Origin of the sequence: Janthinobacterium aquaticum, assembly GCF_009208565.1 — a bacterium.
GTDB lineage: Bacteria > Pseudomonadota > Gammaproteobacteria > Burkholderiales > Burkholderiaceae_D > Janthinobacterium.
Window position 1 is genome coordinate 115343 of the sequence record NZ_WFLK01000003.1, and the last position, 56193, is coordinate 171535.

At 62.7% G+C, this 56193-nt stretch carries 53 protein-coding genes (2 of these 53 only partly in view); 16 read left to right on the plus strand and 37 right to left on the minus strand.

All coding sequences use genetic code 11. The features are described 5' to 3' along the window. The 10 genes in view from pcaF to paaA are tightly spaced (at most 55 nt apart) and all read right to left on the minus strand, a layout consistent with a single transcriptional unit that may run on beyond the window. Positions 1 to 585, minus strand: partial view of a 3-oxoadipyl-CoA thiolase gene (gene pcaF, locus GCM43_RS06015; protein WP_152242628.1) — the beginning only. The gene continues 621 nt to the left of window position 1, outside the view; 585 of the gene's 1206 nt are visible here — the first part of the coding sequence; it begins with the start codon at positions 583 to 585; its stop codon lies beyond the left edge, outside the window. 18 nt (positions 586 to 603) lie between these two features. After that, positions 604 to 1932 (minus strand): phenylacetate--CoA ligase PaaK, encoded by a 1329-nt coding sequence (paaK, locus tag GCM43_RS06020; RefSeq protein ID WP_152242629.1) that lies wholly within the window; start codon positions 1930 to 1932, stop codon positions 604 to 606. Positions 1933 to 1977: 45 nt separating this feature from the next. Then, a complete protein-coding gene (gene paaI / locus GCM43_RS06025) occupies positions 1978 to 2430 on the minus strand; it encodes a hydroxyphenylacetyl-CoA thioesterase PaaI (RefSeq protein ID WP_152242630.1) in 453 nt (150 codons plus the stop codon). After that, entirely contained in the window at positions 2420 to 3988 is a 1569-nt protein-coding gene (paaH, locus tag GCM43_RS06030; RefSeq protein WP_152242631.1) for a 3-hydroxyacyl-CoA dehydrogenase PaaH, read from the minus strand. The genes paaI and paaH overlap by 11 nt, the downstream gene beginning before the upstream one ends. Then, positions 3988 to 4779, minus strand: a complete 792-nt coding sequence (gene paaG / locus GCM43_RS06035; RefSeq protein WP_152242632.1) for a 2-(1,2-epoxy-1,2-dihydrophenyl)acetyl-CoA isomerase PaaG — start codon at positions 4777 to 4779, stop codon at positions 3988 to 3990. Before paaG ends, paaH begins: the two co-directional genes overlap by 1 nt. A gap of 55 nt (positions 4780 to 4834) precedes the next feature. After that, complete coding sequence (gene paaE / locus GCM43_RS06040) at positions 4835 to 5914, minus strand: 1,2-phenylacetyl-CoA epoxidase subunit PaaE (RefSeq protein ID WP_152242633.1); 1080 nt, start codon at positions 5912 to 5914, stop codon at positions 4835 to 4837. 37 nt (positions 5915 to 5951) lie between these two features. Further along, positions 5952 to 6476 (minus strand): 1,2-phenylacetyl-CoA epoxidase subunit PaaD, encoded by a 525-nt coding sequence (gene paaD / locus GCM43_RS06045; RefSeq protein ID WP_152242634.1) that lies wholly within the window; start codon positions 6474 to 6476, stop codon positions 5952 to 5954. Further along, on the minus strand, positions 6476 to 7228 hold the full coding sequence (gene paaC, locus GCM43_RS06050) for a 1,2-phenylacetyl-CoA epoxidase subunit PaaC (protein ID WP_152242635.1): 753 nt from the start codon (positions 7226 to 7228) through the stop codon (positions 6476 to 6478). The genes paaD and paaC overlap by 1 nt, the downstream gene beginning before the upstream one ends. Before the next feature lie 14 nt (positions 7229 to 7242). Beyond that, positions 7243 to 7527, minus strand: coding sequence for a 1,2-phenylacetyl-CoA epoxidase subunit PaaB (paaB, locus tag GCM43_RS06055; RefSeq protein WP_152242636.1), 285 nt, complete (start codon positions 7525 to 7527; stop codon positions 7243 to 7245). A 21-nt stretch (positions 7528 to 7548) separates the two neighbouring features. After that, positions 7549 to 8538, minus strand: a complete 990-nt coding sequence (gene paaA, locus GCM43_RS06060; protein WP_152242637.1) for a 1,2-phenylacetyl-CoA epoxidase subunit PaaA — start codon at positions 8536 to 8538, stop codon at positions 7549 to 7551. A gap of 207 nt (positions 8539 to 8745) precedes the next feature. Here paaA and paaX point away from each other — a divergent pair, with 207 nt between their 5' ends. Continuing rightward, a complete protein-coding gene (paaX, locus tag GCM43_RS06065) occupies positions 8746 to 9693 on the plus strand; it encodes a phenylacetic acid degradation operon negative regulatory protein PaaX (protein WP_319636938.1) in 948 nt (315 codons plus the stop codon). 67 nt (positions 9694 to 9760) lie between these two features. Then, the gene (locus GCM43_RS06070) at positions 9761 to 10885 is read left to right on the plus strand and encodes a M14 family metallopeptidase (protein ID WP_152242638.1); all 1125 of its coding nucleotides are present in this window, start codon (positions 9761 to 9763) and stop codon (positions 10883 to 10885) included. Positions 10886 to 10927: 42 nt separating this feature from the next. On the opposite strand, the gene GCM43_RS06075 is transcribed toward GCM43_RS06070, so the two are convergent. Then, complete coding sequence (locus GCM43_RS06075; RefSeq protein WP_152242639.1) at positions 10928 to 12112, minus strand: aminotransferase class V-fold PLP-dependent enzyme; 1185 nt, start codon at positions 12110 to 12112, stop codon at positions 10928 to 10930. Beyond that, positions 12109 to 13461 carry a metalloprotease PmbA gene (pmbA, locus tag GCM43_RS06080; protein WP_152242640.1) on the minus strand — a complete coding sequence of 451 codons (1353 nt, stop codon included), beginning with the start codon at positions 13459 to 13461 and terminating at the stop codon, positions 12109 to 12111. Before pmbA ends, GCM43_RS06075 begins: the two co-directional genes overlap by 4 nt. 92 nt (positions 13462 to 13553) lie before the next feature. On the opposite strand from pmbA, the gene yjgA reads away from it, so the two are divergent. From yjgA to GCM43_RS06095, 3 genes are all read left to right on the plus strand, one after another. Further along, positions 13554 to 14153 (plus strand): ribosome biogenesis factor YjgA, encoded by a 600-nt coding sequence (gene yjgA / locus GCM43_RS06085; protein WP_152242641.1) that lies wholly within the window; start codon positions 13554 to 13556, stop codon positions 14151 to 14153. A 339-nt stretch (positions 14154 to 14492) separates the two neighbouring features. Further along, positions 14493 to 15122: a molybdopterin adenylyltransferase gene (gene mog, locus GCM43_RS06090; RefSeq protein ID WP_152242642.1), complete on the plus strand. Its 630-nt coding sequence runs from the start codon at positions 14493 to 14495 to the stop codon at positions 15120 to 15122. Then, positions 15119 to 15787, plus strand: coding sequence for an alpha/beta hydrolase (locus GCM43_RS06095; protein ID WP_152242643.1), 669 nt, complete (start codon positions 15119 to 15121; stop codon positions 15785 to 15787). Before mog ends, GCM43_RS06095 begins: the two co-directional genes overlap by 4 nt. Here the strand turns inward: GCM43_RS06095 and GCM43_RS06100 are convergent. The 5 genes from GCM43_RS06100 to GCM43_RS06120 all read right to left on the minus strand — a co-directional run bounded on the left by GCM43_RS06100 (position 15784) and on the right by GCM43_RS06120 (position 21486). Continuing rightward, positions 15784 to 17331: a S1C family serine protease gene (locus GCM43_RS06100; protein ID WP_226929342.1), complete on the minus strand. Its 1548-nt coding sequence runs from the start codon at positions 17329 to 17331 to the stop codon at positions 15784 to 15786. The genes GCM43_RS06095 and GCM43_RS06100 overlap by 4 nt on opposite strands. A gap of 91 nt (positions 17332 to 17422) precedes the next feature. Then, a complete protein-coding gene (locus GCM43_RS06105) occupies positions 17423 to 17980 on the minus strand; it encodes a carboxymuconolactone decarboxylase family protein (RefSeq protein WP_152242945.1) in 558 nt (185 codons plus the stop codon). Further along, complete coding sequence (locus GCM43_RS06110; protein WP_152242644.1) at positions 17980 to 18828, minus strand: fumarylacetoacetate hydrolase family protein; 849 nt, start codon at positions 18826 to 18828, stop codon at positions 17980 to 17982. The genes GCM43_RS06105 and GCM43_RS06110 overlap by 1 nt, the downstream gene beginning before the upstream one ends. Beyond that, positions 18773 to 20113: an MFS transporter gene (locus tag GCM43_RS06115; protein ID WP_152242645.1), complete on the minus strand. Its 1341-nt coding sequence runs from the start codon at positions 20111 to 20113 to the stop codon at positions 18773 to 18775. The genes GCM43_RS06110 and GCM43_RS06115 overlap by 56 nt, the downstream gene beginning before the upstream one ends. Beyond that, positions 20113 to 21486: a KamA family radical SAM protein gene (locus GCM43_RS06120; protein ID WP_226929343.1), complete on the minus strand. Its 1374-nt coding sequence runs from the start codon at positions 21484 to 21486 to the stop codon at positions 20113 to 20115. The genes GCM43_RS06115 and GCM43_RS06120 overlap by 1 nt, the downstream gene beginning before the upstream one ends. A gap of 221 nt (positions 21487 to 21707) precedes the next feature. On the opposite strand from GCM43_RS06120, the gene GCM43_RS06125 reads away from it, so the two are divergent. Then, positions 21708 to 22166 carry a cache domain-containing protein gene (locus tag GCM43_RS06125; RefSeq protein ID WP_152242646.1) on the plus strand — a complete coding sequence of 153 codons (459 nt, stop codon included), beginning with the start codon at positions 21708 to 21710 and terminating at the stop codon, positions 22164 to 22166. 27 nt (positions 22167 to 22193) lie between these two features. Beyond that, a complete protein-coding gene (locus GCM43_RS06130; RefSeq protein ID WP_152242647.1) occupies positions 22194 to 23882 on the plus strand; it encodes a methyl-accepting chemotaxis protein in 1689 nt (562 codons plus the stop codon). 2 nt (positions 23883 to 23884) lie between these two features. Here the strand turns inward: GCM43_RS06130 and GCM43_RS06135 are convergent, their stop codons facing one another. Further along, positions 23885 to 24466 carry a DNA-3-methyladenine glycosylase gene (locus GCM43_RS06135; protein WP_152242648.1) on the minus strand — a complete coding sequence of 194 codons (582 nt, stop codon included), beginning with the start codon at positions 24464 to 24466 and terminating at the stop codon, positions 23885 to 23887. Positions 24467 to 24709: 243 nt separating this feature from the next. On the opposite strand from GCM43_RS06135, the gene GCM43_RS06140 reads away from it, so the two are divergent. Both GCM43_RS06140 and GCM43_RS06145 read left to right on the plus strand, forming a co-directional pair. Further along, on the plus strand, positions 24710 to 25594 hold the full coding sequence (locus GCM43_RS06140; RefSeq protein ID WP_152242947.1) for an HDOD domain-containing protein: 885 nt from the start codon (positions 24710 to 24712) through the stop codon (positions 25592 to 25594). An 88-nt stretch (positions 25595 to 25682) separates the two neighbouring features. Then, positions 25683 to 26891: a hypothetical protein gene (locus GCM43_RS06145; protein ID WP_152242649.1), complete on the plus strand. Its 1209-nt coding sequence runs from the start codon at positions 25683 to 25685 to the stop codon at positions 26889 to 26891. A gap of 98 nt (positions 26892 to 26989) precedes the next feature. On the opposite strand, the gene GCM43_RS06150 is transcribed toward GCM43_RS06145, so the two are convergent. The 9 genes from GCM43_RS06150 to uxaC form a co-directional block, all read right to left on the minus strand. After that, positions 26990 to 28540: a methyl-accepting chemotaxis protein gene (locus GCM43_RS06150; RefSeq protein WP_152242650.1), complete on the minus strand. Its 1551-nt coding sequence runs from the start codon at positions 28538 to 28540 to the stop codon at positions 26990 to 26992. A 114-nt stretch (positions 28541 to 28654) separates the two neighbouring features. Continuing rightward, the gene (locus GCM43_RS06155; RefSeq protein ID WP_226929344.1) at positions 28655 to 29377 is read right to left on the minus strand and encodes a GntR family transcriptional regulator; all 723 of its coding nucleotides are present in this window, start codon (positions 29375 to 29377) and stop codon (positions 28655 to 28657) included. Positions 29378 to 29436: 59 nt separating this feature from the next. Further along, positions 29437 to 30366, minus strand: coding sequence for a 2-dehydro-3-deoxygluconokinase (gene kdgK / locus GCM43_RS06160; protein WP_152242651.1), 930 nt, complete (start codon positions 30364 to 30366; stop codon positions 29437 to 29439). Between the two features lie 107 nt (positions 30367 to 30473). After that, on the minus strand, positions 30474 to 32609 hold the full coding sequence (locus GCM43_RS06165; protein ID WP_152242652.1) for a glycoside hydrolase family 28 protein: 2136 nt from the start codon (positions 32607 to 32609) through the stop codon (positions 30474 to 30476). Positions 32610 to 32633: 24 nt separating this feature from the next. After that, entirely contained in the window at positions 32634 to 33905 is a 1272-nt protein-coding gene (locus GCM43_RS06170; RefSeq protein WP_152242653.1) for a porin, read from the minus strand. A gap of 135 nt (positions 33906 to 34040) precedes the next feature. Beyond that, positions 34041 to 35327 (minus strand): MFS transporter, encoded by a 1287-nt coding sequence (locus GCM43_RS06175; RefSeq protein ID WP_152242654.1) that lies wholly within the window; start codon positions 35325 to 35327, stop codon positions 34041 to 34043. Positions 35328 to 35466: 139 nt separating this feature from the next. Then, a complete protein-coding gene (locus GCM43_RS06180) occupies positions 35467 to 36897 on the minus strand; it encodes a tagaturonate reductase (RefSeq protein ID WP_226929345.1) in 1431 nt (476 codons plus the stop codon). 5 nt (positions 36898 to 36902) lie between these two features. Further along, the gene (locus GCM43_RS06185) at positions 36903 to 38501 is read right to left on the minus strand and encodes a UxaA family hydrolase (RefSeq protein ID WP_152242655.1); all 1599 of its coding nucleotides are present in this window, start codon (positions 38499 to 38501) and stop codon (positions 36903 to 36905) included. Positions 38502 to 38527: 26 nt separating this feature from the next. After that, positions 38528 to 39931: a glucuronate isomerase gene (gene uxaC / locus GCM43_RS06190; protein WP_226929346.1), complete on the minus strand. Its 1404-nt coding sequence runs from the start codon at positions 39929 to 39931 to the stop codon at positions 38528 to 38530. Between the two features lie 394 nt (positions 39932 to 40325). Here uxaC and GCM43_RS06195 point away from each other — a divergent pair, with 394 nt between their 5' ends. Both GCM43_RS06195 and GCM43_RS06200 read left to right on the plus strand, forming a co-directional pair. After that, a complete protein-coding gene (locus GCM43_RS06195) occupies positions 40326 to 40586 on the plus strand; it encodes a type II toxin-antitoxin system CcdA family antitoxin (RefSeq protein ID WP_152242656.1) in 261 nt (86 codons plus the stop codon). After that, positions 40586 to 40903 carry a CcdB family protein gene (locus GCM43_RS06200; protein ID WP_193315556.1) on the plus strand — a complete coding sequence of 106 codons (318 nt, stop codon included), beginning with the start codon at positions 40586 to 40588 and terminating at the stop codon, positions 40901 to 40903. The genes GCM43_RS06195 and GCM43_RS06200 overlap by 1 nt, the downstream gene beginning before the upstream one ends. Before the next feature lie 5 nt (positions 40904 to 40908). On the opposite strand, the gene GCM43_RS06205 is transcribed toward GCM43_RS06200, so the two are convergent. Then, on the minus strand, positions 40909 to 41400 hold the full coding sequence (locus GCM43_RS06205) for a DNA-deoxyinosine glycosylase (RefSeq protein ID WP_152242951.1): 492 nt from the start codon (positions 41398 to 41400) through the stop codon (positions 40909 to 40911). A gap of 148 nt (positions 41401 to 41548) precedes the next feature. Between GCM43_RS06205 and GCM43_RS06210 the strand changes: the two genes are divergently transcribed. The 4 genes from GCM43_RS06210 to GCM43_RS06225 all read left to right on the plus strand — a co-directional run bounded on the left by GCM43_RS06210 (position 41549) and on the right by GCM43_RS06225 (position 44305). Continuing rightward, entirely contained in the window at positions 41549 to 41977 is a 429-nt protein-coding gene (locus GCM43_RS06210) for an Mpo1 family 2-hydroxy fatty acid dioxygenase (RefSeq protein WP_152242658.1), read from the plus strand. A 130-nt stretch (positions 41978 to 42107) separates the two neighbouring features. After that, entirely contained in the window at positions 42108 to 42557 is a 450-nt protein-coding gene (locus GCM43_RS06215) for an outer membrane lipoprotein (protein WP_152242659.1), read from the plus strand. A gap of 303 nt (positions 42558 to 42860) precedes the next feature. Further along, a complete protein-coding gene (locus tag GCM43_RS06220) occupies positions 42861 to 43811 on the plus strand; it encodes a DMT family transporter (RefSeq protein ID WP_152242660.1) in 951 nt (316 codons plus the stop codon). Then, positions 43808 to 44305: a GNAT family N-acetyltransferase gene (locus GCM43_RS06225; RefSeq protein WP_152242661.1), complete on the plus strand. Its 498-nt coding sequence runs from the start codon at positions 43808 to 43810 to the stop codon at positions 44303 to 44305. Before GCM43_RS06220 ends, GCM43_RS06225 begins: the two co-directional genes overlap by 4 nt. A gap of 183 nt (positions 44306 to 44488) precedes the next feature. Here the strand turns inward: GCM43_RS06225 and GCM43_RS06230 are convergent, their stop codons facing one another. From GCM43_RS06230 to GCM43_RS26085, 9 genes are all read right to left on the minus strand, one after another. Beyond that, the gene (locus tag GCM43_RS06230; protein ID WP_413770929.1) at positions 44489 to 45985 is read right to left on the minus strand and encodes a glycine betaine ABC transporter substrate-binding protein; all 1497 of its coding nucleotides are present in this window, start codon (positions 45983 to 45985) and stop codon (positions 44489 to 44491) included. A gap of 21 nt (positions 45986 to 46006) precedes the next feature. Further along, positions 46007 to 47233 carry an imidazolonepropionase gene (gene hutI / locus GCM43_RS06235; protein ID WP_152242662.1) on the minus strand — a complete coding sequence of 409 codons (1227 nt, stop codon included), beginning with the start codon at positions 47231 to 47233 and terminating at the stop codon, positions 46007 to 46009. Then, positions 47233 to 47814, minus strand: coding sequence for a HutD/Ves family protein (locus GCM43_RS06240; protein WP_152242663.1), 582 nt, complete (start codon positions 47812 to 47814; stop codon positions 47233 to 47235). The genes hutI and GCM43_RS06240 overlap by 1 nt, the downstream gene beginning before the upstream one ends. Then, positions 47814 to 49172, minus strand: a complete 1359-nt coding sequence (locus tag GCM43_RS06245; RefSeq protein WP_152242664.1) for a formimidoylglutamate deiminase — start codon at positions 49170 to 49172, stop codon at positions 47814 to 47816. Before GCM43_RS06245 ends, GCM43_RS06240 begins: the two co-directional genes overlap by 1 nt. Further along, positions 49169 to 49957 carry an N-formylglutamate deformylase gene (hutG, locus tag GCM43_RS06250; protein WP_152242665.1) on the minus strand — a complete coding sequence of 263 codons (789 nt, stop codon included), beginning with the start codon at positions 49955 to 49957 and terminating at the stop codon, positions 49169 to 49171. The genes GCM43_RS06245 and hutG overlap by 4 nt, the downstream gene beginning before the upstream one ends. A gap of 9 nt (positions 49958 to 49966) precedes the next feature. Beyond that, positions 49967 to 51535: a histidine ammonia-lyase gene (gene hutH, locus GCM43_RS06255; protein WP_152242666.1), complete on the minus strand. Its 1569-nt coding sequence runs from the start codon at positions 51533 to 51535 to the stop codon at positions 49967 to 49969. 8 nt (positions 51536 to 51543) lie between these two features. Further along, a complete protein-coding gene (gene hutU, locus GCM43_RS06260) occupies positions 51544 to 53250 on the minus strand; it encodes a urocanate hydratase (RefSeq protein WP_152242667.1) in 1707 nt (568 codons plus the stop codon). Positions 53251 to 53345: 95 nt separating this feature from the next. After that, entirely contained in the window at positions 53346 to 55025 is a 1680-nt protein-coding gene (locus tag GCM43_RS06265; RefSeq protein ID WP_152242668.1) for an amidohydrolase, read from the minus strand. A 56-nt stretch (positions 55026 to 55081) separates the two neighbouring features. Further along, on the minus strand, positions 55082 to 55681 hold the full coding sequence (locus GCM43_RS26085) for a GNAT family N-acetyltransferase (protein WP_226929347.1): 600 nt from the start codon (positions 55679 to 55681) through the stop codon (positions 55082 to 55084). 345 nt (positions 55682 to 56026) lie between these two features. On the opposite strand from GCM43_RS26085, the gene GCM43_RS06275 reads away from it, so the two are divergent. Continuing rightward, positions 56027 to 56193: the beginning of a hypothetical protein gene (locus GCM43_RS06275; protein ID WP_152242669.1), read on the plus strand. It continues 358 nt past the right edge of the window; only the first 167 of its 525 coding nucleotides appear in the window; its start codon is at positions 56027 to 56029; its stop codon lies beyond the right edge, outside the window.

Consider the following 56193-nt stretch of genomic DNA (forward strand, 5'->3'; position numbering starts at 1 on the left):
GGCAGCGGCCCAGCGCTGCTGGCTGCGCAGCGCCAGTGCATCCTGGTCGGCGCGGCTGATGCCGAACTCCACGGCCACGTTTTCCGCCGTTTCCGGCATGGTGTCGATGCCGTACTGCGCTTTCATCTTGCCGTTCACAAAGCGCCAGCCCAGCGTGGTGTCTTCAATCTTGGCCGCGCGCGAAAAGGCGCTGTCGGCCTTGCCCATCACGAACGGTGCGCGCGTCATGCTTTCCACACCGCCGGCGATGATCAATTGCGCTTCGCCAGCCTTGATCGAACGCGCCGCCAGGCCGACTGCATCGAGGCTGGAGCCGCACAGGCGGTTGATGGTATTGGCCGGCACATCGACCGGCAGTCCGGCCAGCAATGCGGCCATGCGGCCGACATTGCGGTTGTCTTCGCCGGCCTGGTTGGCGCAGCCGTAGAACACGTCGTCGATGGCGGACCAGTCGACGGACGGATTGCGGGCGATCAGCGCGGCGATAGGCAGCGCACCCAGGTCGTCGGCGCGCACGCCAGCCAGTGCGCCGCCATAGCGGCCAAACGGGGTACGTACGGCGTCACAGATAAAAGCGTCGTTCATGTTCAGTCCTCGTATAGATTAGGAGAATATCTTCGGGCGCTGGTCAACCACGCGGCGCGCCTTGCCCGTCAGCGTGCGCTCGATGGCCGAAGCGGCCACCAGGCGCACCCGGGTGGAAACGCCCACATGGGTCTTGATGCGGTGCTCGAGTTCGCGCGCCAGTGCATCGGTTTCGCTGGCCGACAGCGAAACAGTCAGGTCGACGCGCAGTTCTGCCACCACTTCGAGCTTGTCCAGATGGCCGTCTCGCGTGACCACCAGCTGGTACTGCGGCGACAGTTTCGGCATCTTCAGTATCAGTTCTTCGATCTGCGTCGGGAAGACGTTCACGCCGCGTATGATCAGCATGTCATCCGAGCGGCCGGTGATCTTGCCGATGCGGCGCATGGAGCGCGACGTCGGCGGCAGCAAACGGGTCAGGTCGCGCGTGCGGTAGCGGATAATCGGCAGCGCTTCTTTCGACAGCGAAGTAAATACCAGCTCGCCCTCCGAGCCGTCCGGCAGCACTTCACCCGTTTCCGGATCGATAATCTCGGGATAAAAATGGTCTTCCCAGATGACCGGGCCGTCCTTGCTCTCGATGCATTCGGAGGCCACGCCCGGGCCCATCACTTCGGACAGGCCGTAGATATCGACCGCATCGATGCCGGCGCGCGCCTCGATTTCCGAGCGCATGGCGTCGGTCCACGGCTCGGCGCCAAAGATGCCGACCTTCAGCGACGAATCGGCCGGGTCCAGGCCCTGGCGCGTGAATTCTTCAATGATATTGAGCATGTACGACGGCGTGACCATAATGATCGATGGCTTGAAATCCTGGATCAGCTGTACCTGCTTTTCGGTCTGGCCGCCGGACATCGGAATGACCGTACAGCCCAGGCGCTCGGCGCCGTAGTGGGCGCCGAGGCCACCGGTAAACAAGCCATAGCCATACGAGATATGCACCATGTCGCCGGCACGCCCGCCGCCGGCGCGAATCGAGCGCGCCACCACATTGGCCCAGGTATCGATATCGTTCTGCGTGTAGCCGACCACCGTGGCCTTGCCGGTAGTGCCGCTCGATGCATGAATGCGCACCACCTGCTCGCGCGGCACGGCAAACAGGCCAAACGGATAATTGTCGCGCAGGACCTTTTTATCGGTGAACGGGAATTTCGACAGGTCGGCCAGCGACTTCAGGTCGTCCGGATGCACGCCCGCTGCATCAAACGCGGCGCGATAGTGCGGCACATTGTCATAGGCATGCTTGAGCGTCCATTTCATGCGCTCGAGCTGCAGCGCCTGCAGTTCATCCTTGCTGGCGCGCTCGATCGGCTCGAGGTCATTCGGGTTCGGGGTGCGTTGGACCATCTCGTATCTCCTAGTATTCTTAACCGTTCAAATCAAAGCGGCAGTTCAATGCTGCTCTTGTATGACTTCACCTGCTATGCGGATCGACTTGCCGCGAAACAGCGCAATGGCGCGCCCTTCCTGGTTGCTGACCCTGACGTCATAGACGCCGCTTTTTCCCGCCAGCGCCTGTTCGACGCCTTCGGCCGTCAGCACATCGCCCTCGCGGCCCGGCGCCAGGTAATCGATGGTGCAGCCTGCCCCCACCGTATTGAGGTTGTAGCTGTTGCAGGCAAACGCAAAGGCGCTGTCGGCCAGGGCAAAGATAAAACCGCCGTGGCAGGTCTGGTGGCCGTTGAGCATGTCGGCGCGCACCGTCATGGTCATGCGCGCGTAACCAGGGCGTACCTCGGCCAGCGCAATGCCCATGGCGGCCGTGGCGTTATCGCGCGACAGCATCGAGGCAGCAGCTGCTTCTGCCAGCGCCTGGGCGCTCATGTTGATATCTTCATTCGGCATGAAATGCAGCTCCCGAGGCGAGTTTGCGGCGCAGCAGCGGCGAGACGCGGTAGCGGTCTTCGCCATAGCCCAGCGCCAGGTGATGCAGCACGCTGACGACATGGGCCAGGCCAACGGCATCGGCCCAGGCCAGCGGGCCGCGTGGATAGTTGACGCCTTTTTGCATGGCGATATCGACTGCCTGCGCCGTGCACACGCCCTGATTGACGGCGTCAGCGGCTTCGTTGGCCAGCATGGCCACCGTGCGCATCACGGCCAGGCCCGGCACATCGTCCAGGCGCGTGACAGCAAAGCCGGCCGCCTGGAACAGGCCGACGGCGGCGGCATAAGCTTCGTCGCTGCACTGGTCGGCGCGCGCCAGCGCCACTCTTTTAGCAGTCGCATAATCGAGTGCCAGGTCGAACAGCACCGTGTCGGCATGGCCGTTGTCATGCGCGCGCTGGGTAGCGCTGCGGCCGTCGGTCAGGTAAATCGTCGCGCCATTGCAATGGAGCGCAGGCGAGGCGTCCTGCGCCTGGCCTTCAAGCAGTACGCGGCTGTTGATGCTGATGCCGGCCTGTTCCAGGCGCTGCACCAGTGCATGCATCACGCCGCTATGGCCACGGCCGTCGCTGCCGATGGCGCTCGACAAGGCCACTACGTCCGGACGCACCTGCGCAGCTTCTTCCTGCGCCACCGGCGCGCTGGCGCCCTCGCCATAATGGTAGAAACCACGGCCAGACTTGCGACCCAAAAAGCCGGCGTTGACCATCTCCTGCTGCAGCACCGACGGTGTAAAGCGCGGATCGTTGAAGTAGGCGCCGAACACCGACTGGGTGACCGAGAAATTGACGTCATGGCCGATCAGGTCCATCAGCTCGAACGGCCCCATGCGAAAACCGCCAGCTTCGCGCAGCACCGCATCGATAGTGGCGGCGTCGCCCGCCTGTTCGCTCAGCAAACGCCAGCCTTCGGCATAGAAGGGACGGGCCACGCGGTTGACGATAAAGCCGGGCGTGGATTTGGCGTGCACGGGCATCTTGCCCCAGGCTTGCGCCGTGTCGTAAACGGTCGCCGCCACGTCTGCACTGGTGGCCAGCCCACTGATGACCTCTACCAGCGCCATCAGCGGCACCGGGTTAAAGAAATGCATGCCGACCAGGCGCTCGGGGTGACGCAACTTGGCGGCAATCGCGGTAACCGAGATCGACGAGGTATTGGTGGCCAGGATGCAGTCTTCGCTGACCACCGCTTCGAGTTCGGCAAACACGCTGCGCTTGACGTCGAGGTTTTCCACGATGGCTTCCACCACCAGCGCCGCGTCAGCGACGTCCGACAGGCTGGCGGCCGGCTGCAGGCGTGCCGTTGCGTCCTGCGCCTGCTGCGCCGTCATGCGGCCCTTTTCGGCCAGCTTGCCATACATCTTGCCGATGTCAAGCAGCGCCTTGCTGACCGCCTCAGGGCGCGTGTCATAGAGCTTGACGCGGTAGCCGGCGGCTGCTGCCACCTGTGCGATGCCGGCACCCATGGCGCCGCTGCCGATCACGGCCACCACGCTGTTTTCTGGCAGTGCAGTCATTATTTCCCCTTGAATTGCGGTACGCGTTTTTCCATAAAGGCGGCCACGCCTTCGCGATAGTCTTCGCTGTTACCGAGCTCACTCATCATGCGTGCTTCCAACGCCAGCTGCTGCGGCAGGGTATTGGCGCCGCTCGCGGCCAGCGCCTGTTTGGTCAGCGCCAGACCCTTGGTTGGCGCGGTGGAGAAATGCACGGCCAGCTTGCGCGTCTCCGCAGCCAGTTCGGCGTCGTCCACGCACTTCCAGATCAGGCCCCAGTCTTCGGCTTTTTCCGCCGTCAGCTTTTCGCCGAGCATGGCCAGGCCCATGGCGCGGGCAGAGCCGATCAGGCGCGGCAGGAAGAAGGTGCCGCCGGTATCCGGAATCAGGCCCAGCTTGCAGAACACTTCGACAAAGCTGGCCGACTTGCCGGCGATAACGATATCGCAGGCCAGCGCCAGGTTGGCGCCGGCACCGGCCGCTACGCCATTGACGGCGCAGATCACCGGCATTGGCAGCGCTTTCAGCGCCAGCACCAGCGGCGCATAGTTCTTTTCCACCGATTCGCCCAGGTCCACGCCCTTGGAACCCGGTTCGACGGCGCGGTCCGACAGATCCTGGCCGGCACAGAAACCACGGCCGGCGCCGGTCAGCACGAATACGCGCACGGAGCTGTCGGCATGGACGCGCGCCAGCGCATCGCGCACTTCTTCATGCATGGCCTGGGTAAAGCTGTTGAGCTTGTCAGGGCGGTTCAAGGTGAGCGTGGCGATGCCCTGCTCGATGGTGAAGAGGATGTTCTGGTAGGTCATGGGGTGTCTCGTCTTTGTTGATTGTTAACCCAAGTGCCACTACTGGGGTGTGCTGTTATTCAGCCTGGTCGAAGTCAACCACCACCTTGTCGCTGATCGGAAAACTCTGGCAGCTGAGCACGAAGCCGCGTGCCACTTCGTAGTCTTCCAGCGCGTAGTTGACGTCCATCTCGACCTTGCCATCCATCACCTTGCAGCGGCAGGTCGAGCACACGCCACCCTTGCACGAGTAGCGCATGTCGATCCCCTGGCGCAGGCCGGCGTCGAGAATGGACTCCTTGTCCTTGTCCATGGTGAAGGTGGTGTGGTTGCCATCCAGGATGACGGTCACTTCAGTTTCCGCGACCGTGCCGGTGGCCAGCTGGGCGCGCGGCTTGTGCGCATTTTTCGGGATGCTGGCGGCGAACAGTTCGATTTTGATATTCTGCTTGGGCATGCCGGCCGCCTGCAGGGCAGCGGACACGCCCAGCATCATGTCTTCAGGACCGCAGATAAAGGCGTTGTCGTAGTCCTCTACCTTGATCCAGTGCTGCAGGAACTGCTCGCATTTTTCCTGGGTGATGCGGCCGTTGAACAACTCGATGTCCTGCTGTTCGCGGCTCATGACATACACCAGATTCAGGCGCTCCAGGTACACGTCTTTCAGGTCGGTCAGTTCTTCCTTGAAGATCACGGACGACGAGGCGCGGTTACCGTAGAACAGCGTGAAACGGCTCAAGGGTTCCGTCAGCAAGGTGGTCTTGATAATCGACAGGATGGGCGTAATGCCGCTGCCCGAGGCAAAGGCCAGGTAATGCTTGCGGTTGACGCAGTCGAGCGGCACGTTGAAGTGGCCCATCGGCGGCATCACTTCGATGGTGGCGCCGGCCTTGAGCGTATCGTTGGCCCAGGTGGAAAAGGCGCCGCCGGGCGTGCGCTTGATGGCCACGCGCAAGGTGCCGTCCTGCACGGCCGAGCAGATGGAGTAGGAACGGCGCACGTCTTCGTCATTGATGTTGGCGCGCAGCGTCAGGTGCTGGCCCTGCTGGAAACGGAACTGCTGCTGCAACTCCAGCGGCACATCGAAGGTCACGGCGATGGTGTCGCGCGTTTCGTTGCGCACGTTCGACACCGACAGCGGATAAAATTTACTCATGCTTCCATCTCCAGTTTCTGGCATCGTGCCTGTTTTTTTAATGGCACTTGAAGTAGTCAAACGGTTCGCGGCAGTCCAGGCATTTGTAGAGCGCCTTGCAGGGCGTGGAGCCGAACTGGCTGGTCAGCTGCGTGTGGACAGAGCCACAGTTCGGGCAGACTACCTCCAGCTTCGGCACGGGCAAACGTTTCACGCCCCCACGCAAGCCGCTGATATCGATTACTTGCTGCTGCGGAGGCGCAATGCCGTAGCCGTGCAGTTTGGCCTTGCCGGTCTCGCTCATCCAGTCGGTAGTCCAGGCCGGCGACAGCTGGTTGACCAGCGTGACGTCCTGTACGCCATGGCTGTGCAGCGCCTCGGTCACGGCGTCGGCAATCACCTGCATGGCCGGGCAGCCCGAATAGGTTGGCGTAATGGTCACCACGCAGGCGTCGCCGTGCACTTCGACGGCGCGCACGATGCCCAGGTCCACCACCGAAATGACGGGAATTTCCGGATCCGGCACGTCGCCGAGCCAAGCCCAGACCTGTGCCGCGTCCAGCGCTGCAGCCGCGGCGTTCATTACCACTCCGACCCGGGATAGGCGCGCTGCAGGAACTGCATCTCGGCCAGGATATAGCCCAGGTGCTCGCTGTGCGCGCCCTGCTTGCCGCCCTTTTGCATCCAGGCGTCGGCGGGCGGCATGACGAGCGTCGCTTCGGCAAAAATCTCGGCCACGTGCTCCAGGAAGGCGGCGCGCACCACCTCGGCAGGCGGCGCAATGCCGGCGTCCACCATGGCCTGGTCGACGGCGTCGTACTTGAACAGCTCACCGGTGTAGCTCCACAGCGCATCGGCAGCAGCCTGCGTTTTCGCGTGGCTGACAGCGGTACCGTCGCCGAGGCGCACCACAAGATCGCCGCTGCGGCGCAGGTGGTAGGTCACTTCCTTGATCGACTTTTGCGCCACTTCGACAATACGCGCATCGCCGCATTTGGCCAGTTCGAGCAGCTGGAAGTAATGCCAGGTGTCGAAGAAGAACTGGCGCATCATGGTGTCGGCGTAATTGCCGTTGGGCTGCTCGAGCAGCAGGCAGTTCCGGAAATCGTGGGCGTCGCGCAGAAAGGCGATATCGTCCTCGTCGCGGCCCCGGCCTTCCAGTTCGCCCGCGTAGCTGAACCACATGCGCGTCTGGCCCAGCAGATCGAGCGCGACGTTGGTCAGCGCCATGTCTTCTTCCAGCGCCGGGCCTTTGCCGCACAGCTTGGACAACTGCTGGCTCAGGATCAGGGCGTTGTCGCCCATGCGCAAAAGGTAATTAACTTTGTCATCCATGTGCAGCTTCCCGATTACAGATTCTTGACTTCTTCCGGCATCGGGAAGAAGGTCGGATGGCGGTACACCTTGCTGTTCGACGGTTCGAACAGCGCGCCCTTGTCGGCCGGGCTGCTGGCGACGATATCGGCAGCGCGCACCACCCAGATGCTGACGCCTTCATTGCGGCGCGTATAGACGTCGCGCGCGTTGTTGACCGCCATGGCGGCGTCGGATGCATGCAGGCTGCCCACATGCTTGTGCGCCAGGCCGTGCTGGCTGCGGATAAAGACTTCCCACAATGGCCATTCTTTGCTCATCTTGCTGTCCCCTTTTTATAATCAGGCTGCCGCTTGTTTTTCGGCTTGCTTGTCTGCATACGCTACCAGGGCGTCGCGGAACCATTCACCGTCTTCGTAAGCCTTGACGCGGGTCTGCAGGCGTTCGCGGTTGCATGGGCCGTTGCCCTTCAATACGTTGTTGAACTCGGACCAGTCGATTTCGCCGAATTCATAGTGGCCCGTCTCGGCATTGAATTTCAGGTCGGGATCGGGCACGGTCAAGCCCAGATATTCGATCTGCGGCACGGTCTGGTCGACCATGCGCTGGCGCAGTTCGTCATTGGAAAACAGCTTGATGCGCCACTGCGCCGACTGCGCGCTGTTGACCGAGGCCGCATCGGACGGGCCGAACATCATCAGCGACGGCCACCACCAGCGGTTCAGCGCATCCTGCGCCATGGCCTTTTGTTCCGGCGTGCCCTTGCACAGCGACATCATGATGTCGTAGCCCTGGCGTGCATGGAACGACTCTTCCTTGCAGACGCGGATCATGGCGCGCGCATACGGGCCGTACGAGCAGCGGCACAGCGGAATCTGATTGATGATGGCCGAGCCGTCGACCAGCCAGCCGATGGCGCCCATATCGGCCCATGACAGGGTCGGGTAATTGAAGATGCTCGAATATTTGGCTTTGCCAGAATGCAGGGCCGCCAGCAGTTCGTCGCGCGATACGCCCAGCGTTTCGGCGGCGCTGTACAGATACAGGCCGTGGCCTGCTTCATCCTGGATCTTGGCCAGCAGGATCGACTTGCGCTTGAGGGTCGGCGCCCGCGTGACCCAGTTACCTTCAGGCAACTGACCAACGATTTCCGAATGGGCGTGCTGCGAAATCTGGCGGATCAGCGTCTTGCGGTAAGCGTCCGGCATCCAGTCCTTGGCCTCGATCTTGATGCCTTCGTCGATGCGTGCCTGGAAGGCGCGCTCGTCCTGGCCCATGTCATCGATGGAGCGGACATTTTTCAGGCCGGTTTCAACCATTTGTGCGTACATGATGCATCTCCCATGTCTGTGGTTGCATGTGCCTGCGGCTGGCGCAAAGCGATAAACGGATAATACGATACATAAAACGATTTGCATACACTTGATTTGAATCATTTCATAAATCCGTATCTTATGTTCCTTTATTGGGCGTATGATGGTAAAAAATAGTCCATGCCCCGGCACATGGCAAAGTAAACTGCTGTCTTTCAGAAAAACATGCCAGACCAGGACCCGATGAAGAACACCGCTTGCAGCACATGGATCACCGATTTCCTTGCCAGTGACCCGCCGCGCTCGAAGTCGCTGGTGATGACCATTTTTGGCGACGCCATCGTGCCGCGCGGCGGCACCATCTGGCTGGGCAGCCTGATCGACCTGCTGGCGCCGTTCGGCGTCAACGACCGCTTGCTGCGTACCAGCGTGTTTCGCCTGGCGCAGGAAGGCTGGCTGATTTCACAACGCGATGGCCGGCGCAGTGCCTACACCATCAATCCGCCCTCGCTGGCCCGCTTCGAGCGCGCCTACCGCCGCATCTACGCACCGCTGGTGGCGCACTGGGACGGCAGTTGGACCTTCGTCATCGGCGCGGCCGGCAATATCAGCGCGGCCGAACGCGGTGCGCTGCGCAAGGAGCTGCTGTGGGCAGGCTATGGGCTGGTGGCGCCCGGCATCTTCGGCCATCCGGCCAGCAACGCCGATGCGCTGGAAGACATCATCGTGCGCAACGGCGTGCAGGGAAAACTGTATGTTTGCCACAGCACCGAGCTGCCCGGCACCAGCACGCGCCCGCTACGCGAACTGGTCGGCGAATGCTGGGACCTGTCCGAAGTGATGGCCGGCTATGAAAAATTCATCGCCCGCTTCCAGCCACTGCTGACGCTGCTGGAACAAGCGCCACAGATGGACGCCGAACAGGCGTTCGTGATCCGCTCGCTGCTGACGCACGCCTACCGCCGCGTGCAGCTGCACGACCCGCAACTGCCGGTCGAACTGCTGCCCGAGCCGTGGCCTGGCACCCAGGCCTACGCGCTGGCGCGCGCGCTGTACCGGCTGACCTACAGGGCGGCCGAAGAACATATCCTGGCCACCCTGCAGCGCGAAGATGCGCAGGCCGCTGGCCTGGCGCCATGGTTTTACGAGCGCTTCGGCGGGTTGGACGGGTGAGGCAAAGCGCGTATCATCGCGCCATTGCACACGATGCAAACCCCATTTGTTTTTACCAGGAACAACCATGACCATCAAAATCAGCCAACAATTCGACGCCGGCGCCATTGAAGTGCTGCGCGCCGATGATGCGCAGTCGATCGAACTGAATATCCGCAAGGACTCGCACGCCGACATTACCCAGTGGTTCTATTTCCGCCTGCAAGGCGCACAGGGCGAAGCGTGCAAGCTGCGCTTCATGAACGCCGGCAAGTCGGCCTACCCTGATGGCTGGAAAGACTACCAGGCCGTGGCCAGCTATGACCGTGAAACCTGGTTCCGCGTGCCGACCAGCTATGACGGCACGGTGATGACCATCGAGCATACGCCGGAAGAAGAAAGCGTGTACTACGCCTACTTCGAGCCGTACCCATGGGACCGCCACCTGGCGCTGATCGACAGCGCCCAGGCTTCGCCGCTGGTGCGCCTGGTCGACCTGGGCAGCACCATCGAAGGGCGCGACATGAACCTGCTGGTAGTCGGCGACGCCGATGCCGAGAAAAAAGTCTGGGTGATTGCTCGCCAGCATCCTGGTGAAACCATGGCAGAGTGGTTTGTCGAAGGGATGCTCGAAGCGCTGCTCGACCAGGCCAACCCGTTTGCCCGCCAGTGCCTGCAGGACGCGGTGTTTTATGTGGTGCCGAACATGAATCCGGACGGCTCGGTACATGGCAACCTGCGCACTAACGCGGCTGGCGCCAATCTGAACCGCGAGTGGATGACGCCTACCATGGAGCGCAGCCCGGAAGTATTCCTGGTCAAACAGAAGATGCATGAAATCGGTTGCGACCTGTTCCTCGATGTACATGGCGACGAAGGCCTGCCGTATGTATTCGTGGCCGGCAGCGATGCACTGGAAAACTTCACGCCGGCGCAAAAAGCCGAGCAGGACCGCTTTATTGCCGACTTCAAGGTGGCCAGCCCCGACTTCCAGGACGTCTACGGCTATGAAGACGGCCCTTTCACGCCGGAAGTGCTGACCATGGGCTCGCCCCATATCACCCACGCCTTCGGCTGCCTGTCGCTGACGCTGGAACTGCCGTTCAAGGACAACGCCAACGATCCTGACCCGCAAACGGGCTGGAGCGGTGCGCGCAGCGCGGCGCTGGGTGCGGCGGTGTTGCAGCCGATTCTGGCGACGCTGCGCGGGTAAGTAGCGGGATGTACGGTGGTGTCGGATTACGGCCCGGAGGGCCTAATCCGACCTACAGACCGGTGCGATCTGGCGCAGGGCTGCGACCAGCTTGTCCAGATGCGACGGCGGCGTAAAGATGCCGGGTGTGACGCGCAGGCAGGCGCCGCCGGCCAGGCCGCCGCGCGGCACCACGTAGATGCCGTGCTGCGCTTCAAGCTGCTCCGACAGGGCCATATTGTCGGCCATGCTGGTCTTGCCTTTGACGCGGAAAGAGGCTATCGCGCTGCTCAGGCGCACATCGCTTGACGCCAGCACCTCGATGCCGGCGATCTCGCGCGCAGGCTCCACCCAGCGGTTGCGCAGCAGCTGCAAGCGCGCCTGCTTGCTCGCCACGCCGATTTGCGCATGCGCTGCCAGCGCCACCGGCAAGGTAAGGTAGGCGGCAAAGTTGACCGTACCCGTATGCACGCGCGTACTGATATCGTCACCGGATGCATCGCCCATATAGGCATCGATATCGGCCAGCCGGCCGCGCCGGATATAGATCGCCGCCACGCCCACGGGCGCGCCGATCCACTTGTGCAGGTTGATGCCGGCAAAGTCCACCTGCAGGTCGGGAATGGTCAGGTCCAGCTGGCCGAAGCCATGCGCTGTGTCGACGATCACATCGATGCCGCGCGCACGCGCCATCTGGCTGATCTGCGCCACCGGCAGCACCATGCCATTGCGATGGTTGACGTGCGTGAGCAACATCATTTTCAGCGCCGGATGACGCTCGATGGCCTCGGCGTAGGCGGCCAGCACGCCATCATGGGAAAATGGCTCGGGCATGCTGATCGACACCACCTGCACGCCGCGGCGCTGCTCGAGCCAGCGCATGACCGTGATCATATTGTCGTAGTCGATATCGGCAACAAGCACGGTGTCGCCCGGCTGCAGGCGGTTGTAGCCGGCAAGCAGTATCTGCATCGACTCGGTGGCGCAGCGCGTCAGCACCAGTTCATCGATGCCCACGCCCAGCGCTGCGGCGGCTGCCGCGCGCGCCGCTTCAAAGTCGGCGGGGAAACGTTTGCGCGCATACCAGGCGTTGTCGCGGTTGACCACCTCGAGCTGCTGCTGGTAATGCGCGAGCACGGTCTTGCTCATGGAACCCCAGTAACCGTTGTCGAGCATGACCACGTCCTGCGTCAGCTCGTATTGTGCGGCAATTTGTTGCCAGTAGGCTTCATCCGTTGCGATTGTCATGTGCCCGCCACCACCATGCTCTCCAGCAAAATTGAACCTGTTGATTTGGTACCGCGTCGCATCACATCGCTGCCGACAGCGACGATATGGCGCAGCATGTCTTTCATATTGCCTGCGATCGTGATTTCCTCGACCGGATACTGGATCACGCCATTTTCCACCCAGTAGCCCGAAGCGCCACGCGAATAGTCGCCGGTCATGTAGTTGGTACCCTGCCCCATCAGCTCGGTGACCAGCAGGCCAGTGTTCAGCTTTTTCAGCATGGCAACGAAGTCGTCGCCGGGCGCTGTCCGGGTTGAGGTCAGAGAGAGATTATGCGAGCCACCGGCATTGCCGGTGGTCTGCATGCCGAGCTTGCGCGCCGTGTAGGTCGACAGAAAGTAGCCCTGCACCACGCCATTGCTGACCACCTGGCGCGGTGTGGTTTTCACGCCCTCGTCATCGAACGGGGCCGAGCCGACGCCGCCGATCACATGCGGGTCTTCATGGATCTGCAGATGCTCGGGCAATACCTGGGTGCCGAGCGAGTCGTTGAGAAAACTGGCCTTGTGATACAGCGCGCCACCCGAGGTGGCCAGCACATAGGCACCCAATAAGCCTATCGCCAGCGGTGCCTCGAACAGCACCGGGCAGGTGCGCGTACCGAGCTGGCGCGCGTTCAGGCGCGCCAATGCGCGCTCGGCAGCGTAGCGCCCGATGGCTTCGGGGGTGGCCATGGTGGCTGCGTCGCGTACCGAGCAATACCAGTCGTCGCGCTGCATTTTCGCCCCTTTGCCAGCAATCATTGCCACCGACAGGCCATGGCGCGAATACGGATAGCCGCCGATAAAGCCGCGCGAATTGGCCGACACGAAATGCGAGTGCTGCACATGCACGCTGGCGCCTTCGCTGTTGCTCACGCGCGGGTCGACCGCAAAGCCGGCCGCTTCGGCGCGCTGCGCCAGCACCACCGCCTCTTCGGTCGAGATGCGCCATGGATAAAACAGCTGCAGGTCGCGCGGCGCCGTTTCCAGCAATTCGGTTTCGGGCAGGCTGGCGCAAGCGTCGTCAGCCGTAAAACGGGCGATATTGCAGGCGGCCTCGACGGTGGCGCGCAGCGCCCTGGGAGAAAAGTCGGACGTGCTGGCATTGCCGCGCTTGTTGCCGACAAACACCGTCACGCCCATGCCCTTGTCGCGGTTCTGTTCGATGGTCTCGATCTTGCCTTTTCGTACAGAAACCGACAGGCCGCTGCCTTCGCTGAAATCCACCACCGCCTCGCTGCCACCAGCCTTGCGCGCAAAAGACAACACATCGTGCGCCAGTTGTTTCAATTGCTCTTGACTGTGGGTAAAAACGGGGTCATCCATGCGCTGATTTCTTCGGAAAGCCGCTAAAAAGGTTATCATAGCAGTCGTTTACAGTTTACAGGTGCGGCCAGCGAGGCCAATCCCGCCTTATCATGCCAAATCCAAACCGGGGAGCTTGCGGCTTCCAATCCTCCGAATTCGAACAGGAATATGAGCGTCCGTCGAAGACAGAACTCAAACGCCAGTCGAACGAATTGCAAAAGCTGGGTGAAGACCTGGTCAACGAACCGCGCGACCGCGTCAAGCGCGTGCCGATGCCCGAAGACGTGCGCGACGCCATCCTGGCATGCCAGAACATCAGCAATCACGAAGGCCGCCGCCGCCAGATTCAGTTTATCGGCAAGAAAATGCGCACGCTCGACGAAGAAGAAGTGGCGATCATCCAGCGCACCATCGACAGCTGGAAAGGCTTGTCGAAAGCCGACACGGCCGCCCTGCACGCCATCGAACGCCGCCGCGACAAGCTGCTGGCCGACGACAGCGCGCTGACCGTCTTGCTGCAGGAAAACCCGGAACTGGACGTGCAGCAACTGCGCACCCTGATCCGCAATGCACGCAAGGAACAGGCCGAGAACAAGCCACCGAAAGCCTACCGTGAAATCTTCCAGATCCTGAAACAAGTCGCCAAAAAGCAGGCTGGCGGCAAGAATGATGCTGACGATGAAGAAGACGGCGAGCAAGAGGAAGAGTAATACCACTCCTTGAAGCAGCCGGGGGTCGACCCAGAGGGTCTGCCCCTAATATCGCTAACTAAATTAGCGTCCCAGCTCCGCAAGCACACCACAAAAGGTGAGGCCCCTTCAGTCGCCAGCAAGGGAGCTCCGGGCCAAGCGGGCCTGAAAAATGTCGAGGGCAAGGCGTAGGTCGGGTTAGCCCGCAGGGCGTAACCCGACAACACCACGGCTGTCGGCATTTTCTCAGGCTCGCGACTCTGGCCCGCCATTTTCGCCTTGCGCATTTCAATGCCTGAAAAAGCTTAACTTGACGGCATCAGGGCCTGCACCCTTTATTACGCCACGGAAAAACTACCCATGACCACTATCGAAGACGAACTGATTATCGGCCTGGTGTCGATCTCCGACCGCGCCAGCGGCGGCGTATATGAAGACCAGGGCATCCCCGCGCTGGAAAGCTGGCTGTCGGCCGCCTTGCGCACGCCGTTCCGCCTGGAAAAGCGCCTGATTCCCGACGAGCGCTCGCAGATTGAAAACACGCTGATCGACATGGTCGACCTCAGCCATTGCCATCTGATCCTGACCACCGGCGGCACCGGTCCGGCGCGGCGCGATGTGACGCCCGACGCCACGCTGGCTGTTGGCAGCAAGGAAATGCCGGGCTTTGGCGAACAGATGCGCCAGATCAGCCTGCAGTTCGTGCCGACCGCCATCCTGTCGCGCCAGGTGGCCGTGATCCGTGAAACGCCGGAACGCGCCTGCCTGATCATGAACCTCCCAGGCCAGCCCAAGGCCATCAAGGAAACCCTCGAAGGGCTGAAAGACGCTGAAGGCAAGCAACTGGTCAACGGCATCTTTGCCGCCGTGCCGTATTGTATCGACCTGATCGGCGGCCCGTACATGGAAACCGACCCGGCTATCTGCAAGGCCTTCCGCCCCAAATCCGCGCTGCGTCCGGCGCAACCACTCCCTGAGGAAAAACCATGAGCACCTTGCTGGAAACCATCGAACTCGACAGCGCACCGAACCCGACCGTCTCGATTATCTGGATGCACGGCCTGGGCGCCGATGGCAATGACTTCGTGCCGCTGGTCAAGGAACTCGACCTGCGCGGCTGCCCGGGTATCCGTTTTATCTTCCCAAGCGCCGGCACCATGCCCGTGACCATCAACAACGGCTATGTGATGCGCGCCTGGTACGACATCCTGGTCAGTGACCTGGTACGCCGCGAAGATGAAAACGGCCTGCGCGCCTCGCAGGCGCAGATCGAAGCGCTGATTGCGCGTGAAAAAGCGCGCGGCATTCCAGCTAGCAAGATCATCCTGGCCGGCTTCTCGCAAGGCTGCGCGATGACGCTGCAGACCGGCCTGCGCCACCCTGAAGCGCTGGCCGGCCTGATGTGCCTGTCGGGCTATCTGCCGCTGGCCGACAAAACCGCTGCCGAGCGCACTCCGGCCAGCCTGAATACGCCAGTGTTCATGGCGCACGGCGTGGCCGACCCGGTGGTGCAAATCGCGCGCGCCGAACAGTCGCGCGATTTGCTGACCGGCATGGGCTACCAGGTCGAGTGGCATACCTACCGCATGCAGCATTCCCTGTGCCAGGAAGAAATCAACGATATCGGCGCCTGGTTGAAAAAAGTGCTGGCCTAGTTGGTCGCCGGCTTATTTTCATTCCAGATTTTCAGCATGTCGGGCGACGCTTCCGAACGGATGCCGTTGTCCGCCAGCACCGCTTCGGTCGCCGCCAGCATGGCCTTGCGCGGCACTACCACGGTTTCAGCGTCGCGCTGCTCGAAGCGGAACGTCAGCATCTCGTCGGTCTGGTCACGCAGCAGCGCTACCAGATGCGCGAGGCTGCGCACCGGCACGCCATTGACGGAATACAGCACCGAGAAAAAGCGCGTGCCGTAGCCGTTCATCAGGGGATGGGGAAAGAATGGCGAGGAAATCACCACCAGTTCCTCACGCTGGGCATCGGGTGCATCGCCGCGTTTGGTGACCAGTGGATTGCCGGCAAAGCCCATGCCTGTCAGGATGGCTGGGTTGCTATTAGGCACCGTCATGAAATCGGTGGTGGCGCGGGTAAATACCATCGGGCCGAGAATAAAGTAGGACGGATAGTCGCCGTGCAGGCCGGGAATCAACATCGGGCGCGACGCCGAAACGGGTACATTGATCTTCATGCTGTCGCCATTGCGTATTACCGTCAGAGGCAACTGGCCATCCCTGGCCACCTGCTGCACACGGTACTGGAAACGCACACGGCTGTTGGCGTTGAGCTTGACCATGCCCTGGTTATCGACCGGATAATCACCAATTTTCGTGATCACATCCCACTCCTTGAGCGGATAGGCCGGGTCCTTGCTGGCCGGCGTCTGCACCATCGCGCCCTCGACATTCTTGCCCAGCTTCAGATAGCTGCGCAGGGCCGGGTTTTCCAGCGTTTGCGTAAAGTCGAACAGTGCCGGCTTGCCCTTGGGCGCACCGCTTTCCTGGTCGCGCAGGAACAATTCGATTTCCTCGTTGGGAATAATAAAGCCCATATTCTGCACATTGGTGCCGGTGGCGTACGCCAGGCCGATCATCTTGTCGCCGGCAATCACGGCGCCGCCGCTGTTGCCGGGATTGATCGCCGCATCGATCTGGATGCGCAGGCCCGACACCGGATAGTTGTAATGCACGAACTCGATGCGCGAGACGATGCCCTTGGTAATCGACAGCGAGGTGCCGCCCACCGGGTAGCCGTAGGCCATCACGGCGTCGCGCACATCCGGCAGCACATTGGCGCGCGCCAGCGGTTTGTGGGTATCGAAAAAACTGTCGTCATTGACCTTGAGCAAAGCCAGATCCATGCCTGGCGAAATGGCCAGCACGGTAGCGTCGAGCTTGTCGCCCGAGCCATTGGCCAGGATCTGCACCTGGCTGGCGTAGCCGACCATATGCGCATTGGTCAGGATGCGGTGGCCTTCGATCACCACGCCAGAACCGGTGACCGACTGCGGCGCGGCCTTGCTCCACGGCTTGTACGGATCGGGACGGCGCAGCGTGGCAAATACCTTGACCACCGAGTTGTCGAGCGCCGACGCACTGGCAGTGGCGGCTTCGGCAGCAACCGCGTGCACCATCATCAAAGGAAAAAGGGCCAACGCCAGCAAGGCGCGGCCCATCAGGGTCTGGCAAGCACGAGTTTTCATGATTCGACGGGCAGTTAATGGAAAATAAAGTATATATTGCGCAATATCTGCAAAAATTACACTTTGTCCATCATTGGTCCGGCAGCCACACTTACTCTGGCAGCGGCGCCACGCCCAGCTCCGGCGTTGCTGTCTGCGCACCGTTCATCACCATCGCCAGAAAGGTGTAATAGCCATTGATGCCCATCAGGTCAACCACGCCGTGCTCGCCGAACAGCGCCAGCGCGCGTGCGTAGGTGGCGTCGCTAACGCGCTTGTGCTGCTGCAGTTCAAGGCAAAAGTCATGCACGGCCTGCTCGTCCGGCTGGAGCCCGGCAGGCAACTGGCGCTGCGCAATGGCCGCGATGGCCTCTGGCGCAATCCCGTTCTGCGCGGCCAGCGGCGCGTGGATGGCCCACTCGACCTGCTGGTTCCATTGCCGCGCCGTCACCAGGATAGCCAGTTCGGACAGGCGCGTGCCGATGGCGCTGCGGTAGCGCAGGTATTCGCCCATGCGCTGGGCCGCTTCCATCAGCTCGGGGCTGCGGATCAGCGGCACGAACGGCCCGTACAGCGCACCGCGCGGGCCGTCGATAATCGCCTGCGCCGCCACGCGCTGCTGCTGGTTCAGCTGCGCGTGCTCGAGCGGCGGCAGGCGGTCCTGCGCCATTACGCGGACCAAGCCACCACATCCTGCTGCTGTTCGCCCAGGCCGGCGATGCCCAGGCGAATGGTGTCGCCCTTTTTCAGGAAGCGCTGCGGCTTGCGCCCCTGGCCTACGCCGGGCGGCGTACCGGTAGCGATAATGTCGCCCGGTTCGAGCGTCATGAACTGAGACAGGTAGCTGATGATTTTTGCAACCGGGAAGATCATGGTTTGCGTATTGCCCGTTTGCATGCGCTTGCCATTGACTTCCAGGTACAGGTCCAGATTCTGCTCGTCGATCACTTCATCGCGCGTGACCAGCCACGGGCCGACCGGACCGAAGGTGTCGCAGCCCTTGCCCTTGTCCCAGGTGCCGCCGCGTTCGAGCTGGTAGGAACGCTCGGACACGTCGTTGACCACGCAATAGCCGGCTACGTATTTGAGGGCGTCTTCTTCGCTCACGTATTGCGCGCGCGTTCCCACCACCACGCCCAGTTCAACTTCCCAGTCGGTCTTTTTCGAGCCTTTCGGCAGCACGATCTGATCGTCCGGGCCATTGAGGCAGGTAATGGCTTTCATGAACACGATGGGTTCAAGCGGAATCGGCATATTCGATTCGGCCGCATGGTCGGCGTAGTTCAGGCCGATGCCGATGAACTTGCCGACCCTGGCCAGCGGCACGCCAAAGCGCGGATTACCGCGTACCAGCGGCAAGGTTTTTTCATCGACCTTGGCCAGCTTGCGCAGCGCCTTGTCGGACAGGATCGCGCCGTCGATATCGGCCACGATGCCGGACAGGTCGCGCAGTTTGCCTTCTTCATCGATCAGGCCTGGTTTTTCCTTGCCTGGACGTCCATAGCGAACGAGTTTCATAGTCTTCCTTGGAGTTGATCATTGCCGCAGTGCAGGCCATCATTTTACCGGATGGCCCGGCACGCCTGTGGCGGCCGATGAAAAACAGCAGAAGACCGGGTACTTGCAGCGCCGCCAGCACGCCAAACGCCGCACTGTAGGCCTGCGGCGGATACTGGTGCAGCGCATTGACGGGCCAGCAGCCAAGCACCAGGCCAAAGCCGGCCTGCACCACAAAAGCACCGGTAAAGATCAGCAGGTTCAGGCAGGTGGCGGCGCGTCCGGTCAGGCCGGGCGGCAGGCTTTGCGCCACAATGGCGTAGTCCAGCCCCGCCACCGTGCCCAGCAGGACAAACAGCACCGACAGCAATGGCAGGCTGGGCCGGCTGTTGCAGGCCATGGCAAACTGCACGGCAACAAACAGCGTCAGGCCGATGGCGGCCAGCTGCAACGGCGCCATGCCGCGCCGCGCCGCCCACTGCGCCAGCATGCCCACCGCGATGGCGCCGAAGATCACGGCCGCCATGCCCAGGTACAGCAGATAGGCGACCGCCGCGTCGTCATAACCGCCGACGTCGCTGAGCCAGCGCCCCAGCCACAAGCCCTGCAGGCCGAAAAACACGCTGTGCGGCAACAGCATCAGCGACACGGTGCGGCGAAACGCCCGGTCGCGACAGACGGCCCGCAGGCTGCCCTGCGACGCGCCGGCAACCGGCGGTGCCGCAGCCGGCGCCAGCACGCGGATCAGCAGGGCGCAAGCAAGCACCGCCAGCGCCAGCGCGGCAAACAGGCCGCGCCAGTCGGTGTAGGCGAGCGCCAGCCTGACCGGCAACGTAGCCGTGGCAGCGCCCAGGCCGCCTGCGGCAATCAGATAGCCATGCACCGACGGCAGGCGCGCCGGCGCCACTGCGCCTGAAACAGCCTTGACGGCCGCCATGAAACAGCCGCCCAGCCCGGCTCCCATCAGCGCGCGCGCCCACAGCAGTTCGGCAAAGCTGTGGCTGCGGCCAAACAGCCAGATGCCCAGCGCCGCCACCAGCATCAGCCAGCACTGCACGCGCGACGCACCATAACGGTCAAGCGCCATGCCGATCGGCAGCTGCACCAGTGCAAAGGCCACGAAAAAAACGCTGGTCAGCAAGCCCAGCTGGGATGGCGTCAGCGCTACCGAACCGAGCAACTGGGCCGTCAATACCGCGTTGATCGCGCGCAGCAGGCACGACAGATAGTGGCCGAGCGCGAACGGCAGGAACACCAGCGCAAACACCGCCAGCGGCGAGCGCGGCGCCAGGCTGGACGACGCCATCAGGCAGCCTGGGCCAGGCGAATAACTTTGTGGACGGCCGGGATATCGGGCACCGGCTGATCGAGTTCAAAAAAGAACTTTTCCTGGCCAAAGGCTGGCTTGAGTTCATCGAGCCAGGTTGCGTTTGCATCAAACTTTGCATAGAAGGGACGGCGTACCCAGTCCGGATTTCTCGCCTGCAAAAACTGCAGCGCAAACAATTTTTCACCGGCAATCTCGACTACGCCATCGATCAGTATCTTGCCAGGAAAAGCGCTCATCGACGGGCCGCGCACGGTGCGCGACAGGCCCGACACCATCTGGTAAGCGGCCTGGAAAATCGCGTGGGCCCTGGCCAGCGGCAGGCTGAAATAGGCATGGGGGCCGGTATCGCGCTCGACAAACATATAGTAGGGAATCGCACCCAGCCGCGTGCCCGTCTGCCACAACTCGGCCCAGCTTTTCGGGTCTTCGTTGATATGGCGGATCAACGGGCCCTGCATGCGCAAGGTGGCGCCGGTACCGACGATGCGCTTGAGCGCCTGCTGGGCAATTTCCTGGCGCAGTTCGACGGCGTGGCTGTAGTGGCCCATGATGGCCAGGTTCTTGCCCGCCTGGACGATACGCTCGAACAATCGCAGCAGATCGTCGGCATCGCGGTCCGACACAAAGCGCTGCGGCCAGTACGCCACGGCCTTGGTGCCGATGCGGATATTCTGGATATGCGCCAGCGACGGATCGAGCAGCGGCTCCAGGTAGGCCGCCAGCTGGCGCGCGTTCATGATCATCGGGTCGCCACCGGTGACCAGCACATCAGTCACCTCGCGGTGGTGCTGCAGGTAAGCCACCAGTTCGCCAGACCCGCGCGCATCGAACTTCATGTCGTCCATGCCGACAAACTGCGGCCAGCGAAAGCAGAAGGTGCAATACGCGTGGCAGGTCTGGCCGGCGCTGGGGAAAAACAGCACGGTCTGATCGTATTTGTGCTGCAGGCCGCGCAGCGGCACGCCGCCCTGCTGCGGCACATTGTGCGTCATCTGGCCGGCCGGATGCGGATTCATGCCGTGGCGGATGGCGCGCACGCAGGCCTCGATGGCAGCCGGCTCACCCTCCTGCAGCAGCGCGCGCAGTTGCCCGTACTGTTCGGGCGCCAGCATGTCGCGGTGCGGAAACACCAGCCGGTAGATCGGGTCGTCGGGAATATTGTTCCAGTCGATCAGGCGGTCGAGCACATATTCATTGGTGCGAAATGGCATGACGTGCGAGACCACCTGCACTTCTTCGCGCTGCGCTTCGGACAGCCACTCCCATTGTCGCGCCTGGCCGATGGTCTGTCGCGTATAGGGTTTGAACCTGGCTGGCAGCAAGGGCATATCGTGGACTGGCTGTGGCATGGCGGCTCCGTGGTGGGGTCAGTTGGAAAACACCAGCGTAGTGCCTGCGCCGGCAAGGAAATTACCATAAATCAACAAGCGTGTCCGTGAAGATCACCAAGCCTGATTGCGTCAATAACGCTGCACTCAGGCAAGACCAACCTTGTGCAATCGCAATTTCCTATTGGCATCATCGACGTACAGTTGGTTCTTCTCACCCAACCCACGCAAAGGACGCCATCATGAAACGCCTGCTGACCACCACCGCTCTCCTTGCCTGCCTGGCAGCCGCCCAGGCCCAGGCCGCCATGGAGCCGACCGAAAAAGATGCGATTGCCATGGCCGAGCGCGGCGCCGCCTTTATCAAGGCGCATGGCAAGGAAGAAATGATGAAGAAAATCAGCGCCAAAGACCCGCAATTTCTGCAAGGCGAACTGTATGTGGACATGCGCGACATCAAGACCGGCATCGTGCTCGCCCACCCGGTCAACCCGTCCATCGTCGGCAAGGACCTGACCGACGTACCGGACGCGAACGGCAAGAAATACCGCCGCGAAATCATCGAGCTGGCGCAAAAGCACGGCAAGGGCTGGGTCGACTACCAGTACAAGAACCCGGTCAGCGGCAAGATCGAACCGAAGACCACTTATATCCTGCGCGTCAACGACGTGGTGCTCGAAGCGGGCATCTACAAGAAGTAAGCCGTCACTTTCCAGCCCGGAGGACATATGCTCGACAAATTACGCATCGGCCCCAAGCTGCTGCTGGCGCCCGCGCTGGTCCTGCTGCTGCTGATACTGAGTTCGGCCAGCGCCTGGCACGGCATGGTGCGCCAGAATGCATCGATGGAAAACATGGTGCAGGTGCGCATGGCGCATCAGCAGGCGGCGCTCGACGTGGCCGGCGAAGCCAGGTTGGTGCACGCCCACATCTACCAGCTGCTGTCGTGGACCAACGGCAGTTTTGCCCGCGAGCGCCTGGCCGCGCTCGAGCAGCAGATCCGGCAACGCCACGCCGCCATCGCGCAGCAACTGAAGCGGCTGCGCGCCACTGCCGCCGGCGACGAACTGGCGCTGGTCGATGCGGCGGCTACCTTGCTGGACGGCTACCGCAAAAAAGTCGAGGAAACCATGGAAATGGCGCAGGCCGACCTGTCGATCGCCGCCAACTCGATGATCAAGGCCGAAGCGCAGTTCGGCCAGCTCAACGGCCAGCTAAGCCGGCTGTCGGCACTGGAAAAGCAACTGGCCGGCAGCGCGCATCTGGCCGCCGGCGCCGAATTTCGCACGCTGGGCTGGGCCATGCTGGCCAGCGTGCTGTTTTCGATTGCCGCCTCGGTCTGCGTGACGGCGCTGGTGCGACGCGCCATGCTGCGCCAGATTCAGGCCATCGGCCAGGCCGTCGGGCACCTGGCGGCTGGCAATCTGAGCCGTGGCCAGCCCGGCCAGGGCCGCGACGAGATTGCCGGCACGGCGCGCGTGCTCGACCAGTGCATTGCCAGGCTGAACCAGACCTTGCGCACGATCCTGTCGTCGGTCCAGTCAATCGATACGGCCTCGCGTGAAATTGCGGTGGGCAATATGGACCTGTCGGCGCGCACTGAAATGCAGGCCAGCTCGCTCGAAGAAACGGCCAGCGCCATGGCCACGCTGACCGGCGCGGTCAACCATAACGCCGACAATGCGCGGCGCGCCGGCGAGCTGGCCGGCCAGGCTTCCGCGCTGGCGGTTCAAGGTGGCCAGGCGATGGCCGAGGCGGTCGGCAGCATGGCCACCATCCGCAGCAATTCGCGCCAGATCGTCGATATCATCGGCGTGATCGACGCCATCTCGTTCCAGACCAATATCCTGGCCCTCAATGCCGCTGTCGAGGCGGCGCGCGCCGGCGAGCAGGGACGCGGCTTTGCGGTGGTGGCGGCCGAAGTGCGCACGCTGGCGCAGCGCTCGGCATCGGCTGCCCGCGAGATCAAGACCCTGATTGCCACGTCGGTCGCCACCATCGACGGCGGCAGCGTGGCGGTGCAGCAGGCCGGCGACAGCATGGCAGCCATCGTGGCGTCGGTGCAGCAGGTCAACGACATGATACAGCGCGTGCAGGCGGCCAGCGCCGAGCAGGCTGCGGGCATTACGGAGGTGAACCTGGCGGTGTCGCAGATGGATGATGTGACGCAGCAAAATGCCGCGCTGGTGGAACAGGCGGCCGCGGCCGCAGCGAGCCTGCAGGAGCAGGCGGTGACCTTATCTGGCGCCGTGGCGGTGTTTACGCTGGACCGGCCGGCCACCCCGACACCGTTGCCGCCGGCAAGCGAGGCCGGCTTCCGCGAGCCGGCAGCGCAAGCGGAGCGACGGGCACCCAACAGTCCGCTGCGCGGCATGGCGGGCGCCCGTGGCCAGCGCGGCATGGCACGCAGCGGCTGAGTTCAGTTGGCGCGCATGGGCTTGCTCAGATAGCGCGAACCAGCCAGCACAAAGCGCCACGGCGTTTCCATCGCCTTGGATATGCCGATGCGCGGGCCGGCCTGCACCGCCACTTCCCCTTCCTCGCTGGCGCGTGCCAGCAGGGTGAACGGCGGCGCGTCGAGCGCCATGCCATTGTTGGCGTGGGTCACGCCGATTGCCTGGCACAGCTTGCCCGGCCCCGAACACAGCAGGCGCACATCATCGACACCGCGCCGCGCGCGCATGATATCGAGTCCATGCGTCGGCTCGATGGCGCGGATCAGCACGCCGGCGCCATGGCCGGCCTCGCGGCAGACAAAATTGAGGCACCAGTGGATGCCGTAGGAACGGTAGACATAGGCGTGCGCAGGCGGGCCGAACATGGCGGCGTTACGCAGCGTCATGCCGCCAAACGTATGCGAGGCCGCGTCTGCCTGGTCATATGCTTCGGTTTCCACGATGCGGCCGCCAACGCCGTTGACCAGCACCGTCACGCCAATCAGCTGGCGCGCCACCACGGCCGAATCGGCACCGAAATCGATTCCTGCAAGTAAGATCGTCATGCGGCGATTGTAACGTGGCAGCCTCGCGCGCACCGTAGCGATACATATTAAAAACATATAAAAATTGTTGATAAAGCCATACAATCGCACTTTACAATCATATAAAAATGGCTAAAAAAATGCACTGGAAAGACAGAAACGGGGTTTTCTTGCCTAATTTATTGCAGAAATAAACTATTGCTAAGGATAAACAGGGATAATCATCGACGCGTAATACGACAACTACCCGGTGATGCAAAGATGATGATGAAAGCGGCAGTGAAAAAAGCAGCGCCGACGACCGAGCCAGGCGATGCGGTCGATGCGGTCGATGCATTAATGCGTTCCATCCGGATTCCTCCCCGGCCCAGCCTGCTGGTCGACCTGCAGCGCGAAATGGCCGAGCAGGACCCGTCGCCGCGCAAGATTGCACGCATTATCGCCGACGACGTGGGCATGTCGGGCGCCTTGCTGAAACTGGCCAATTCGCCGTTTTATGGCGCAGCGCGCAAGGCCAAATCGGTCGAACAGGGCATCAACTTTCTCGGCATTAACCAGTGCAGCGCCATGATGACGGGCCTGCTGGCGCGCCAGGCGCTCGCCGCCGAAGGCGTGGAGCTGAACAATTTCTGGGACGTCTCGGCCAAGCGCGCGCGCGCGGTGGTGTTTATCTCGCGCAAGCTGCGCATCGCTCCGCCCGATATCGCGCATACCTTCGGCCTGTTCTGCGATATCGGCGTGCCGCTGCTGATGAGCCGCTTCCCCGACTACGTGAACACCTATGCAGCGGCCGCCAACGACGCCGACAACTGCTTCACCACGCTCGAAGACGCGCGCCACCAGACCAACCATGCAGCCATTGGCTGCTTGCTGGCACGCAACTGGGGCCTGTCGTCCGATGTGGCCTGGGCCATCCTGCACCACCACGACTACAGCGTGCTGGAAGATCCGTCCACCGACGACGCAATCCGCTCGCTGGTGGCGCTGTCGCTGCTGGCTGAAAAGGGCATACAGCGCTACCATGGCAACAGCACCTCGCTGGAGTGGGACAAGGGCGGTGAACTGGCCTGCCAGCACCTGGGCCTGTCCGAAGAAGAGACCGCCGACCTGCTCGACGAACTGCACGAGATGTTCGGCACCGATCAATAGACCGTCCTGCCCTGCTGTATCATGACGGCTGGCGCCCGGGTCACACCTGGCGCCTTTTTCCACTTTGTCGTTCATTTCCTTCATTACCATGCCTAAAAACAAGCGCCCTGTTCCCCGCAAATCGTCCAATACGCCCGAAGACAAGGATGACGCCGTCACGCGCATGCTGGCCACCATGGCGCTCAATCTGGCCGAACAGGAAGACAGCGCCACGCAAAGCACGGTGCTGGCCGAACAGGCGGTGGAATTCGAGCGCCTGATCCGCAAATGCCTGAACCAGAAAAAAGACGAAGTGCTGTACGAAGCGATCGAGCGCGCCCAGGATGAAGATATCGGCGCCTGGCAATACCTGCGCAGCCATATCGAGGAAGCCTCGTCGGTCACGGTAATCCGCCGCGACAACGCGCCGGCCATGGAAATCAACGCCTTCGTGGTGCCGCTGCTGGTGCAAAGCACGGGCGGCCTGAAGCAAGCCGAGACCTTCCAGTACCAGCCAGCGTTCGAGGCGCTGGTGCAAAGCTTCCAGAAAGCCGGGCTGGAAAGCGCCAAGGCCAAAGTGGTGCTGATCAGCCATGCCTACGATATCGATGAAATCGACCGCATTACCTACAGCCACCTGAGCGAAATGGTGCGCGATGCCTGGGCTTCGATGACGGACAAGAAAATCACCGCTACCCCAGGCCTGGAACGCAGCATCGCTGGCTGGAGCCAGACCGATTTTGGCGCGCAGGACACGGCGGTCGAACTGCGCTTCCTGCTGGGCTTTGCCCTGAAGCGGCTGGACGATCCCTTCTATGTCGAACCGAAAGAAGAAGCAGCGCTCGACGCCTGGTTCGACGCGCGCATGGCGCGCTACCAGCAATGGACCACCGAGGTGGCGCCGCTGGTCAAACGCTGCCTGGCTCCTGCCGGCGCGCCGCTGGAAGTAAGTTTCCTGTACCAGGATTTGTTCCATGGCGCCAAGGAACAAGGCATGGCCGAGTATGCGATGCTGCAGATGATGTCGGGCATTAACCATGCGCTGGCGGAGAACCAGCTCGCTGCCAGCGATGTGTCGGTGGTAGTGGGTCCGTGCGACGCCCATGGCGAGATGCTGCTGCGCGCCAATGTCTACAGCGCCGGTGGCGCGCTGCTGCACAGCGCCGACAAGCCGCTCGACCTGGCTGCGGACCTGCAAGATGCAGTGGACGATGTGTGCGATGCGCTGGCCACAATCGGCGTCACGCAGCTGTCGGTGGCACTGCGCTTCGACGCCAGCGGCAACCCGCTGGAAGTGCAGCCGTATGCGCCGAACTAAACCCTATGTCACGTAGGTCGGATTAGGCCCTGTGGGCCGTAATCCGACAACACCGCCGACGCCAACAATGTTGTCGGATTACGCGGGGCTTTGCCCCGCTAATCCGACCTACGACCAGCCTGCCCTTCCAGCTTGAACTCGCGCACCAGCTCCGACAGCTGATGCGCCTGCTCCTGCATCGCCTGTGCAGCGGCGGCCGCCTCTTCAACCAGCGCCGCGTTTTGCTGCGTGACGTCGTCCATGCTGACGATGGCCTGGTTGACCTGGGCGATACCGGCGCTTTGCTCATGGGTAGCGGCGCTGATTTCCTGCACCAGCGTGCTGACCCGGGCAATGCCCTCGACGACGTGCTGCATCGCTTCGCCAGCCTGGCCCGCCAGTTCGCCTCCCTGCGCCACCTGTGTCACGGACGTCCCAATCAGCTCCTTGATTTCCTTCGCGGCCTGGCTGGAGCGCTGCGCCAGGTTGCGCACCTCGCTTGCCACCACGGCAAAGCCGCGACCCTGTTCGCCGGCGCGCGCCGCTTCCACGGCCGCATTCAGGGCCAGGATATTGGTCTGGAAGGCAATCGAATCGATCACCGATGTGATGTCGGCAATGCGCGCCGACGACTGGCCGATGGCGCCCATGGTATCGACCATGCGCGCCACCACCACGCCGCCCTGTTCGGCCAGGTGCGACGCTTCCCCAGCCAGGCTGCTGGCCTGCTGGGCATTGCCGGCATTGTGGCTGACGGCGCCGGTCAGTTCCTCCATCGAGGCGGCTGTCTGCTCAAGCGCGCTGGCCTGCGCTTCGGTGCGCGCCGACAGGTCCAGGTTGCCATGGGCGATCTGGCTGGAGGCGGCGGCAATGGCTACCGCATTGCCGCTGATCTGACGCACGGTGCCGGCCAGGTCCTGCTGCATGCGCGCGATGCTGCCCAGCAGGCTGGCCTCGCCGCCGGCAGGCAGCACGACAGGCTGCGACAGGTCGCGCCCGGCGATGCGCCGCGTCACTTCACTGGCGTAGGCTGGCTCGCCGCCCAGCGCACCGAGCACGGCGCGAATCACGCGCCAGCCCAGTGCCAGCATGACCACCAGTGCGGCAAGGAAGAAGCCGAGAAACTGCATTGCCGCCTGCCAGAACACGCGCTCGATATCGTCATTGAAAAAGCCCGTACCCAGCCACCAGCCCCAGGGTTGGAAGGCAATGATGCCATTCAGTTTCGCCATCAGCTTGCCGTCGCGCCGGCTCTTGACCGACACCAGCCCCACTTCGCTGTGCGACAGTGCTTCGATATAGGCCTGCGAATCGGGGCGGCCGTCCATGGTTTCACCTTCGGCAATCACGCCGATGTTTTTCGGGTTCGGATGCACCAGGTTCAGGCCATTGGGCAGGCGCGCCCAGTAGTAACTCTTGCCATCATTGTTGAGCTGCGTGAGGGCGGCCTTGGCGTCTGCCTGCGCCTGCTCGCGCGTGAGCCGGCCGGCAAGCTCCTCGCCGTGATAATGGGCAATCAGGTGTTCGCCCATCTTGAGCATATTGACGATCTGCGCTTCGCGGTCATGCAGCAGTGCCTGGTGCAGATTGCGCAGGCTGTAGGCGCCCAGCATGGCCATGCCCAGCAATGCGGCGCCGACCAGCAGGATAAGGCGGTGTGACACTTTCATCGTGACTCCTGTTTCAGGGACAGACAAGCGTAGCGGCGCCGCTGGCGACAGGCGTGACAATCCCCGGGCGCGCACGGGAGCGGCGCCCAGGGCATGGCGGCAATACAGCGGCGGCTAGCGCAATGGTTTGGTATTAAGGTGCGGCATGAAATATTCAGGCCGCAATTTGCGGGTAATCTCCAGTACCGGCAGCACATGGTCAAGGTGGCTGCGCATGGCGGCAACCGCCTGGCGCGGATCGCCCGAAACCAGCGCGTCGATCACTTCGTTATGTTCGGCCATCACGTCGGCCATGCGTCCGGCCAGTGGCAACGTCAGCTGGCGGTAGCGGTCCATTTGCGTCTTGGCCTGCAGGATCATCGGCCAGACGCCCGGATAGCCGGACAATTCGGCCAGCGCCGCATGAAAGCCTTCGTCGGTGCGGTGAAAGCCGCGGATGTCGTCGTTGGCAATGCATTCGGCCTGGGTGGCCAGGATGGCGCGCAGGCGTTCGATGCCTTCCGGCGTGGCGCGTTCGGCCGCCTTTTCAATAATCGCCGTCTCCAGCGCACAGCGCACCAGCATCGCCTCTTCGAGCGAATCGAGCGGTATGCGCGCCACAAACGTTCCCACGCGCGGCAGTACTTCGATCAGGCCCTCGTCGGCCAGCCGCTGCACCGCTTCATGCACGGGCGTGCGACTGGTGCCCAGTTCTTCGGCCAGCTCTTTCTCCACGATGCGCGCACCGGGCAGCATGCTCATCTCGACGATGCGCTGGCGCAGCAAGCCATACACGCGGCGCGCGGCACTGATGCCCGTTTCGCTATCGGCTGGAGGAAGAGAGGACGACAGATTCATAGGCTCGCAAAGTCAAATGGATTAAAAAACAGGGCAATCCATCATACCCTGTCAGCTTGTCAGGCCGGCATCAGCGCGCGCGCAATGATCGCGCCGCGCTGGCCGATCACGCTACCAGCCAGACGATGCCCGGCCAGCGCTGCGTCGGCCGGCGATTTGCCGGCCAGGCGGGCAGCAACATAGGCGGCGCCAAATGAATCGCCGGCCGCCGTGGTGTCGACCACCTTGGCCACCGGTGGCGCTGCCACTGCCTGCTGCTGGCCATCGCGCCAGACGATGCACGGCTCGCCACCGCGCTTGAGCACGATTTCAGCCACGCCCAGCGCGCTGGTGCGCGCCAGCACCTGCTCGACCGATGCCGGGCCATGCAGCGCCTCTTCATCGTCGAGCGTCAGCAGCGCCAGCGCAGATAGGCACAGTACCCGATGATAAACATCGGCCGCCACTTGCGCCCCTTCCCAAAGGCGGGGGCGGTAATTATTATCGAAAATAATCTGGCCGCCGCTGGCGCGGCAGCGTTCCAGCGTGGACAGCAGCAGCTCGCGGTCAGCCGGGGTCAGGATCGCCAGGCTGATGCCCGACAAATACACATGGCTGGCAGCAGCGAGCTGCTCCAAAATGGCGCCGGCCTGCGGGCCGCGCAGCCAGTGGCGTGCGGCCGAGTCGCTGCGCCAGTAATGAAAGCGGCGCTCGCCCGAGGCATCGGTTTCGATCAGGTACATGCCGGGCAGCTTGTCTGCCAGGCGCTGCACCGGCTGCGTATCGATGCCTTCGTGCTGCCAGCTGGCGCACATTTCGTCAGACAGCCCGTCCGTGCCCAGCGCCGTCACATAGGCAATCGTGTGCGCTTGCGGGTCGACCAGGCGCGCCATATAGACTGCCGCGTTCAGGGTATCGCCGCCGAAGCGGAAATCCATGGACTGCGCTGCGCCTGCGCGCTGCAATTCGATCATGCATTCGCCGATCACAAATACAGTTTGTGCTGCCACGGTCTGTGCTGCTACGGTCTGTGCTGCTGCCACTGTGCTCTCCTCCGGTGTCTGTGCTGTTATCTGTACCGGAGCAGCGCGCGGCTGCTCCGGGATTGACTCAGGGATTACTTCTTGTCCCAGGTCGAACCAAACAGATTAGACTGGCCAATTGCAGGGAAGTCAACAAAAGCCTTGCTGCAGTCAACCACTTTCTCCACATCCACCGCCTGCGTGGCCGTGCCGTTGACCGTCACGCGTTCGGCGGCATTGGCAAAGATCGGCAGGTTGGTACCTTTGATCGTCAGGTTGGCATCCGATGAAGTCATGGTGGTGCCGTTTGGCGAATCGGTCACCACGTTGTTGAGGTTCATCACCAGCGGGAACTGCGGATTGTCGAAACCGCCCGTATTGGCCTTGAAGCCCTGCAGCTTGATGGCCGTATTGCCCAGAATGCGCACGTTATCGAGCGTGATATCGTGGAAGTTCGGGTATTGCGGACCAGCCGTCGGCAGCGCCTTGGTGCTGTAGTAAGTGGTAAACAACAGCGCGTTCAGGGCGTCGCGGATGCAGATATTGCGGTAGTGGACGTTGCTCACTTCACCGCCACGTGCATAGTCGGACTTGATGCGCAGGCCTTCTTCCGAGTGCGTAAACGAGTTGTCATAGACTTCAACGTTGGTCACGCCGGCGTTCGTTTCGCTGCCGACCGAAATGCCATGGCCCCAGTAGATATGGTTATGGGCAATCACCATGCCGTGCTTGCGGTCCGAACGCACGTCGCGCTTGCCGTCGATGGCAAACAGGCCCGAGCCGGCCGGCGACGGATTGGCGCTGCCTTTCAGGGCCACGTCATCGTCGCCGGTGCTGACAAAGTTATACGCAAACACGAAGTTCTTCAGGTAGCCGTCAAACGACATGGCGCCGGTCGAGGTGGTTTTGCTGCCAGTGGCGAGCTTGCCCGAAATGGCCTTGCTGGCTGCACCCGGATCGAACGCGTCGGTGTTCTTGACGTTGTCGGCGTTGTAGGTTTCGCCGTTGTACAGCGGATTGCCATTGCCGGCCGGGTTGGCGAACGCCGCCAGGGTTGGCGTCTGCACTTTCACGCCCCACACCGTCAGACCGTCAACGCCGCTCGGTACGACGTGGAAGTTGGCGCTGTTATTGAGCGAGATGCGATACAGCGTCAGGTTTTTCGCATAGTTGAATACCATCATGCGGAAGTTCGACTGCGAACCGGTGCCGGTCACGCCGTTTTGTACCATATTGCCCAGGAAGGCCAGATCCCACCAGCTCATGTTGCGCGCCGACGATTTCGAGTCCACCGTGGTGCCGCCGTTATCGCACGACACGCCGTCGGCGGCCTGTTTGCCGGTGGCATAGGCTGCGTAGGTGTTCGAGCAGGTCATGTCGACCTTCATCAACGGATAGAGCTTGTTGGTGGTCACGATTTCCGAATAGGCGCGGCTGTCGATCGAGCCGTCGCCCATCACGGCCGAGTTGACCAGGTTCGAGCCGTTGATCAGCGCCGAGCAGTTGCCCGAGCTGCCAGCCTTGCTCGAGCTGACTGCCGTATTGCCGCAGTAAGGACCGGCAGGGTTCGGCGAATAAGTGGTCACGTCGCGCGAAGCGTACAGGGTCACGCCCTTGTCGATCCACAGCGTCACGCCGGACGGCAGCGTCAGCGGGCCGCTGATAAAGCCATCACCCACGCCGGAGCTGTTGACCACCAGGCGCACGGCAAACTTGCTGCCGCGGTATTCCGGCTTGGCCAGTTCTTCACCAGACACGCCGGCGATATTGACGTTCTTGACGTTGGCCGTTTTCTGCGCAGCGGTCGCAGCCGCATCGGCAGCAGCGATTTTTGCGCCCACTTCGGCGTCAACTGCAGCGCCGCAGGCGTCCAGCGCGGCCTGGATACGGGCCTGGTCAGGGTTGGCGGTGGCGGTAGTGACAGCCACGCCGACGCCGGCTTTCGACGGATCGGCTTCCGGCGGCAGCGAGCCGTCCGGACGGCGCACCAGGTTGCTGGTCGCTTCAAGCGTGGCGCACACTTGCGTGTCTTTCGGCAGCGTTGGCTCGGCTGGCAGGTCCGGGTCGAACGAGGTAGTGCCAACCTGGAACACGCTGCCCGGGTTGTAGGTGGTAGCGGTTGCGCCTTCAGTGCTGCCACCGCCGCCGCAAGCGGCCAGCATGGCCGCCAGCGGCAGTGCGACACAGGCTTGCGCCCAGCCGCTATTGCGTTGTTTGTCCGTTTTTTTCATGACTGCATCTCCTGTTTTTATTAATTAGAATCGTGCGATCAAGCCGATGCCGAAGGCGCGCGGCGAGTTGCCTGGTGCCAGGAAAGCGTCGTCCGTGCCAGCCTTGTTGCTGTGCAGCGGCGACTGGCCCAGGTTGACGTTCTGCTGCGACTTGTTGTTGATGCGCGTGAAATACACATATGGCATGAACTGCTCGTCGATCTTGTAGGTGGCGCCCAGCGAAATCTGGGTGGCGCCGAAGTCGTCGGCGCGGCCGAAGGTGGTGTTGTCAAGCTTGCCCAGCTTGCCGGCGGCCAGCATGATGGTGGTGTCGTAGCCCACTTCCTGGGTCACCGAGGCCATCACCGAACGCTGCTTCATGCTGCCGGTCTGCAGCGAAGTGTAGATATTGCCCGGCGTTGGCAGCGACTGGATCGCGTAGCCATAGCTGCCCGATTCAAAACCCAGGCCAACCGAGGTCTTGGTCGGGAATTTGTAGGTGGCCAGCACTTTGTAGAAATTGGTGTTCACGCCGCTGACCGAGGTATTGCGGAAACCAAAGCCCTTGGACAGGTTTTCCACGTCCACGCCGGTATTTTGCTGGCGGTCGTAGCCGGCGCCGATCGAAAAGGCACCGATGGTGTACTTGGCCGCCACCGAGTAGCGCGCGCGGTCGTCGCCGGTATCGCGTACTTCGTCGAAGCCGTAGGAGGCGCCGGCCTGGAAGCCGTTCCACTCAGGCGACAGGTAATGCGCCGAATTCTTGTAACGCGCTTCGCCACGGCCAAACAGGCTGTCGGCATTGCCGCTCAGCTGGGCCGAGGTGTTGTTCCACACGTCCAGGCCTTGCACCGTCAAGCCCAGATTGCCGCCCAGCGCACCGCCCGAGCCGACCAGGCTGCGGTAGACCGAATCGTTGTTACCGATAATGAAGCGGCCAAAGCGCTTGCTTTCGATACCGACAAAGGTATTGCGCGACTCGATGGTCGACGACTTGCCCTGGCCGTTGATGCCGCCTTCGTCAAAGTTGTTCAGGCTGCCTTCGATCTGCCACAGGCCGCGCACGTCGCCCTTGATGCCGATCGAACCGGCAAAGCCGATGCGCGAGTTGCCGTCCGAGACGCGACCGCGGCTGGCGTAAGGGGTCGGGCCACCGACGGCTTTCACCGATTCGATCTCGCCATTCAGAAAGCCGTAGATGCGCGTTTCGACCTTGCGCTCGGCCAGGAAGTCCTGCGCCAGGGCGCTGCCGGAAATGGCTGCCAGCAAGGCTGTCGCCATCACGCGGCGGACGCATTTGTGATTGAGTTGTTGCATGTCTTTCTCCTGTTTTCAGCGCCTTCAGATAGCGCTTTGTGTGCTGCATTAAAATAAACGTCCCCGCCCGTGGCATCACGGGTGTTCTGGTCCAGGGACGGGGGTGCCGGCCAGTGCCGGCTACTTGCGGAAATATCAGCCGAAGGCAGGTTTGCCCAGCGACACCGATGGCGCGATTTTTTCGCGGATCAGCAGGCACACCACGGCGGCAGCGACCAGGTCGAGCACGGCCAGCAGCATGAACAGCGGGCCGTAGCCAACCAGCGTCACCAGCACGCCGAACAGCAGCGTGAAGATGGTGGCGCCCAAATAACCCGACATACCGGCCAGACCGGTGGCGGTAGCCACTTCGTTTTTGCCGAACACGTCGGAGGTGATCGAGTACAGTGCGCCGGACAGCGTCTGGTGCGCGAAGCCGCCCACGCACAAAAGGGCAATCGCGGTGTACGGGCTGGCCACCAGGCCGATGCAGGCCGGGCCAATCATGCACACGGCGCCGACGATCACCACCAGCTTGCGCGAGGTAAACAGCGAGACCTTCCAGTGTTTGTGGAACCATGGGCTCAGGTAGCCGCCCAGCACGCAGCCGATATCGGCGGCCAGGAACGGCAGCCAGGCAAACATGGCGATTTCCTTGATGTTCATATGGCGCTCGGTGGCCATATACAGCGGAATCCAGGCATTGAAAGTCTGCCAGGCAGGTTCGGACAAAAAGCGCGGAATGGCAATCGCCCAGAAATTGCGGCTGCGCACGATCTGACGCCAGCCCGCTTTGGCCACGGTCTCGCCTTCGACGGTTTTTTCCTGGCCTTCAAGGATAAACTCACGTTCCTTGTCGGTCAGCAGTTTCTGGTCGCGCGGGTGCTTGTAGAATGCCAGCCACAGGCCGGTCCAGACGATGCCGATGGCGCCGACGATCACGAACGACATATGCCAGCTGCCGTGCAGGATGGTCCACACCACCAGCGGCGGCGCGCACAGGGCGCCGATCGAAGAGCCGATATTGAACCAGCCAATCGCGATCGAGCGCTCCTTGGCCGGGAACCATTCGGTGGTGGCTTTCACGCCGGCCGGAATGCCGGCCGCTTCGGTCAGTCCCAGCATGCCGCGAAACAGCGCCATGCTTTGCCAGCCGGTGGCCATGGCCGCACAGGCACAGGCGACCGACCAGGCCAGCGCAAAAGCGGCAAAGCCGATCTTGGTGCCGACCGCATCGATAATGTAGCCGGCAATCGGCTGCATCAGCGCGTAACAGACCTGCCACGCCACCACGATATAGGAATACTCCTGGGTGGTGATATTGAGGTCGCTCATCATCGTTGGCGCTGCCACCGACAAGGTATTGCGCGCCAGGTAATTGACGATCAGCCCTGCTGTAACCAGGCCCACCATCCACCAGCGCATGCCGCGTACTTTATTCATATTGTCTCCCCTCTTGCCAAGCTCGACGGTGTAAATGCGCCGCCACTTTCCGGACCGTTCAGCCTTTTTTGAAGTGCCTTCGGTCTCTCTGGTTTTATGGTTACTACGGTGCTGCGTTACTGCTGAATCGATAAATCTCTTATTTCTGCAAGGCGCCGCGCATGCCCAGCGCATCGATACGCGCCAGTGCATCGGCCACCGCCTGCGCCAGGCCCTCGACCTGGTTCAGGTCGCGGCCCCAGACGTTCTGATTGGCCAACCAGCCTTGCGACAGCTGCAGCAAGGTCTGGCTGCCGGCGTCCACTTCGGCCCAGCCGGCGGCAAACCAGGCCAGGCTGGCTGCATCGTCCGACAAGGCAATCACATCACCGCGATACAGGCGCATGGTGGCGGCCAGCGCCAGTACCAGCCGCGTTGGCAGCTGACCGCGCAGCTCCACATAGCGCAGCAGTTGCGGCGCGATGCGGGCGGCAAACTTGCTCCAGCTGTTCAGTGCAATCGAGGCCAGGCGATGCTGGATATACGGATTGCGAAAACGCAGCAGCACGTCGCGCGCAAACTGCTGCAGTTCGTCCTGCGGCAGCGGCAATGCCGGAATGATTTCCTGGTTCAGGGTGTCGGCCAGATAAGCGCCCACCTGTTCGTCATTGACGGCCTGGCCCACCGTTTCCAGGCCGGCCAGCAGCGCCACCGGCACCAGCGCCGTATGGCCGCCATTGAGAATGCCGACCTTGCGCTTCTTGTAGGGCGTGATGTCGTCGACCAGCCTGATGTTCAGGTTGGCGCCGGCCAGCTTGAGTTCATCGGCCAGCGATGCCGGGCCTTCGATCACGAACAGGTAGTAATGTTCGGCCGCCACCATGAACTGGTCGCTGTAACCGAGTTCGGCTTCGATGGCAGCGGCGTTTTCGGGATAGCCGGTGACGATGCGGTCAACCAGCGTCGAGCAGAAGGTGCAGCTGTGCTCGAGCCAGCCGGCAAAGCCGGCGCCCAGCTGCCACAGGCGTGCAAAGTGCAGCACGGCCGCCTTCAGGGCCGGGCCGTTCTGTTCGATCAGTTCGCATGGCAGCAGCACCAGGCCCTTGTCGTGGGCGCCCGCAAAATGGGTGTAGCGCTCGAACAGCAAACGCGTGAGCTTGGCCGGAAAGGTCGATGGCGGCGCATCGTCGAAGGCGTCGCTGTCGTTGGTGGCAATGCCCGCTTCGGTGGTGTTGGAGACGATAAAGCGCAGATCGGGCAGTTGCGCCAGCGACAGGTAGTCGCCGTACATGGTGGCCGGGTTGATCTCGCGCTGCACGCAGCTGATGGTGCGGCTGGCGCTGACGGGCGTGCCGCTTTCATCGAGACCGCGCACCACGGTGGTAAACAAACCGTCCTGCACGTCGAGCAGGGGCGAGCCGCTGCCGCCGCGCGGACGCACCACCACCACGCCAGCATTGAGCCCACTGCGCTCATTGAGCAGGTCGACCTGCCAGTCAAAAAAGCCGCGCATGAAGTTGCCCTGGCCGAACTGGAGAAATTTGATCGGCAGCGCGTAGGGCGCGCTGCGGCGTAGCGTAGGCATGGACATGTGGCTCACAGTGAAATGTCGCGTTTCCAGAAAATGAAGTCGTACTGCTGCAAGCGGTCGGCCTTGGCCTGGTACTGGCCGCCGGCGGTCGCCACCACCATGTCGAACAGGCCGTTGGCCACCTCGGGCAGAGGTTTTCCTTCGATCACCGGACCGCAGTCGTAATCGATCAGGTCGGACAGTTTGTTGGCCACGCGGGTATTGCTGGAAATTTTCAGCACCGGCACGATCGGGTTGCCGGTCGGCGTGCCGAGGCCAGTGGAAAACAGCACCACGTTGGCGCCCGAGGCCACGATGCCGGTCACCGATTCGACGTCGCCGCCCGGTGTGCACAGCAGCGACAGGCCCGGTTTCGGGCTTTGCTCGCCATAGTCGAGTACCGAGACGATGGGCGAGGTGCCACCCTTCTTGGCCGCACCGGCCGATTTCATGGCGTCGGTAATGAGGCCATCGCGGATATTGCCGGGGCTGGGGTTGTCGGCAAAGTGCGTGCCGACCGCTTCGGCGCGTGCTTCAAAGTCACGCATCAGGCCCAGGAAACGGCGCTTGTCGTCGTCGTTTTCGCAACGCTCGATCAGGTTCGCTTCCACGCCGCACAGCTCGGGAAACTCGGCCAGGATGGACGAGCCGCCGACAGCGACCACCATGTCCGACACCAGGCCCATGGCCGGGTTGGCGGAAATGCCGGAAAAACCATCGGAGCCGCCGCACTTGACGCCGATCTTCAGGTGCGACAGCGGCACCGGCTGGCGCACGACCTTGTTCGCTTCCTTCAGCTGTGCCAGCGTGTCGGTCAGCACGGCCTTCATCATGGCCTCTTCGCTGTCCCATTTCTGCTGTTCATAGATCAGGCAGGGCTTGTCGAACTGGGCATTCTGTTTCGCCAGCTCTTCCTTGAACATGGCGATCTGCGCGTTCTGGCAGCCCAGGCTGAACACCGTAATGCCGGCCACGTTCGGATGGTCGGCATAGGCCGACAGGATCTTGCACAGCGAGCGCGCATCGGCGCGGGTGCCGCCGCAGCCGCCGTTGTGGGTAATGATGCGCACGCCATCGAGGTTGGGGAAAGGACGCACGACCGGTTTCGGCGCTTCCATCTCTTCACCGAGCAGCGACAGCGTGAACGACGCCAGGTCGTTGCGCGTGTAGCCGAGCGGTGCTTCAAGCGCATTCCTCAGATGCTCGACATTGCGGTTTTCGCAGAACACCAGCGGGAACACCAGCCAGTAGTTGGCGGTGCCCACGCGGCCATCGGCGCGCACCACGCCGGGGAAGGTGGCGCCGTCAAGGCGCGCTACGTCCGGCGGCGTCCAGCTGTACGGCGCCTGTGGTTCGAGCTCCACTTCGGCTGCATAGTGATGCAGGTTTTCGGTGGTGACGGCTTCGCCGCGGCGGATATCGACGGTGGCCTTGCCGACCGGCACGCCGTACAGACGCAATATCTCGCCGGCGGCAAACGCGCGCCGCGCCAGCTTGTGCTTGGTCTTGACGGCGCTGCTGATCAGGATGGACTCGCCCTCCCAGTTGACCACTTCGCCGGCCGCCAGATCGCTCAGTGCGACCAGCATGTCATCATCGGGGTGAATACATAAAACTTTTTGCATGGCTGTTCCTGGCGGCGGCTGGGCGATTAGAGCTGGAAGTAGTTCTTGGCGTTGTCGTAGCAGATACCGCGCACGATGGTCGACAGCGCGTCGAAGTCGTTCGGGTATTCGCCGCCTTCGACCCATTCACCGATCTGGCGGCAGACCAGGCGGCGGAAGTAGTCGTGGCGCGGGTAGGACGCGAAGCTGCGCGAGTCGGTCACCATGCCGACAAACACGCCCAGCACGCTGTGGTTGCCGAAGCCGACCAGCTGCTGCAGATTGCCTTCCTTGTGGTCGTTGAACCACCAGGCCGGGCCGAACTGCAGCTTGCCGGCCACGCTGCCGTCCTGGAAGTTGCCCACCATGGTCGAGAGCACTTCGTTCATGTTCGGGTTCAGGCAGAACAGCATGGTTTTCGGCAGGCGGTCGTCCTTGTCCAGGCCATTGAGCAGGGACGCCAGGCCGGCGCTGCAAGTCATGTCCGAGATCGAGTCGTAGCCGGTGTCAGGGCCCAGTTTGGCGCGCATGCGCTCGTTGTTGTTGCGCTGGGCGCCGATATGCAGGCACATGGTCCAGCCGTAGTTGGCATACACGCGCCCGATCGCTTCGAGCAGGCCGCGCAGGTACAGGCCGTTTTCAGCATCGGTAAGCAGCGTGCCTTGCAGGCGCTTGGCAAACAGCGCTTCGAGCTCTTCGGCAGTAGCGGCTGCCACCGGCAGCGTCACGTCGACCGCATGGTCGGAGATGCGCGCGCCACGGGCATGGAAGAACTCCACGCGCACGGCCAGCGCGGCAATCATCGAGGCAAACGAATTGACCTGCACATCGGCTACCTCGCCCAGGCGCTTCAGGTATTCAGGGAAGCGCGGCTGGTTGATGCGCATGGCCTTGTCCGGACGGTAGGCCGGCAGCACGCGCGTTTTCAGTGCCGAGTTGGCGATGTCCGCGTGTTGCAGCAGGTCGTCGGCCGGGTCGTCGGTGGTGCAGGCGATTTCCACACCGGCCTGCTCCAGCAGCGACCAGGTGTCCATTTTTTCCAGTTTGGCGTTGGCCTGTTCCCAGATCGCGTCGGCATTGGCTTCGTTGATCAACAGATCGATATTGAAGATGCGGCGCAGTTCCAGATGGCTCCAGTGGTGGATCGGATTGCCGATCGCCAGTGGCAGCACCTTGCAAAAAGCACGGAACTTTTCCTGGTCGCTGCGCTCGCCGGTAATGAACTCTTCGGCCACGCCGGCGGTACGCATCAAGCGCCATTTGTAATGGTCGCCGGCCAGCCACAGTTCGGCGATATTGCGGAAGGTTTTGCGGCTGGCGATCTCGCCCTGCTGCAGGTGCGAGTGGTAATCGATGATTGGCAGATCGGCCGCGACTTCGCGATACAGCTTGCGGGCTACCTCGGTGGTAAGAAGAAAATCCTGATTCATGAACTCGGTCATCGCCGCCATCTCCTGGGGTGCGTACGACCCGGTTTCGCCCCGCATCGCACTGTGTTTTGAGGAGGCACCAACTTGGCGCACTCTGATATATCAGAATATTAAATGTAATATATCAGTGAAAGCAAGCGCAAAAGTGAAGCGTGTGAAAATTGGCTTCGGGAAAACAACACGCAGAAAAGGCGGAGGACACACCGCTTGCCAGCGACAGCGAGCGGGTTCATAGCAAAGAAAAAATCGGTCTTTCTTCGTCTAAAAAACAATAACATCGCGCTAAAAATATTTATTTTATGCAACCACACTGCTGAAAAATGGCAGGTATATCGATTTGCGTAAAGCTGAATGTAGAAAAGAGCGTAAGATCGACACGGTTATCCAATATTTTCCATGCGCATGGAGGAGATATATGAACGCACCACATTTCCCGGCACCAAACCAAAAGATACCGGCCAAGAAGGCTACCAATGTCAGTCTGGCAATGGATGTGTATCTCGACGCCAAACAGCTGGGTATCAATATTTCCCAGCTGTGCGAGCAGCACCTGCGCGCTGAAATTGCGCGGCGCAAGGAGTTGCAATGGAATGAACAGCATGCGGGTTTTATTGCGGCCTACAACGGCGCGATGGAAACGGGCGGCGTGGCCTTGCAGGAATGGCGCGCCTTCTGATGGCGCGCTTCGATGTCTACCGCAATCCGGGCAGGAACCGCGACACGATTCCCTATCTGCTCGAGGTGCAGAGCAATGTGATCAGCGGCCTGGCCAGCCGTCTTGTGATTCCGCTGCGCACCTTGCATGGTTTCGATGCCTTGAGCTTGCCGACCGACCTGTTTCCACTGATCGAATTCGACAGCATCGAGCATTTTCTCGATACGCCGCAGATGGCGGCCATCCCGGCGGCCGAACTGAAGACACGCATCGGCACGCTGCAGTCGAGACAAGCCGATATCCAGACGGCGCTGGACCGCGTGTTCGGTGCGTATTGATGTGCTTATTGAATACCGTCAGCCAGTGCCTGCCACTGCGCCAGCTTGTCGGCATACCCCAGCGTGTAGGCCGGACTGCTCGACGGCAGCGCCACGATGCGATAGCGCTTTGCCTCTTCGCCCAGCACTTTCATCCCCAGTTTTAACGCCGTGCCGCCATTGAAGGCGATGGTGGCAATGGCAGGGTAACGCGCCAGCAGGGCTGGCAGATCGTTGTCGTCGCGCGCGCGGATATTGCTGTCGAGACTGCCGATGCGATGTGCCTGCGCCACCACGTCCCACAAGCCAACGCCGTGCGCCAGCAAGGCGGCCAGGCGCGCGTCATAGGGGAGGCTTGCCAGTTCGATCTGCAGCACCTCGCCCAGCAGCATCCAGAAACGGTTTTGCGGATGCGCATAGTACTGGCTGTGCGCCAGCGACTTCTCACCGGGCAGGCTGCCCAGTATCAGCAAACGGGTATCGGCATTGACGACAGGGGCGAAACAGCGCTTGCGCATATCGTCCGGCAGTAACTGTTCAGGGGCGACAGGGTTCATAGCAGCTTTTGAGGTCGTCATGCCGGCATTTTAACCGGGCCTGCAGGTCGCGGCATGGCGCCTTCGGTTCCGGTGTAGAATTTCCGGCAAACCGATCACGGGAGCGACCATGCGCACCATCAATGCCCTGCTGGCCCAATATGGCGACAGTCACCGCAATCCAGTCAATGAGTGGGTGCACATCGTCTGCGTGCCGCTGATCGTGTTCAGCGTGCTGGGCTTGCTGTGGCGCCTGCATGCCGTCGTGGCGTTGGCCGGCAGCGCAGCGGCCCTTGCCTACTATCTGAAATTGTCGCGCCCGTTTGCACTGGGCATGCTGGCGATGTTGGGACTGATGCTGATGGTGCTGGCTGCTTTGCCTGCAGCGTTGGTCCTGCCGCTTTCGCTGGCGCTGTTTGTGCTGGCCTGGATCGGCCAGTTCATCGGCCACCGGATCGAAGGCAAAAAACCGTCCTTCTTCGATGATCTGCGGTTTTTATTGATCGGTCCGCTATTTGTGCTGGCGTTTGCGTACCGGCGCTTGCGACTGGCCTACTAGCAGGCCAACATCGAGGTAACAGAATATTACGATTCGCACCTATTTATCTTAGGCAACTTGTCTTATCATCAATGTGCAGCCGATGCCATCAGACGCGATCGGCGCACCATTTTTACTCCTGGAGCTCAATATGAAAACATCGATTATTGCCGTCGCCCTGCTTGCTACCCTCGCCGGTTGCGCCGTACAACCGAATTCGGCCAATGTCTACAAGGCACGCCAGTCGCAGAATGAACAGTCGGTACGCATGGGTACGGTTGAATCCGTGCGCAACGTCACCATCGACAAGGGTGAAAGCGGCACCGGCGTACTGGCCGGCGCAGCGCTGGGCGGCGTGGCCGGTTCGGCCGTCGGCGGTGGCAAGGGCGCCATTGCGGCCAGTATCCTCGGTGCGGTAGCTGGCGGCATTGCCGGCCAGAACATTGAAGCCAATGCAGCCAACAAGCCTGGCCTGGAAATCACCGTGCGCCTCGACAATGGCGACATGCGCGCCATCGTGCAGGACGCCGACGAAGCCTTCCGCCCTGGTGAGCGCGTACGTCTGCTGTCCGATGGCCGTACCACGCGCGTCACGCACTGATCAGACATGTGCTGCAGAGCTGGCGCCCGGCTCAACCAAAGGCGCCAGCCGACAGCGTGACCTCCGGATGCCAGCCCGCCACGATCATCGTGGCGGCGGCAACATAGGCGATCACGCTCAAGACCTTGACGCGCAGCGGGATGGACATGATGCAGCTCCTTGGTGAATGAAAATATTTAACTGATTATAATTTAAATATTTTCAAATAAATAACATCGACATCATACGCTGCGCTGTCTCAATCTTGCCAACAAGCTGCCGGCCGGCTGGTCAAGCCTGGCAGCTGCGCCGTATACTGGCGTCATGTCCTCTCCCTTCCTGTTTATTACCGCCTGCCTGATCTGGGGTTCCACCTTCTGGGCCATTACCTTGCAACTGGGCGATGTCGCCCCCGCCGTTTCCGTGGTGTACCGCTTCGGCCTGGCTTCGGCCACCCTGTTTGCCTGGTGCGCGCTGCGTGGCGACCGCCTGCTGCTGCCCTGGCGCGCGCAGCGGCCGATGATCTTGCAAGGGCTGGCCTCGTTTGCGCTCAGCTATGTCTGCACCTACAGCTCGGAGCAATACCTGGTCTCGGCGCTGGTCAGCGTGCTGTTTGCGCTGATGGTGTTCTGGACCCCGGTACTGAACCGTATCGCCTTTGGCACGCCGATCACGCTGAGCACCTGCTTTGCCGCCGCTGTCGCCATCTGCGGCGTGGTACTGCTGTTTTACCAGTCGATCGGGGCTGCATGGAAAGAGATACTGGGCGGCGGCAGCGGCCATTTCCTGCTCGGCTTTGTGCTGGCGCTGGTCGCCACCATCGCCAGCACGGTCGGCAATGCGCTGGTGATGAAGGTGCGCGCCCACTCCAGCAATGTGCTGCTGACCATGGCCTGGACCATGTTGTGGGGCACGCTGATGGTGGCCGTGTGGGCAATTTCGAGCGGCCAGAGCTGGCACCTGCCCACACGCGCCAGTTACTGGCTGGGGCTGGTCTACCTGGCTGTGTTCGGCTCCGTGATCGCCTTCAGCGCTTATTTCACCCTGATCGCCCGCATCGGCACCCAGAAGACCGTCTATATCGGCGTGGTGACACCCGTGATCTCGGTGCTGCTGTCGGTACAGTTCGAGCACTACCGCCCTGCCCCCGTTGAGTGGCTGGGCATGGTGCTGTGCCTGTCGAGCGTGGCCTGGGCCCTGACTTCCGGCGCGCGCAAGACCCGCGCAGTGACAGCAACAACCGCCGTTTCCACTTCTTCAGCAAAGGCACCATGAACCACTCCTCCCTGGCCATCCGCCCCGCGCAGGCTGCCGACGTCGCAGCCATCTTTGGCATGATCCGCGAACTGGCCGTATTCGAACAACTCGAGCACATGATGGTGGCAAAAGAATCGATGCTGCACGACAGCCTGTTCGGCCCGCAGCCGGCGTGCGAAGCCATCGTTGGCATGGAAGGCGGGGAGGTCGTGACGTTTGCCGTGTTCTTCCATAACTTCTCCACCTTTCTGTGTCGCAAGGGTTTGTATCTGGAAGACCTGTACGTCAGGCAAAACGCGCGCGGCAAGGGCTATGGCAAGCAGATGCTGGCAGCGCTGGCGCAACTGGCCGTCGAGCGCGACTGCGGCCGCTTCGAATGGTCGGTACTGGACTGGAACGAAAACGCCATCAACTTCTACAAGGGGATGGGCGCCGATGTCATGCCGGACTGGCGCATCTGCCGCGTAGCGGGCGAGGCGCTGGCACAACTGGCAAAAGTCAACAAAGCATAGCCATAAAAAAAAACCCCACGGGCTAGCGGCACCGTGGGGTAGAACCCATTGTCAAGTGGGAGGGGGAGAATGCAATCAACAAGGTCACTATAAGCCTGGCCAGACTGATTCGCGCCGACCTTTACATTTGCTTACGGGGCATTACATTTTCAAGCAAACTATTGAATCACTTTTAAGCGAGCGTTAAGTCGCCAGTCTTACACGGCCCCGTACCAGCCCCCTTTCCAGCAAGGCAAACAGTCCCTGCGTCAGCAACGCCAGCACGGCTGCCGGTATCGCGCCGGCCAGCAGCATCTGGTTGTCGTTCAGGGCCAGCCCGATGGTAATGCGCTCGCCGTAGCCGCCGGCACCGATAAAGGCGGCGATGGTGGCGGTGCCCACGCTCATCACGGTAGCGGTGCGCACGCCGGCCAGCATCACCGGCAGCGCCAGCGGCAAATCGACCAGCCACAGGCGCTGACGCCGCGTCATGCCCAGCGCCAGCGCGGCCATGCGCAAGCCCGATGGCACCTGCAGGATGCCGGTGCAGGTGTTGCTGACAATCGGCAGCAAGGCGTAAATAAACAGCGCCAATAACGCCGGCACCGTGCCGATCATGCCCAGCAGCGGGATCAGTATCGCCAGCAAGGCCAGCGACGGTACTGTCTGCAACACGCCGACCAGCGCCAGCACGGTCTGGCGCAACGGCGCAAAGAACGCCGCCAGCACGCCCAGTGGCACGCCAGCCAGGCAGGCCAGAACGACCGACAGCAACACCAGCGTCAGGTGCTGGCGCGTCAATCGCCACAGATCGTCGCCCAGCAGCTTGTCCCACAGGCTGCTGCGCGCCGATGCCGCAGGCTGGCTGCCGGCGCCCCTGGCCAGCCACTGCTGCGCCACGCTGGCAAAGCTTTTTCCATCGACTTCAACCGCCGCATTCATGGCAATCATGTCCTGCTCGCCGATGCGGCCCTGCAAAGCCTGCAGCGCCTGCCAGGCGGCCGGAAAACGTTCGGGCATATCGAGCCGGTACAGCAGCATGGCGTCATAGCGCGGAAAATACTGCTGTGTGTCGGCCAGCACGCGCAGGCCGTACTGGCGAATCTTGGCGTCGGTCGAATAGATATCGATCACATCAACCTGACGCTGCGCCAGTGCTTCATAGGCGATGCCGTGATCGAGACCGCGCGGCTGCTGCACCAGGCCATAGCGCGCCGCCAGCCCCGGCCAGCCATCGACGCGGCCGATAAATTCATGCGACAGCCCCAGTTTGAGCTCGGGATGGGCAGCCAGATCGGCCAGGCTGGCCACGGTTTTTTCATCGCCGCGCATGGCCAGCGCATAGGTATTGTTGAACCCCAGCGGCACCGCCACGCCCAGTCCCAGCTGCGCCAGTTCGCGGCGCATCTGCGCCAGCGCAACCGGCTTGTCGTGTTTCAGCACTTCGCTTGCAATCGTACCCGTATATTCGGCATACACATCGATGCTGCCGGCGCGCAGTGCCGCCAGCACGATGGCGGTATTGCCCAGCCCCTGGCGATGTTCGGTGTGCACAACGCGGGCGGCCGTGCCGGTAATGATCTCGCCGAGAATATAGGACTCGGTAAAGCGCTTGGAGCCGACCTTCAGCGTGCCGCCGTCAGCCCCCTGCGCAGCAGTGCTGGCCAGGCAAAGCAGGAAAAACCAGAATATGACGCGCACGCGGCGCTCCCGGATAAATGATCAATCGGGCAAGCTTACCACTGGCGCGCGCCAGCTGCCGCCGTTCAGCACAGCCATGCAGGGATTGCACCCCATGGCATAGGCCAGGTCGGCTGGACGGGCGATGCGCCATAGCGCGAGATCGGCGCGCTTGCCTATCGCCAGCGTACCTGCTTCATCCTGCAGGCCCAGCGCGCGCGCCGCATGACAGGTGGCGCCGGCCAGCGCTTCCTGCGGCGTCAGCCGCCACAGGGTGCAGGCCATATTCATCGCCAGCAACAGCGAGGTCATCGGTGAGGTGCCGGGATTGCAGTCGGTCGATACGGCCATAGGCACGCCGGCAGCGCGCAGTTGCGCGATGGGCGGCATCTGCGTCTCGCGCAAAAAATAATACGCGCCGGGCAGCAGCACCGCTACCGTGCCCTGCTGCGCCATGGCGGCAACGCCGTCATCGGACAAGAACTCCAGGTGGTCAGCCGACAACCCCTGGTGGCGGGCCACCAGCGCCGCGCCGCCCTGGTCCGACAGCTGCTCGGCATGCAGCTTGACCGGCAGACGCAGCGCGCGCGCCGCTTCAAACACGCGCTGCGTCTGCGCGGCAGAAAAACCGATACGCTCGCAAAACGCATCGACCGCATCGATCAATCCTTCGCCAGCGATTGCCGGCAGCATCTGTGTGCAAACATGATCGATATAGTCATCGCTGCGTCCGGCAAATTCGGGCGGCAGCGCATGGGCGCCAAGAAAAGTGGTGCGCACGCGTACCGGCAGCACCCGGCCGATTGTCCTGGCCACCCGCAGCATGCGCGCCTCGGCACCGGTTTCCAGTCCATAGCCTGATTTGATCTCGATGGTGGTCACGCCTTCGGCCAGCAGCGCCCGTACCCGCGGTAGCGACTGGCGCAGCAGTTCGCCTTCGCTGGCCGCGCGCGTGGCGCGCACGGTGGCCATAATGCCGCCGCCGGCTCGGCTGATCTCTTCATAGCTGGCGCCGTTCAAACGTGCTTCGAATTCATCGCTGCGGTTGCCCGCATACACGCTATGCGTATGGCAGTCGATCAGCCCCGGCGTGACCCAGCAGCCCTGGCCGTCGATCTGCTCTGCGCTGTTGGCCGGCAGTTCAGCGGCGCGCCCCAGCCAGGCGATGCGGCCATCCTTGATCGCGATGGCGGCGTCGCGTAGTTCGCCATAGCCGTTTTCCATGGTGGCCAGGTGGACGTTATGGATAACCAGGTCCCAGTCGTGCATCAGCGCTCCTTCACAAACAAATCGACCGGCACCAGCGACGTGGCTGCTGCCGCATCGAGCTGCCACGTATCGGCGTCGCCGGCGTCGAGCAGCAGGCTGTCATGGCGCTGCAAGGCAAACTGCCGGCGGCCATCGCTTGCCGTGAGTGCGCCGCCAGCGGCAAACAGCAAGGTGACGGCACTGGCACGCACCAGCTGCTGCGGCGCCGTGATGCGCGTGAGCTGGTGACGACAGCTGGCGCGCCGCGTCATCACATTCAAGTCGGTGGTGGCGCCCGACACCTGCGCTGTGACGGCAGCTTCGCCATCAAAACACAGCAGCGGTGCCGCCGCATCGAGGCGCGCCGTGCGCGTACCGTCGATGAGCAGTTGCACGCTCTCGCCAGCTAACAGCAGCAGGCTGCGCTCAACGCCGGCAAAGCGCGAGAACGGTCCGTCGACGGCAATGGTCGCCACGCTGATGCGCCAGATAAAATCATCGAGTCCCGCGCCTGGCGGCCAGGACGCAATTTGCGTGGTGCTGCCGCCGCCGTTTTTCCACGGCGCTGCCGGCAGGCTGGCAAACGGGATCAGCGTGGCCATTACAGCGCCCTCAATTGCGCCAGCGCGCGCTTGTAGGCAGCGGTAATGGCCTCCTGCGCCACATGCCGGCCGGCGCGTACCTGCCACTGGCCGCCGCACAGCACATCGCGCACCAGGTTGTCGTTGCCGCTGAAGATAAAACTGCCCAGCACATGTTCAAGCGCCACGCCGCACAAGTTCGGATGGGCGTCGTCCAGCACCAGCAGGTCGGCGCGCTTGCCCGGCGCCAGCGCACCCAGCGCGCGCCCCGCTGCCTGCGCGCCGCCCTGCAAGGCGCGCTGCCATAAAAAGTCGCCGACCTGGCGCTGCTGTGCGCTGACCGCCAGGTTGCGCTGCCGGTGCTGCAGGCGCTGGCCATATTCGAGCCAGCGCAACTCCTCGACCGGCGACTGCGACACATGGCTGTCGCTGCCGATGCCAAAATGCCCGCCCGCTGCCAGCAATTCGCGCAGCGGAAACAAGCCGTCGCCGAGATTGGCCTCGGTGCTCGGGCACAAGCCCACCACCGCGCCGCTGGCAGCGATCTGCGCCACCTCCACTGCCTGCAGATGGGTGGCGTGCACCAGGCACCAGCGCGCATCGACTGCAAGCTCTTCATGCAGATACTGCACGGGGCGACAGCCGGTCAGTTGCAAGCACTGCGCCACTTCGGCCTGCTGTTCGGCGATATGGATATGCAGCGGCCGGCCGGGCAGCGCCTTTGACAGCTCGCGTATCTGCGTCACGCTGGCCGCGCGCAGCGAATGCGGTGCGCAGCCCACTTCCACCTGTCCGCCGCGCAGCGGCGACAGCGCCTCGGCGATGCACAGCACATCATCGACGCCAGTGGCAAAGCGCGCCTGCTGCGGCTGCAAAGGCTGGCTGCCAAAACCGGCATGGCTGTACAGTACCGGCAGCATGGTGACGCCGATACCGCTGGTGCGCGCCGCCTGCAGCACGCGCAGCGCCGTTTCGGCCGGCTGCGCATAAAAAGCGCCATCCGGATCGCGCTGCAGGTAGTGAAACTCGCACATCGCCGTATAGCCGTGGCGCAGGCACTCGCTGTACAGCTGCGTCGCGATCGCTTCAATCTGTTCGGGCGTGATCCGGCTGGCAAAACGGTACATCAGCTCGCGCCAGGTCCAGAAGCTATCAGGCCCCTCGCCTGCCACTTCGGTCATGCCGGCCATCGCGCGCTGGAAGGCGTGCGAATGCAGGTTGACCATGCCCGGCACGACCAGCTGAACCACTTCCGCGCCGGCAGGCGCCTGCGCATTTTCCTGCACCTGCGTCAGGTTGCCCTCGCCATCCCAAGCCAGCAGCACGTCGCGGCGCCAGCCTTCAGGCAGCAAGGCGTGGCAAGCGAACAGCTGCTTCACCAGCGCACCCAGGCCACGGCGGCGCCCAATAGTTGTTGCAGCAGCGGCTGCACCTGCGCCGCCAGGCCAGCGCTGTAGGCAAACGGCGCTTCCTCGTTCATATACAGGCACTGACACATCTCGAGCTGGATCGCGTGCACGCGCTGATCAGGCCTGCCGTAATGGCGCGTGATGTGACCGCCCTTGAAGCGACCGTTCAGGGCCAGTGAAAACTGGTCCTGGCTGCGCGCCACCTGCAGCACCGCTTCGGTGAGGCCCGCGTCGCAACTGGCGCCATCGGCCGTGCCGAAGTTCAGGTCGGGCAGCTTGCCGTCAAAAAAACGCGGCACATGCGAAGCAATCGAATGGGCATCCCACAGCACCACCGCGCCATGCTCGCGCAGCAGGCGCGCCAGTTCCAACTGCAGCTGCTGGTGATAGGGCAGCCAGTAGCGCTGCAGCCGCCGCGCCGCCTCTGCCGCATCGGGCGCCTGGCCCGGCAGGTATAGCGCTTCGCGGTGAAAGGTATCGAGCGGCAGCAGCCCGGTGGTATCCTGCCCCGGATACAGGTCGGTGTCTTCCTGCGGCCGGTTCAGATCGATGGTGTAGCGCGACCAGCGCGCCGACAGCACGGACGCCTGCATCGGCGCCAGAAAATCGTACAGCTGGCGCAGATGCCAGTCGGTATCGGCTTTCTGCAGCGCCTGCGGCGTCATGCGCGCGGCAATCTCGTCGGGGATATCGGTGCCCACATGCGGCATCGATACCAGCAGTGGAATGCGGCCCTGGCTGAACTGAAAATCCATGGGGCGCTCCTAGGCGTACAGTGGCGCAAACAGCGCCTTGCAGGTGCTGCTCAATTCACCATGCAGCACCATCTGCCGGGCTGCCTCGATATCGGGTGCAAAGTAGCGGTCTGCGTCAAAGAACGGCACCTTCTGGCGCAGCTGCTGGTGCACGTGTTCGAGCTGCGGCGCGCTCTTCAGGGGGCGGTGAAAATCGATGCCCTGGGCGGCGGCCAGCAGTTCGATGCCGATAATGACGGCGGTATTGCGCGCCATCTCGTCCAGCCGGCGCCCGGCAAAGGTGGCCATGCTGACATGGTCTTCCTGGTTGGCCGAAGTGGGCAGGCTGTCGACGCTGGCCGGATGGGCCAGCGACTTGTTTTCCGACGCCAGCGCCGCCGCCGTCACATGCGCGATCATGAAACCGGAATTGATGCCCGGTTCGCGCACCAGGAACGGCGGCAGGCCCGATAGCGTCGCGTCGATCAGCAGCGCAATGCGCCGCTCGGCCAGCGCGCCGATTTCGGCAATCGCCAGCGCCAGCGTATCGGCGGCAAACGCCACCGGCTCGGCGTGGAAATTGCCGCCCGAGACGATCTGCGCCAGACCGGCGGCATCATCCTGGAAAATCAGCGGATTGTCCGTCACCGCATTGGCTTCGATCAGCAGCGTGCGTCCGGCATTGCCGATCAGGTCGAGGCAGGCGCCCATCACCTGCGGCTGACAGCGCAGGCTGTACGGGTCCTGCACGCGCTCGTCGCCTTCCAGGTGCGAGGCGCGAATCGCGCTATGGGCCAGTAGCTGACGGTATAGCTGCGCCGCCAGTATCTGCCCCGGCTGGCCGCGCACGGCGTGCACGCGCGCGTCAAACGGCGCATCGCTGCCCTTGGCCGCATCGATCGCCAGTGCACCCGTCACCATGGCCGCTTCCAGCAGGCGCTCGGCCATGAACAGGCCGTGCAGCGCCAGCGCGGTCGACACCTGCGTGCCGTTGATCAGCGCCAGCCCTTCCTTGGCGGCCAGCACCACCGGCGCGATGCCGGCCTGCGCCAGCGCGTCGGCCGCCGGTATCAGCTGGCCCTGCATGCGCACCTCGCCCACGCCCAGCATGGCCAGCGTCATGTGCGACAGCGGCGCCAGGTCGCCCGAGGCGCCCACCGAACCCTTGGCCGGAATGGCCGGCATGATGCCGGCGTTATACAGCGCGATCAGGGTATCGACGATCAGCGGGCGCACCCCCGAATAACCGCGCGCCAGGCTGCCGATCTTCATCAGCATGATCAAGCGCACGACAGCGTCCGACAACAGTTCGCCGGTACCGACCGAATGCGACAGAATCAGGTTGCGCTGCAATTGCTCAAGCTTGTCGTCGGCAATGCGGGTCTTGGCCAGCAGGCCAAAGCCGGTATTGATGCCGTACGCGGCGTCGCCCTTGGCCACGATGGCCTGCACGGCAGCGGCCGAGGCCTCGATCACCGGATAAGCGTCAGCCGACAAGACCAGCTGCGCGGAGGCCGCCGTACTGGCCCACACTGCGCGCAGTTCGGCCAGCGTCATGGCGCCGGGATTGAGTATCCAATTTCTGACTGGCTGTGTCATGTTCGCTTTCACTGTTTGATCATGGGCAGGTTCAGGCCGTGGCGTTTGGCGCAGGCAGCCGCCGTTTCATAGCCGGCATCGGCATGGCGCATCACGCCCGAACCGCTGTCGTTGACCAGCACGCGCGCCAGGCGCCGGGCCGCCGCTTCGCTGCCATCGGCCACGATCACCATGCCGGCATGCTGCGAGTAGCCCATGCCGACACCGCCGCCATGGTGCAGCGAAACCCAGGTCGCACCGCCGGCCGTATTGAGCATGGCGTTGAGAAGCGGCCAGTCCGACACGGCGTCGGTGCCGTCCTTCATGCCTTCGGTTTCGCGGTTCGGGCTGGCCACCGAGCCGGTATCGAGATGATCGCGCCCGATCACGATGGGCGCCTTCAGTTCGCCCGTGCGTACCATCTCGTTGAAGGCCAGGCCGGCCAGGTGGCGCTCGCCCAGCCCGAGCCAGCAGATGCGCGCCGGCAGGCCCTGGAAGGCGATGCGCTCGCGCGCCATATCGAGCCAGTGATGCACCTGCGCGTGCTGCGGAAACAGCTGCTTGATCTTGGCGTCGGTCTTGTAAATATCTTCCGGGTCGCCCGACAGCGCCACCCAGCGAAACGGTCCGCGCCCTTCGCAGAACTGCGGGCGGATATAGGCCGGCACGAAGCCGGGAAAATCAAAGGCGTTCTGCACACCTTGGTCGAACGCCACCTGGCGGATATTGTTGCCGTAGTCGACGGTGGGTACGCCCATGGCGTGAAAGTCCAGCATCGCCTGCACATGCGCGGCGCAGGAATCGGCGGCCGCCTGCACCAGGCGCGCATGGCGCTGCGGGTCCTGGCGCGCCGCCTTCCAGTCCGACACGCTCCAGCCGCGCGGCAGGTAGCCGTTGACCAGGTCATGCGCCGAAGTCTGGTCGGTCACGAGATCGGGCCGCATGCCGCCGTCGCGGGCACGCTGCACCAGTTCGGGCAGCACTTCGGCGGCATTGCCCAGCAGGCCGATCGACACCGCTTCCTTGCGTTCGGTATGCAGCCTGACCAGTTCCAGCGCTTCGTCGAGGGTCGCTGCCTGCTTGTCCAGGTAGCGGGTGCGCAGGCGAAAGTCGATGCTGCTTTGCTGGCATTCGATGGTCAGCGACACGGCGCCGGCCATGGTGGCGGCCAGCGACTGCGCGCCGCCCATGCCGCCCAGGCCCGCCGTCAGTATCCAGCGCCCGGCCCAGTCGCCGCCATAATGCTGGCGCCCGGCTTCTGCAAAGGTTTCATAGGTGCCCTGCACGATGCCCTGGGTGCCGATATAGATCCAGCTGCCGGCCGTCATCTGGCCGTACATGAACAGCCCCTGGTGATCGAGTTCGTTGAAATGCTCCCAGTTGGCCCACTTGGGCACCAGGTTGGAATTGGCAATCAGCACGCGCGGCGCATCGGCGTGGGTGCGAAACACCCCGACCGGCTTGCCGGACTGGATCAGGAGCGTCTGGTCGTCTTCCAGCTCGCGCAAGCAGGCCAGTATCTGATCGAAGCAGGCCCAGTTGCGCGCCGCGCGGCCGATGCCGCCATACACCACCAGATGCTGCGGATGCTCGGCCACGGCCGGGTCCAGATTGTTCTGCAACATGCGGTAGGCCGCCTCGGCCTGCCAGTTCTTGCAACTGAGCGCCGTGCCGCGCGGGGCGTGGATCACGCGGCTGGCGTCGAAGCGCGGATCGTTGTCCTGGGTGTTGCTCATGCTGTCTCCTCGAAAGGTGGGGCGGCCATCATGAGCCGCCCTTTTACGGACTAGCATAGGTTGTCTATACAACCAAGTCAACCGAAATTTGTCGCCTATTTTTCCTGGTAAACCGGCTTGCCCGCCACCCAAGTCTGCAGCACCCGGGTCTTGCCGATTGCCGACGGCGCCACCTTGAACAGGTCCTGGTCAACCACGATAAAGTCGGCCCACTTGCCTTCTTCCAGCGTGCCGATTACCTTTTCCTGGTGTGCCGCCCAGGCTGCATCGAGCGTAAAGCAGCGCAGCGCTTCGGTCACCGTCATGGCCTGCTGCCGATACCAGCCGCCGGCAGGCAGGCCGGCGCTGTCCTGGCGCGTGACGGCCGCGTGGATGCCCTCGAACGGGTTGGGTGATTCGATAGGAAAGTCCGAACCGCAGGCGATGCGCGAACCCTGCTTGAGGAAGGTACGCCAGGCGTAAGCGCTCTTGATGCGCTCGGGACCGACGCGCTGTTCGGCCATGTTCTGGTCAGAGGTGGCATGCGTGGGCTGCATCGACGGCACGATGTCGAGCGTCTTGAAGCGGGCGATATCGGCCGGCTGCACTACCTGCGCATGCTCGATGCGGTGGCGCAGGTCGGCTCCAGGATAGCGTTTCTGCAGCACCTGGTAGCCGTCGAGTATCTGGTGGTTGCCGGCGTCGCCGATCGCATGCACATTGACCTGGTAGCCGGCGCGCATGGCTTTTTCCATTTTGGCCCACATGGCGCCGTCGGGATAAAACAGCAGGCCGCGCGTGTCGGGCGCGTCGCTGTAGGGCGCCAGCAGCGCCGCGCCGCGGCTGCCCAGCGCGCCGTCGGACAGCAGCTTGACCGCGCGCAGTGCATACAGGTCGCCAGCATAGCTGTTCAAGGGCCCGTTTTTGGACAGGGCGTCGAAGTCTTCGGTGGTATCGAAAATCATGCCGTACACACGCACGGTCAGCTTGCCATGGTCGGCGTAGTCGCGGTACAGCCGGTCCTGCACCTGGTCGATGCCGGCGTCGTGCACGCTGGTCAGGCCCACTTTGGCCAGTTGCGCCAGCGCGCCGTCGAGCGCGGCGCGGTTTTCTGTCTCGCCCGGTTTGGGCAGCACCGCGTTCATCAGTTCCATCGCGTTATCGACCAGCACGCCGGTAGCGTTGCCATCGGCATCGCGTTCGATCTTGCCGCCAGCCGGATCCTGCGTTTCGCGCGTGATGCCGGCCTGCGCCAGTGCGCGGCTGTTGGCCCAGCCGGCATGGCCGTCGACGCGGCGCAGCCAGATGGGCCGCGCGCTGTCGGCCGCATCGAGTTCGGCGGCGGTAGGAAAGCGCCCCAGCTGCCAGATTTCCTGGTTCCAGCCGCTGCCGACAATCCAGCTGCGTTCCGGGTGCGCACGCGCAAATTCGGCCACGCTGCGCACAGCGGCCTGCAGCGAAGTGGAATCATACAGCATCACGCCGCTGGCAATCGCCCCCAGGCCGAAAACATGGCCATGCGCGTCGATCAGCCCGGGCAGCACCGTTTTTCCCTGCAGGTCGATGTGCCTGGCGCCCTTGGCAGCCTTGCGCGCCACCTGCGTGGGCGAGCCGACGGCCAGCAGCTTGCCGCTATCGTCAAACGCCAGCGCGGCAAAGCGCTGCAGATGGCCAGCGGCCGTCAGCGTATAGCCATTGGCGTTGTTGATGACGGTATCGGCTTGCGCCTGACTCAAGGTCAAGGCGGCCAGGCAGGCCAGGGCAAACAGGGTGCGGCGCAGCGGCAGGATGGGCATGGCGTTTTCCGGTAGCGGTCAAACCACCAGTGTAGCGAAATGCCGGCGCCGGTCAATCAGCGGGCGGCACGCAGCATCAACCAGTAATCGCAGCCGGTCACGGCTTCCGCATATTTTTCCACCACCTCGAAACCCAGGCTGGCGTAAAAACCCAGGCTGCGTTCGTTGTAAGTCTCCAGGAAGCAGGCCTTGCCAGCGCGGTCAACCGCCGCCAGCCCGCCAGCCAGTACCGACGCACCCAGCCCGCGTCCCTGCGCCTCGGGCGCAATGCCGAGAATCGACAGATACCAGGCGTCGCCCAAGTTCTGCCCCGCCATTGCCGTTTCCATGTTGTGCACCATGGCCTTGAAATTGGCCAGACCCTGCTCGCCCAGCACCGCCTGCATGCCGGCCAGGCGCTGCGCATAGGCCGCTTCACGCACCTCGGCAGCGGCATCAAGCGCCCAGATGGCGGCGCCACACCCCTCGGCATCGGCCAGGTCAACCCGGCCAGCCTGTTCGCCTTCTAGCAGCGCCAGCGCAAAATAGCCGTGCAGGATAGTGAGGCGCAGCGCTTCGTCGCCATTGCAGGCCACGCTGACGGCACGGTAAAACGGGTCGCTGGCCAGCGCCTGCGCCAGGCTGCGCGCTGCTTGTGCATGCGGATTGTGTGTCATGTTTTTCCTGTGCTTTTTTCTGGCCCGCATCTTAACAAACCTGTGCTTGCGCACGCACAAGAGGGACTGCGCAAACACGACTTACGCTGGCAGTTTATGGGAGCAGCCATGACACGCCACCATGTGATCAGCACCACCGGATGCGATGTGTTTTTCAAGATGGTCACGCAATACCAGGCGTAGGTCGGGTTAGCCCTCAGGGCGTAACCCGACAACACCACGGCCGTCGGCATTTTCTCGGGCTCGCGCCTCTGGCCCGCCTTTACGTTTTTACGCTTTTAAATGCGCCGGACAGATTAACTGAACGCCATCGGCTGTCCCAAAAACTATACGAGGAGGTGCTCAGTGATTTCTTCAAAGCCCGGCACAACAAGGGAAATTTACCTTCTTACGATATCGATCATGAGCCTGTTTTCGATATACCCTGACGCCATGGCCATGTCACGCATGGCTGAAGCTAAAGTGCATTCAGAAGACGGCATTCCCTGCTTTTCCATCTCAGAAAAAGAGGA

What these genes read in the sequence shown, in the direction of transcription:
- paaK (WP_152242629.1), bottom strand. Translation starts at nt 1,932, where the DNA reads ATGGTCCAACGCACCCCGAACCCGAATGACCTCGAGCCGATCGAGCGC.
- paaI (WP_152242630.1), bottom strand. Translation starts at nt 2,430, where the DNA reads ATGCCGAATGAAGATATCAACATGAGCGCCCAGGCGCTGGCAGAAGCA.
- paaH (WP_152242631.1), bottom strand. Translation starts at nt 3,988, where the DNA reads ATGACTGCACTGCCAGAAAACAGCGTGGTGGCCGTGATCGGCAGCGGC.
- paaG (WP_152242632.1), bottom strand. Translation starts at nt 4,779, where the DNA reads ATGACCTACCAGAACATCCTCTTCACCATCGAGCAGGGCATCGCCACG.
- paaE (WP_152242633.1), bottom strand. Translation starts at nt 5,914, where the DNA reads ATGAGTAAATTTTATCCGCTGTCGGTGTCGAACGTGCGCAACGAAACG.
- paaD (WP_152242634.1), bottom strand. Translation starts at nt 6,476, where the DNA reads ATGAACGCCGCGGCTGCAGCGCTGGACGCGGCACAGGTCTGGGCTTGG.
- paaC (WP_152242635.1), bottom strand. Translation starts at nt 7,228, where the DNA reads ATGGATGACAAAGTTAATTACCTTTTGCGCATGGGCGACAACGCCCTG.
- paaB (WP_152242636.1), bottom strand. Translation starts at nt 7,527, where the DNA reads ATGAGCAAAGAATGGCCATTGTGGGAAGTCTTTATCCGCAGCCAGCAC.
- paaA (WP_152242637.1), bottom strand. Translation starts at nt 8,538, where the DNA reads ATGTACGCACAAATGGTTGAAACCGGCCTGAAAAATGTCCGCTCCATC.
- paaX (WP_319636938.1), top strand. Translation starts at nt 8,746, where the DNA reads ATGCCAGACCAGGACCCGATGAAGAACACCGCTTGCAGCACATGGATC.
- GCM43_RS06070 (WP_152242638.1), top strand. Translation starts at nt 9,761, where the DNA reads ATGACCATCAAAATCAGCCAACAATTCGACGCCGGCGCCATTGAAGTG.
- GCM43_RS06075 (WP_152242639.1), bottom strand. Translation starts at nt 12,112, where the DNA reads ATGACAATCGCAACGGATGAAGCCTACTGGCAACAAATTGCCGCACAA.
- pmbA (WP_152242640.1), bottom strand. Translation starts at nt 13,461, where the DNA reads ATGGATGACCCCGTTTTTACCCACAGTCAAGAGCAATTGAAACAACTG.
- yjgA (WP_152242641.1), top strand. Translation starts at nt 13,554, where the DNA reads ATGCCAAATCCAAACCGGGGAGCTTGCGGCTTCCAATCCTCCGAATTC.
- mog (WP_152242642.1), top strand. Translation starts at nt 14,493, where the DNA reads ATGACCACTATCGAAGACGAACTGATTATCGGCCTGGTGTCGATCTCC.
- GCM43_RS06095 (WP_152242643.1), top strand. Translation starts at nt 15,119, where the DNA reads ATGAGCACCTTGCTGGAAACCATCGAACTCGACAGCGCACCGAACCCG.
- GCM43_RS06100 (WP_226929342.1), bottom strand. Translation starts at nt 17,331, where the DNA reads ATGAAAACTCGTGCTTGCCAGACCCTGATGGGCCGCGCCTTGCTGGCG.
- GCM43_RS06105 (WP_152242945.1), bottom strand. Translation starts at nt 17,980, where the DNA reads ATGGCGCAGGACCGCCTGCCGCCGCTCGAGCACGCGCAGCTGAACCAG.
- GCM43_RS06110 (WP_152242644.1), bottom strand. Translation starts at nt 18,828, where the DNA reads ATGAAACTCGTTCGCTATGGACGTCCAGGCAAGGAAAAACCAGGCCTG.
- GCM43_RS06115 (WP_152242645.1), bottom strand. Translation starts at nt 20,113, where the DNA reads ATGGCGTCGTCCAGCCTGGCGCCGCGCTCGCCGCTGGCGGTGTTTGCG.
- GCM43_RS06120 (WP_226929343.1), bottom strand. Translation starts at nt 21,486, where the DNA reads ATGCCACAGCCAGTCCACGATATGCCCTTGCTGCCAGCCAGGTTCAAA.
- GCM43_RS06125 (WP_152242646.1), top strand. Translation starts at nt 21,708, where the DNA reads ATGAAACGCCTGCTGACCACCACCGCTCTCCTTGCCTGCCTGGCAGCC.
- GCM43_RS06130 (WP_152242647.1), top strand. Translation starts at nt 22,194, where the DNA reads ATGCTCGACAAATTACGCATCGGCCCCAAGCTGCTGCTGGCGCCCGCG.
- GCM43_RS06135 (WP_152242648.1), bottom strand. Translation starts at nt 24,466, where the DNA reads ATGACGATCTTACTTGCAGGAATCGATTTCGGTGCCGATTCGGCCGTG.
- GCM43_RS06140 (WP_152242947.1), top strand. Translation starts at nt 24,710, where the DNA reads ATGATGAAAGCGGCAGTGAAAAAAGCAGCGCCGACGACCGAGCCAGGC.
- GCM43_RS06145 (WP_152242649.1), top strand. Translation starts at nt 25,683, where the DNA reads ATGCCTAAAAACAAGCGCCCTGTTCCCCGCAAATCGTCCAATACGCCC.
- GCM43_RS06150 (WP_152242650.1), bottom strand. Translation starts at nt 28,540, where the DNA reads ATGAAAGTGTCACACCGCCTTATCCTGCTGGTCGGCGCCGCATTGCTG.
- GCM43_RS06155 (WP_226929344.1), bottom strand. Translation starts at nt 29,377, where the DNA reads ATGAATCTGTCGTCCTCTCTTCCTCCAGCCGATAGCGAAACGGGCATC.
- GCM43_RS06165 (WP_152242652.1), bottom strand. Translation starts at nt 32,609, where the DNA reads ATGAAAAAAACGGACAAACAACGCAATAGCGGCTGGGCGCAAGCCTGT.
- GCM43_RS06170 (WP_152242653.1), bottom strand. Translation starts at nt 33,905, where the DNA reads ATGCAACAACTCAATCACAAATGCGTCCGCCGCGTGATGGCGACAGCC.
- GCM43_RS06175 (WP_152242654.1), bottom strand. Translation starts at nt 35,327, where the DNA reads ATGAATAAAGTACGCGGCATGCGCTGGTGGATGGTGGGCCTGGTTACA.
- GCM43_RS06180 (WP_226929345.1), bottom strand. Translation starts at nt 36,897, where the DNA reads ATGTCCATGCCTACGCTACGCCGCAGCGCGCCCTACGCGCTGCCGATC.
- GCM43_RS06185 (WP_152242655.1), bottom strand. Translation starts at nt 38,501, where the DNA reads ATGCAAAAAGTTTTATGTATTCACCCCGATGATGACATGCTGGTCGCA.
- uxaC (WP_226929346.1), bottom strand. Translation starts at nt 39,931, where the DNA reads ATGGCGGCGATGACCGAGTTCATGAATCAGGATTTTCTTCTTACCACC.
- GCM43_RS06195 (WP_152242656.1), top strand. Translation starts at nt 40,326, where the DNA reads ATGAACGCACCACATTTCCCGGCACCAAACCAAAAGATACCGGCCAAG.
- GCM43_RS06200 (WP_193315556.1), top strand. Translation starts at nt 40,586, where the DNA reads ATGGCGCGCTTCGATGTCTACCGCAATCCGGGCAGGAACCGCGACACG.
- GCM43_RS06205 (WP_152242951.1), bottom strand. Translation starts at nt 41,400, where the DNA reads ATGCGCAAGCGCTGTTTCGCCCCTGTCGTCAATGCCGATACCCGTTTG.
- GCM43_RS06210 (WP_152242658.1), top strand. Translation starts at nt 41,549, where the DNA reads ATGCGCACCATCAATGCCCTGCTGGCCCAATATGGCGACAGTCACCGC.
- GCM43_RS06215 (WP_152242659.1), top strand. Translation starts at nt 42,108, where the DNA reads ATGAAAACATCGATTATTGCCGTCGCCCTGCTTGCTACCCTCGCCGGT.
- GCM43_RS06220 (WP_152242660.1), top strand. Translation starts at nt 42,861, where the DNA reads ATGTCCTCTCCCTTCCTGTTTATTACCGCCTGCCTGATCTGGGGTTCC.
- GCM43_RS06225 (WP_152242661.1), top strand. Translation starts at nt 43,808, where the DNA reads ATGAACCACTCCTCCCTGGCCATCCGCCCCGCGCAGGCTGCCGACGTC.
- hutI (WP_152242662.1), bottom strand. Translation starts at nt 47,233, where the DNA reads ATGCACGACTGGGACCTGGTTATCCATAACGTCCACCTGGCCACCATG.
- GCM43_RS06240 (WP_152242663.1), bottom strand. Translation starts at nt 47,814, where the DNA reads ATGGCCACGCTGATCCCGTTTGCCAGCCTGCCGGCAGCGCCGTGGAAA.
- hutG (WP_152242665.1), bottom strand. Translation starts at nt 49,957, where the DNA reads ATGGATTTTCAGTTCAGCCAGGGCCGCATTCCACTGCTGGTATCGATG.
- hutH (WP_152242666.1), bottom strand. Translation starts at nt 51,535, where the DNA reads ATGACACAGCCAGTCAGAAATTGGATACTCAATCCCGGCGCCATGACG.
- hutU (WP_152242667.1), bottom strand. Translation starts at nt 53,250, where the DNA reads ATGAGCAACACCCAGGACAACGATCCGCGCTTCGACGCCAGCCGCGTG.
- GCM43_RS06265 (WP_152242668.1), bottom strand. Translation starts at nt 55,025, where the DNA reads ATGCCCATCCTGCCGCTGCGCCGCACCCTGTTTGCCCTGGCCTGCCTG.
- GCM43_RS26085 (WP_226929347.1), bottom strand. Translation starts at nt 55,681, where the DNA reads ATGACACACAATCCGCATGCACAAGCAGCGCGCAGCCTGGCGCAGGCG.